A 49600-nucleotide genomic window follows, 5' to 3' on the forward strand; every position below is an offset into this window, starting at 1 on the left:
CCCCGGCAGTCCTGGGTGCTCCGGCCGTCGTGGGCGCGCCCGCCGTCCCGGGAGCCCCTGCCGTCCTGGGGGGCCCGGCCGTCCTCGGTGCCCCGACCGTCCTGGGAGCCCCGGCCGCACTGGGGGCACCGGCCGCGCTGGGAGCCCCGGCCGCGGTGGGGGCACCGGCTGCCGTGGGGCCCCCGCTCGTCCTGGAAGCTCCCCCCGCCGCAGGGGCGGCCAAGGACGAAGGACTGGCCGCCTACCTCATCGACCCGGACGGCGCCCGGGCCCCCGTCATGCTCTTCCGCGAAGCGGGCGCGGCCTCCCTGCGCGTGTGCGACATCGGCGCCGACGGCCGGTTCGCGCTGCTGCGGCGCGGACCGCGCGGCCGCCGCGAGGCCCTCCTGCTGGACACGGTCTCGGGCCGCGTCACCTTCCGCCTCCCGGTCGCCGACGGCGACCCCTGGATCGGCCGGCTCTCCGCCGACTCGCGGGTCCTGTGGCTGCGCAGCGACGCGGACCGCGAATTCGCCGCCCTCTTCAGGGCCCGCCTGGACGAGGACGGCGCGCTGCAGGAGCTGTCCGTGGCCGCGGAGCGCGAGGAGGACCCCCTCGACCTGCTGAGCCTTCCCGACCACGGCCGGTGGGCCCTGCTGGCCTGGAACGTGCACGGTGCGAGCGAGCTGGAGAGCGTCGGCCTGCCGGCCACCGACTCCGACGGCGGGGTCGGACCGCGCAGCCGGTCCACGCTGCCGCACGAGGTGGTCACCCGCATGGCCCCCGTGCGCCGCGGCGGACTCTTCGCGGCCCTGGCCGGCTCCCGCCGCAGGCCCGGCATCTGGGACCTCACCGGCGGCGGCTTCGCGCCAGAGCGCACCGGCTGGTCGGCGAGCGACGAGGAGGCGCGGCCGCCCGGCCGGCCCCCCGTACGCCCCGTTCCCCTGCGCTGTCGCGCCCGGGACGGGCTGCGGCTCGGCGGCTGGTACTACCGGGCACCGGAACGCGACCCCGGCCGGCCGGCCGCCTGCGTGATCCACCTCCACGGCGGCCCGGAGGAGCAGGAGCGGCCCGTGTTCAGCCCGCTCTACCACGAACTCCTCGGCCGCGGCCTGGACGTGTTCGCCCCGGACGTGCGCGGCTCGTCGGGCTGGGGGAGGTCCTTCGTGGACGCCGACCTCGGCACGGGCCGCTTCGCGGCCATCGACGACGTCGCGGACTGCGCCGCCCACGTCGTCACGCTCGGCTACGCCGACCCGCTGCGGCTGGCGGTCATGGGCCGCTCGTACGGCGGCTACCTCACCATGGCCTCGCTGGTCTGGCACCCGGACCTCTTCCGTACCGGCGTCGCCGTCTGCGGCATGTCGGACTTCGCCACCTTCTTCGCCGGCACCGAGCCGTGGATCGCCCAGTCGGCCGCCGCCAAGTACGGCCATCCCGAGCGCGACCGGGAACTGCTGCACGCCCTGTCCCCGATGAGCCGCATCGACCGGCTGCGCGCCCCCGTGCTGGCCGTCCACGGCGAGCACGACACCAACGTGCCCCCGACGGAGTCGGAGCAGTTCGTCCGGGCCGCACGGGAGCGCGGCGTGCCGGCGGAGCTGCTGACGCTGCGCGACGAGGGCCACGAGTTCCTGCGGGCGGACAACCGCCGCCTCTACCGGAGGGCGGCCGCCGACTGGCTGGAGCAGTACCTCGTCCCCGACACGGCCGCGCAGCCCCGCCAGTGACGGCCGGTCCGCCGAACCGACGGACGCCGCGCTGCCGCCCGGCGAGGTCAGTCCAGGCAGAACTCGTTGCCCTCGGGATCGGTCATGACGATGAAGCCCGTGCTCATTGGGGGAGCGGGCTCGTGGCGGCGCACCCGGGTCGCGCCGAGTGCGACGAGCCGGTCGCACTCGGCCTCCAGCGCCGCCATCCGCTCCGCTCCCTGGAGCCCGGGTGCCGCCCGGACGTCGAGGTGGACCCGGTTCTTGGCGACCTTGTCCTCGGGCACCTGCTGGAAGAAGAGCCGTGGGCCGTGCCCTTCCGGGTCCTCGATGGCCGCCCGCGAGTTGTGCTCCTCCTCCGGTACGCCGATCCGCGTGAGGAAGTCGTCCCACGCGGCCAGCGGGTCCGCGTTCTCGGGCACGTCGACCCCGGGCGGGCCGGGGTGGACGTAGCCCAGTACGTCGCGCCAGAAGGACGACAGCGCTCGCGGGTCGTGGGCGTCGAAGGTGATCTGGACGTGGCGGCTCATCGGTTGCTCCGTTCAGGATGACGTCCGGGTACGGGGCGTCGCAGTACGGCCGTGCCTAGCTGCCCGTGCAGCTCATGCGGGAGCCGTCGGGGGTGGCCTCGGCGGACAATATGTACCAGGTCCGGGGCCCCGTTCCGTCGGCTCCCGGCCCCGGGTCCACCCCGTAGAACTCACGCAGTTGTCGCGGTGACGGGAAGCCGAGCGTGACGCTCGGCTGCGTGGCGGACTCGAAGCAGAAGACGGCGCGCCGGCCGTCCGGCCCCAGGTCGAGATCGTCCACCGGTCGCCATCCCGCTGCCGGCGCCTGCCGGCCGTAGTACTCCAGCACCTCCGTGCGGCTCCCCTCGTACGCGTACAGCCGCCCCGCCTGCAACCAGGCGCCGGCGGTGTCGTCGACGCAGTGGGCCCCGAGCGCCTCCCCACCGTCGACGGGCGTGGCCCGCGGCGGGCGCACGTCCAGAATGGGCAGTTGCGCCAGCTCGGTCACGGCCGCTTCGGTGCCTTCGCAGCTCTCGGCCAGGGAGAGGAGGGAGCAGCCGCTCAGCGTGGTCCCGACGAGCAGGACCGCACAGAACAGCGGAAGTCGAGGCATGTTCATGGCGGAAGTATGAGCCACCGCCCCCGTACGTCCTCCAGGGCCGGCCGCCCGCGCGCGCCTTCGGGCCGGCCGCGGCCGCCGAGGTCAACGGGATCCTGCGGCCCTGAGGGCGTGTCCGGTGGTTCAGGCGGCCGGTTCGAGGCGGACGCAGCACCGCCCGGGCTCGGGTGCCAGGCGTGCCACGAGGCGGTCCTCGCCGAGCCCGGCGAGGACGCCTTCGAGCAGGTGGAGGTTCATCCCGCACACGGTCCGGGTGTGCTGCCGGGCCAGGGCATGGAAGGGGCAGTTCGCCAGCGCGATGGCCCCGTCCTCACGCCGGGGCTCGAAGCCGCCGCGCTCCAGCACCTCGAAGATTCCTGCCGTGGCCTGCCTGCCCAGCTGTTGGCCCCGTTCCTCGGCCTTGCGGTGCAGCACGGCGGCGACCGGCTCCCCGGTCTCCCCGGCTTCCTCGACGGCCTGCGCGAGCAGCCCGGCGGCCAGCTCGTAGCGCCGGTCGGGCAGGCTGACCGCGATGTCCCTGGCCGCGCGCCGGTAGAGCTTGGCCGGCCGGCCGGCCCCCGGTCCCGTGCGTCCGGTGCGCCGCTCGTAGACGACGTCGAGCAGCGATTCCTCGGCGAGGCGGTCCAAGTGGAACGCGGCGGTCTGCCGCGCCAGGCCGAGTGCCTCGGCGGCCTCGTCCCGGCTGACGGGCTCCGGCTGGCGGGCCACGTGGGCGTAGAGCCGCCAGCGCGTCGGCTCGTCGAGTGCCGCAACGGCGGAGACGTCCGCGCGCAAGGCGTCCTGTTCCCGTGACGGGTCCTTCGACTGGTCCACGGGCCCAGTGTAAAACCAACGACTCTTGACGAAAGACGCCGACCGGAGTTTCTATTGTCAATGAACCCTATTTTTAGAAGGAGGGTGTCATGGCGACCACACCCGCCCCCGCTCCCGCCCCCGCCACCCGCGGACGCGTCGGGCTCTCCGACCCGGGACGCCAGGCGTTCCTGATCCTGCGGACCGGCTTCACGGTGGCCCCGATCCTGTTCGGCCTCGACAAGTTCGCCAACCTGCTCGTCGACTGGCCGACCTACCTCGCGCCTTGGATCGACGACATCGTCCCCGGCAGCGCCCAGTCCGCCATGTACGTGGTCGGCGTGATCGAGATCGTCGCCGGCATCGTCGTGGCCCTTGCCCCGCGCTTCGGCGGCTGGCTCGTGGCCGGCTGGCTCGCGGGCATCATCGTCAACCTGCTGACCGTCCCCGGCTACTACGACATCGCACTGCGCGACTTCGGCCTCCTCCTCGGCGCCGTCGCCCTGGCCCGACTCGCCCAGCACTACCACGACGAAGACGCCTCCGAGGCGGTGCGCGGCTGATCCCGGAAACCTGGCGCAGGTGCACCCCGCAGTGCTAACTTGAACGCGTTCAGTTGAACGCGTTCAAGTTAGGGGAGGGGCAAGGTGGAGGAAGGCCGGAGAGTTTCCACTCTGCAGTGGGCGTTGATGGTGTCGGCGGTCGTGGCGGCAGGGGTCGCGACGGCCCTGGGGTTGGTACTCGCCCCGTTACTGGGCGGGTTCTTCCTGTTCACCGCGTTGGTGACCATCACACCGCTGCCGATGCGGGAGAATCCGAAGGCGTGTACGCGAACCTGTTTCGCCATCGGGCTCTGCCTGCTGGCCTGGGCGCTGATCGGCACGATCATCGGCATGTTCGTCTTCCTGCCGGCGGCCCTGCTGATGCTGGTCGCGCCTTTCGCGGACCGCGACAACCGACCCGGCGCCTGGTTCACGGCGCTCACGCCCGTCGCGGTCGCGGCACTCGTCGCGCTGATCGTCCTTCCTTAGGACGCGGAGAGCGAAACACCCCCAGCTTCCGCCGCCGACCGGGACCGGTACGAAGACAGCGGCCGGTGGTGAGGCCTCGCCCTCGCCGTCATAGCGCACGCTGGTAACGGAGTTCAGGGAGTGTGATGCCGTCGTAGACGTCGTTCTGGGTCGTGCCGTCGGCCTGGTAGCCGGCTCGTTCGTAGAAGCGTCGGGCACGTCGGTTGTCGCTGAGGACCCACAACACCGACGTCCCGAAACCCTGCCCCTTCATACGGGCATGAGCCTCGCCGAGCAGCAGCCGGCCGACGCCCTGCCCGATCAGCTCGGGCAGAACGTACAGGGCGTAGACCTCGCCGACCCGTTCCGCGCCCGGGGTCCCAGGTCCGTAGCAGATCCACCCGACGGGGCCGTGGTCGCCGGATGCCACGAGGTCCGTCGACCGTCGGCCGGACCGGAAGAACCGCTGCCGTCGCTGATCGGCGTCGTCCTCGACCGTCATCGCGTCCAGGTAGGTCCCGGGAACGATACCCGCGTACGCCGCCTGCCAACCTCGGACACGGATCGTCGAGACGGCCTCGATGTCCGCCTCACTCATCTCCCGTACGTGCGTCATCGCGCCACCCTAGGCGAGCAGGCGGCTCCGGGCGTACGGGGTTTTTCCCGCAACGCCCGGCGGGCTCAGCCGGTGTGAAGGACGCGGAAGCGATCGGGAGCCGCCGGGTCCCGGTCGACGACCTGGATCGGCGCCCCGGCCCATTGCCACACGCCGATGCCCGGCGTGCGGGAGAACCGGATCTCCCCGCGCGTGCCCTCGACCGCGACCCGCGGCCACGATGCGGCAATGCCCGCCCGGTCCGGGTCCGCGCCGTCGGAACGCAGGGAAGTCAGGGAAGGCAGAGACCGCAGCACATCGGCGAGGACGGCGATCGTGTCGTAGCCCTCGAAGGCGACGAAGGACGGCGCTTCGGCCAGCCGCTCGCGCAGTGCCGTCCCGACGCGTGCACCGAGTGGACCGAGGCGCTCGGGCAGATAGCGCAGGAACGGTATCGCGGCGCCGTCGTCGCCCAGCAGCGCCGCCCATTCGGCGAACTCCGGCTGTCCGGCCGGAGCACCGATCACGACCTCGGCGAGGCGCCGGTCGCCGCGGACGGACCGGACGATCGGCACTGCCGGTTCCGGGTGGCCGACCAGCAGGAGGAGGACCGTCGCACGACGGGCGACGAGTTCGTTGCACACGGCCGCAGCGGTGAGCGTGCCCATGTCGAGCTCGACGACGGTCGCGCCGCGTGCAGCGAGGCGGTCCCGCAGGATGCGGGTCCCGGACGCCCAGTAGACACTCGGCTCGGCTGCTACGGCGATGCGACGGTGGCCCGCGCCGAGGAGGAAGTCCGCGTAGATCTGCCAGCCGCGGGACTGCGGCGGGGCGAGGCGCGCGACCCGTTCCGTCGGCTTCTCGGTGAGCGTGTCGAGAACCGCTGACGACACGAGGAACGGCAGGCCCAGGGCGTCGGCCCGGGTGGCGGCGGCGCGGGCGACGACGCTGTGGAACTCCCCGGCCAGCGCGGCCACGCCGAGGCGGGCCAGTTCGTCCACCGCCGCAGCGGCCCGCTGCGGATCGGCCGCGGTGTCGCGGACCACCAGCTCCAGCGGTCTTCCGGCGATCCCACCGGCGTCGTTGACCTCGTGAGCCGCCAACTCGAGCCCGGCGAGCAGGTGCCGGCCCGCCTCGGCCCAGCCGGGCCGACTCAGCGGAGCGAGGGCGCCGATCCGGACGGACGGTCCGTCAGTCCGATCCGCTCCGATCGGGGAGTGCGCCGTCGTCTCGTCCCGCCGTGGCGGGCGTGCCTGGATGACCATGCCGGACATTGCATCCACCACCGTCGACGACAGGCAACCGATTATGTCAACTTCTCGGCCCTGAAGGACCGAGCTTGTCACCCGATCCGCGAGAGGCCGTGATTGCAAGTGGAGCGCGACTGGCTGCCGCGTGGTCCCCTGCGTCCGGAACTAGCTTGCGCTGGTTCTGGGGCGGTTGACTGCGCCCCGCTTCCACACAGCATCGGCCCGGTGGGCGATGTTGCGGGAGCCGTTGTGGTCCGCGTGCATCACGGTCCCGCAGGACCGGCAGACGAACCGGGCTTGATCCACCCGGTTGGTGCGGTGGGTGTGCCAGCACTCGGAGCACTGGCGGGAGGTGTTGCGGGGGTCCACGTGGACCACGGGCACACCCGCCCGCTGTGCTTTGTAGGCGATGAACGCGCCGAGCTGGGCGAAGGCCCAGGAGTGCAGTCGTGCCCGCTGGTCTTTCCTGGCCGTGACCCTCTGCCGGATGCCGGACAGGTCTTCCAGTCCGATCCCCCGGGAGGTGCGTTCAGCGGTGGCGACGATTCGCTTGGCGATGATGTGGTTGGTGTTCGCCGCGTGCCGGGCTTCCCGGCGGCGGATGCGCTTCAAGACCCGCTTGGCGGACTTGGTGCGCTTCTTCTGGAGCTTGGCCCGCAGGTCACGGTCCCGCTTGCGGTAGCGGTTTAGGCCGCGTCCGGCGAGGACTTCTCCGTCGCTGGTGGTGGCGATGTTGACGATGCCGAGGTCCACGCCGAGGAACCCGGTGGGCTCGGACAGGGGCGGCTCGGGGATGTCGATGGTGGCGACCAGGAAGAACATGCCGTCGCGCATCACCAGATCGGATTCGCCCTTGCGGGACGCCAGCAGCTTCAGTGCCTGCGGGGAGCAGACGAACGGGATGCCCTTCAGGCGTCCGGCCACGGTCCAGATCGACACAGTCCGGGCGTCCAGGTTCCACGTCAGGATGCGGTCGTCGTACGGCTGCGCCGAATCCTCGCGGAAGACGACCGGCTTGGACTCCGCCCGGACCCGGCGCTTGGCGCCTTCCCGGCCGAGGTTCCCGGCCTTGATGTTCGCCTTCAGCGTGGCGTACGCGTCGCACACCTTCTTCACCACCCGCACCGCCGGCTGGGCCCCGAGGTCGAAGTCGGCCTTGATGCGGTGGTAGACGGCCTCTTGCAGCACGTTGCGCCGCTTGAGGTCTCGGGTGAACGCCACCTCCGAGGCCGCGTTCGCGGCCCGGTTGCAGGCACGCAGAGTCGCTGCCAGTGCGTCCGCGTCATGAGCGGACGCAGGCAACAACTTCACCTGCACGACAATCTTCACGCAGAACACGCTAGTAGAGATGGTGACGGGGAATCAAGTTGAGGTACCAACAGATGCGCAGCGGACTCCGGCGCTTCGCACCTCCCACCCAAGGACCCATTCTCCCCCGCAAGCGGGAGGTACCCCCACCCGGGGCTGAAGCCCCCGGGCTTCCTGGGAGAAATCAGGTGAAGACCGGTCTGACGTGGGCGAACGCGCTGCGCGCGTTCCAGGTGGGGAAGGCCCGGACGAGCCACGAGGGGCCGTGGAGCCGGATACGGCCCTCCCGGGTGGCTTCGGCCCAGGTCAGCTGGCCGGCGTGCCATTTGACGAAGGCCTCGGCCTCCGCGGTGATGTAGAGGTCTTCGTCGACGCCGGGATACGTCCGGCAGATCTCGGTCTCGCCGCGGTCGATCAGCAGCCAGTAGCGGTCGTGGTGCCGGCCGCGGGTGAAGTCGAAGCTGATGACGACGCGCCGGTCCGGGAGCCGGTCCCGGCGCAGTGCGTTGCACATCGACCACAGAGCCACGTACGGGTCCAGGTGCGCGGGGGCGATCTCCAGCCAGGCCGCACCCCACTCGCCGAGCGACACGCACACCTTGAACAGGTCGTCACCCGCAGGCGTGAGCGTGTAGTGGTGTCCGCGTCCGTCGTCCTTGGGCGCCGACTCGACGATGCCGAGCCGTTCGAGCTGCTTCAGCCGCTGCGAGAGCAGCGTACGGGACAGCCCGGGCGCGCCGTCCAGGATCTCGCCAAAGCTTCCGCAGCCCAGGTGCAGGTTGCGGATGATCACCGGCGTCCAGCGCTCGGCGAAGATCTCGGCACCACGGGCGATCGGGCAGTACTGGCCGTAGGTCCGCACGATCCCAGTGTGACGCGGGTGACCATCGGGTGGAAAGTCCAGATTGTTGACTTCACCGCCACGACCCGCGGTGCTGCCATGGTGCTGTGGAGACGGGAGGGGCAAGGAACGGAGGGGAGCAAGGAGCGGAGGGGAGCAAGGAACGGAGGGGGCAAGGAGCGGAGGGGCAAGGAGGTGACCGTCATGGACATCGACGGCTTCCGGGGCCGGCTGATCACCGCCGGCGACGCCGACTACGACACGGCCCGAGCCGTGTGGAACGGCGCCGTCGACCGGCACCCGCGGATCGTCGCCCGCTGCGGCGGCACAGCCGACGCGGCCGCGGCGGTGCGCTTCGCCCGCGAGCACGACCTGGAGATCGCCGTGCGGGGCGGGGGCCACAACGTGGCCGGCACCGCGGTCTGCGACGACGGGATCGTCATCGACCTCTCGGACATGCGGGCCGTGTGGGTGGACCCCGCCGGCCGTACGGCCCAGGTGTCGGGCGGGGCGCTGTGGGGCGACGTCGACCACGAGACACAGGCCTACGGTCTGGCCACCACGGGCGGCATCGTGGGCCACACCGGTGTCGGCGGACTCACCCTCGGCGGCGGCATCGGCTTCCTCATGCGCAAGCACGGGCTCGCCGTGGACAACCTGCTCGCCGCCGAGGTGGTCACCGCCGACGGCAGCATCGTCCGGGCGTCCGCCGACGAGCACCCCGAACTGTTCTGGGCACTGCGCGGGGGCGGAGGCAACTTCGGCGTCGTCACCTCCTTCCGGTTCGCCCTGCACCCGGTCGGCCCGACCGTGCTGGCCGGACCGGTCTTCTGGGCGGCCGAGGACACCACCGACGTACTGCGCTTCTACCGGTCCTTCGCCGCCGAAGCCCCCGACGAGCTGGGCAGCGTCGTCCGGCTCGGCACCGTCCCCCCGCTGCCGGTCGTCCCCGGGGAACTGCACGGGCGGCCGGCCGTCGCCGTCGTCTGCTGCTACGCCGGCGCCGTCGAGGACGGCGAGCGGGCGGTCCGCGCCCTGCGCCGGTTCGGCACGCCGCTGGTGGACCTGCTCGCACCGACGCCGTACGCCGCCTTTCAGGGCGCCCTGGACGACACCGTCCCCCATGGCTGGCACTACTACTGGAAGGCCGCCGGCCTCGACGGCCTCTCCGACGCGGCCATCGCCGTCATCGCCGACCACGCCTACCGCGCCGGCTCACCCCTCTCGTACGCGTCCTTGTTCCACCTGGGAGGCGCCGTCGCCCGCGTCCCCCGCGAAGCCACCGCCTACGCCGGTCGTGACGTGGCCCACCACATCGTCATCGACGCCGTGTGGCTCCCCGGGGAATCCGGCGAGCGGGCCGCGCCGGAGACCGAGTGGGCGCGCCGCTTCCTGCACGCCCTCCGGCCGCACAGCGCCGAGGGCGTCTACGTCAACTTCCTCGACTCCGACGACGGCGCCGACCGCGTCCGCCAGGCGTACGGCGGGCAGGTCCACCGCCGCCTGGGGGAGGTGAAGGCCAAGTACGACCCCGACAACGCCTTCCACCACAACAAGAACATCCTCCCCGGCTGAGCGGCAGCGCCCGTACGCCGCCGGGCGCCCCGGGAAGGGGGCGGCTAGCGTGGGCCCGAGGGGTGACGAGAACTGCCGGCCGGTGAAGGGAGCAGGGGAACTGCCGATGGGACCCGACCCGCGGAGCCGAGGCCGACGGCGGATCGGCACCTCGGCGGCCGTGGGACTCACCGTGGCCGTCCTGGTGGCCGCCAATCTGGCCGTGCACCGCTGGACGGGCCTGCCCGGCCTGGTGACGGCAGCCGTGGCCTGCGTCGTACTGCTCGGCGTACTCCGGTGGGCCGGCGGCACCCTGGCGGACGCGGGCCTCGCGCCCGGCACGCTGGCCCGCGGTGCCCGGTGGGCGCTGGCCCTGATCGCACTGGTCGGGGTCGTCTACCTGGCCGCAGCCCTGCTCCCGGCCACCAGGCTCCTGTTCGAGGACCGGCGCTACAGCGGGATGGACGGGGGCGAGCTGATGCTCCGTGTCCTCGTGCTGGTCCCCCTCGGCACGGTCCTGCTGGAGGAGACCGCCTTCCGCGGCGTGCTCTACGGGCTGGTGCTCCGGGCCCGCGGGGCGGCGTGGGCGACCGGTGTGTCGAGCGTGTTGTTCGGCCTCTGGCACGTCCTGCCGTCACTGCACCTGGCGACCGCGAAGCCCGCCCTGTCCCCGGTCTTCGGCGACTCCCGGCTCGGCGCCGCCGCGGCGGTCGGGGCGGCCGTGCTGTTCACGGCGGGAGCGGGCGTGCTGTTCTGCGAGCTACGCCGCCGCAGCGGCAGCCTGCTGGCTCCCATGGGCCTGCACTGGGCGGTCAACGCGTTCGGCTACGTCGTCGGCTTCCTGCTGCGCTGACCACCACCCGCGTGCTGTCCCCGTCGCGCTGCCTCCGTCGCGCTGCCCCCCCCCGTCGCACGGGCTCACTGGTCCGGCCGGACGATGTCCTTCAGCCGGTCCAGGTCCTGCGGCGTGACCCCGGCGGGCCGCATGACGGCGTTCCAGCCGTCGACGTACGAGACCTTGTACGTGTGGCCGTGGCCGTCCGGTACGCCCGTGGAGAACGGCAGGTCGGCGGTGATCTGCCAGAAGGTCACGAAGGGGATCCAGAACATCGTCTCCAGCACGTCGTCGCCGGGCGCCTCGCCGATCCAGTCGGGTTCGTCGAGCACCAGGCTCGGGCTCCACCAGACGATCGGGTCGGAGGGGTTCATGAGGTAGAGCACGCGAGTGCCGTCCCACGGACGCTCCTGCGGAGGCGCTCCGGTGGCCGGGTCGCCGGTGAACCGGACGGTCCGCCCCTCCTTGTAGACGGGCTCGATCTCGGGGCTTCCCGCGTCGCGCTGGTCGCTGAACTCGCGGAACAGGGTGTTGAAGTTGGGCGGACCGGCGAACAGCGTGCCGGCGGTGCGGTTGCGCAGGTCGTACTCCCCGCTGAACGCCGTCTCACCACCGAACGACCCCAGGCTCTCACCCGCCACGAACAGCCGTGGACGGGTGTCCGGGGGCAGCTGGGACCAGGTCTCGTAGACGGCGTCGAAGAGTTCACGGCCGGCCTCGCGCGCCTTGGCCTGGTCGACGAGATAGGACAGCCACGACGGCAGGTACGAGTACTGCATCGCCACGGTGGCCGAGTCGCCGTTGCCGAGGTACTCGAAGGTGTCCACCGCGGCGGGATCGACCCAGCCGCTCCCCGTCGTGGTCATCACCAGCAGGTTCTCGCGTTCGAAGCCGCCCGCCCGCTCGAGGTCCGCGACGGCTCGGGCGGCCCGGGTCTCCGCGTCGTCCGCCGTCGTCAGGCCGGCGTAGGCCCGCACGGGCTCCTGTGCCGTGCGGTGGGTGAACGCACCGATGTCCTGGGCCGACGGCCCGCCGGCGGCGAAGGCCCGGCCCTCCCGGCCCAGCGAGTCCCACGGCACGAGGGAATCGGGCCCGCCGGAGCGCAGGTCCGAGGTGGGACGCTGCACGCCTTCCGGTGTCTGCGTGTCCCGCAGCGAGAAGGCCTCGTTGGCCGCGTTCACGAAGCCCTGCAGCAGCACCCCGGTGAACGCGGCCCACGCCAGCGCCGCGACCGCGATCCAGCCGACCGCCCGCGCCGCGCGCCGGCCGATCCACCGGTCGAGCAGGCGGGCGGCCCAGCGGTACAGGCCCCGCAGTCCCCGCCCGACCAGCAGCAGGAGCCAGAAGACGAGCACGGCGACGAACGGGCAGGCGACGGTGGCGAGGGCGCTGTAGTCGGTGACCCCCATGAGCCCGCGGATCCTGTGCTGCCAGTACTGCCCGAGCCCGAACGCGAGCCCGAACAGCACGATCGCCGAGACCACGAGGACCAGCCACGACCTGCGTGAGGCGGTCCGCGCCTCCCGGTCGGCGAACGCGCGCCACACGTAGGCCGCCACGACACCGAGTCCGTACCCGATCGCCGCACTGATGCCCGCGATCAGTCCTTGGAGGACGCCGCCGCGAGGCAGCAGCGACGGCGTGAAGGACAGACACGCCAGGACGAGCGCGCCCCAGCAGCCCGGCAGCGAGAGGTGGAGCAGTCGCCGGCGCCGGCCGGAGGCGGCGGACGGCTCCGCACGGTCCGCCGGGGCGGCGTCGCCACGCGCCGGCGGCCGTTCGGAAGCCGGCGGCCCTTCGGAAGCCGGTGGCTCTTCGGAAGCAGAATCCTGCGGATCGTACGTCATGGCTCGCCTCCGGGGCCATGGTCCCAGGGCCCGGCCGCCGCCGCCATCCGAGCTGCCGGCAGGCCAAATGCGGAGGCGCCCTCCGGCCCGGCCGCCGGTCAGCTCCCGGTGATACCGGTACTCCCGGTACTCCCGGTGCTTCCGCTGCTCCCGTCGGTGGGCGCCTTCCACTCCGCTCCGGTGTGCAGGCGGAATGCGGTGACGGCGGCCTCCAGCGTGGGGAAGAAGTGGCCGGCGTCGATGGTGCGGGTGAGCTCGTACCGCTCCACCTTGCGCCGCACGGGGTCCTTGAGCTCGGCGAACACCAGGTGCACGCCCTCCGCGTTGAGCGTCTCGTCCAGCTCCGCCAGCATGTCGGCGGCCGTGGTGTCCACATCGGTCATGGGCTCGGCCGCGACGACGATCCAAGCCGGCCGCGGGTCGGCGTCGGCCAGCCGCCTGACCTCGTCGCGGAAGGTCCTGGCGTTGGCGAAGATGAGCGGGGCGTCGAACCGGTAGATCACCAGGCCCGGCAGCTGCCCGGCGCGCGGGTAGGACCGTACGTCGTGGTAGCCCTCCAGGCCCGGCACCCGGCCCAGCACGGTGTTGTACGGCCACCAGGCGCGCCGGAAGACGTTGAGTACGGAGAGGGCCACGGCGATGGCGATCCCGGGGAGCACACCGAGCAGGGCCACGCCGGCGAAGGCCGCGAAGCACAGCAGGAACTCCGCCCGGCGCTGCCGCCACAGCCGTACCGTCCCCGGAATGTCGGCCAGCGACAGCGACGCGGTGATGACCACGGCGGCGAGGGCCGGCTGGGGGAGGTTGCGGAACAGGCCGGGGGCCAGCAGGAGCATCACGACGATGAGCGCCGCTCCGACGACACCTGTGAGCTGCGTCCTGGCCCCCGCACGCTGTGCCACCGCCGTGCGGGACCCGCTCGTGCTGACCGGGAAGCCCTGGAAGAGGGCGGCCGCCAGATTGGCCGCGCCCACCCCGGCCATCTCCCCGTTCCCGTGGACCTTCTGCCCGGTGCGGGCCGCGAACGCCGACGCGTTGGAGATCGTGTCGGCCAGCGACACCAGGGCGATGCCCAGCGCGCCGGCGAACAGCGGCGCGAGGTCGGAGAGCCCCACCTGCGGGATCGTGAACGGCGGGAAGCCCTCGGGCAGCACCCCGACCAGGCCGACACCGCGCTCGCCCAGGTCGAACACGACGGCCGCGGCGATCGCCAGGACCACCATGACGAGCACCGCGGGGACCTTCGGGACGAACCGCTGCAGGACCAGGAGCAGGACGATCCCGCCCACGCCGACCGCGGCGGCCGCCGGCACCACCGCGCCCTCGGCGATCTTGCGTACCAGGCCGGCGCACTCACCGATCAGATTGTCCGCGTCCACCGAGAAGCCGAGCAGCTTGGGCAACTGGCCGATCAGGATCGTCAGGGCCAGGCCGTTCATGTAGCCGATCATCGTCGGCTTCGAGACCAGGTCGGCGATGAAGCCGAGCTTGGCCACCGAGGCCAGGATCATGATGGCCGCCACCATGAGCGCGAGCACGGACGCCAGGGCGACCGCCCGGCCGGGATCCCCGCCGGCCGCCACCAGCGGCAGCACGGTCGCGGCGATCATCGGCCCCAGCGAGGAGTCCGGGCCCAGCACCAGGATCCGGGACGGCCCGCACACCGCGTAGCCGAGCAGGCAGAGGACCGTCGTGTACAGCCCGGTGATCGGCGGCAGGCCCGCCAGTTCGGCGTACGCCATGCCCTGCGGCACCAGCAGCGTGGTCAGCACGACTCCCGCGACCACGTCCTTGACCAGCCACTCGCGCCGGTAGGACGACACCGCGCGCACGCCGGGCACGGCCCGGAGCCGGGAGACGGGCCCGTGGCCGCTGCGCCGCGTCGTCACGGGCGGTCCCTCCCCTCAGGCGCCCCTGGACCGGCGGGCCACGAGCTTGCCCAACTCCCACAGGAGCAGCAGCGCGAGGGCGGCCAGCAGCGCCCAGCCGAACTGCCTGGCGTCGATCTCGGTCGTCCCGAGCATACGACGGAACCCGTCCACCTGCGTGACCAGCACCGCCAGGACGAACTGCGCCAGGGCGACCCAGTTCATCTGCTTGCTGTCGAACGTGGACGTCGTCAGCACCGATTCGGTCTCGTTGCGGCACTCGAACGCCGCCACGATCAGGCACAGGGCGAAGGCGGTGAACGCGATCGACTGCCCGGTCCCGACGCTGCCGAACCAGGCCCGGCCGAGCGTGATCAGGCCGAGCAGGACGACGGTGACCGCCAGCCCGCTCAAGCCGACCGTGACCAGCAGGGGCCGGGTGAGCACCGACTCCCCGCGGGGGCGCGGCCTGCGCCGCATGAGCCCGGGGCTCTCCCGGTCGAAGCCGAGCGCGAAGCCGAAGGAGGCGTTGACGACAAAGTGGATCCACAGCACCTGCGGCGGCGTGAAGGGCTCGCCGGCGGCGATGTTCAGGACGGTGGCCCCGAGGAAGGTCAGCACGAACGTGACCAGCAGGAGCAGCACGAACCGGATGTACTTGGTGAGGTTGTCGTAGATCGTCCGGCCCTGCTCCACGGCGTAGACGATGGTGGCGAAGTTGTCGTCGGAGAGGATCATGCGGCCGGCGTTCTTCGCCACGTCCGTGCCGCTGCCCATGGCGATGCCGATGTCGGCGGCCTTGATGGCCGGTGCGTCGTTGACGCCGTCCCCGGTCATCGCCACGACCTCGCCCTTCTTCTTGAGCGTGTTCGCGAGCACCACCTTGTGCTCCGGTGCGACCCGCCCCACCACGCCGATGCCGTCGATGCGGGCGAGCTTCTCCTCCTCGCTCATCGCGGCGAAATCGGCGCCGAGCACGGCCTCGCCCGGGATGCCGAGCTGCCGTGCGATCGCCGCCCCGGTGGTGACGTCGTCCCCGGTCACCAGGCGGACCCGGATGTGTGCCGCCCGGGCGCTGGCCACCGCGTCCCCGGCCTCCGCACGGGGCGGATCGACCATGCCGACGAGAGAGGTGATCCGCAGGTCGGTGACGTACGCGAGCAGGTCGGCGTCCGGATCGAAGCCGGCCGGGTCCAGGTCGCGGGTGGCCGCGGCCATCACCCGGCGCCCCTCGCCGCCCATCCGCGCGGTCTGGGCCTCGGCGCGTTCCCCCAGCTCGGCGTCCCACGGGACGGTCGCCCCCGCCGCGAGCGCGGTGGACGCCCGGGCCAGGACCGCGGGGGCCGCGCCCTTGACGAAGCAGCGGACGACCTTCCGCCCGGAGGCGTCGACCGCCGAGTTGAAGGTGGCCATCAGCTTGTAGCCGGGGTCGAACGGCAGGGTGGCGAGCCGGGGGAGCGCCGCCCTGGTGGCGTCGGTGTCCAGCCCGGCCTTGTGCGCGAGCACCAGCAGCGCGCCCTCGGTGGGATCGCCCACCACCTGGCCGTCGACCAGCTTCGCGTCGCTGGCCACCACGTACGGCAGGATCGCGTCCTCGATCCCCGCGGCGGACCCGGCGGCGTGGTGGACCTTCCCCTCCAGCCCGTAGCCCGTGCCGGAGACCGTGTACCGGTCGGTGGGGCTCAGCACTTCGACGGCGGTCATCTGGTTCATCGTCAGGGTGCCGGTCTTGTCCGAGTTGATCGCCGAGGTGAACGCCAGCGTCTCGACCGACGGCAGCTCCTTCACGATGGCGTTCCGCCTCGCCAGGTTGAGGCTGCCGACGGACAGGATCGCCTGGGTCACCGTCGGCAGAGCCTCGGGGATGGCCGCGATGGCCAGCGAGACCGCACTGACGAACAGGACGTCCCACGCCTGGCCGCGGCTGCGCCCCAGGGCGAACATCACGATCATGGTCAGACCGGCCGCCCCGGTGATCCACAGCGTCAGGGTGTCGAGCTCCTTGGTGAGCGGCGGCACCTCCTTCTCGGTGGCCGTGAGCATTCCGGAGATCTTGCCGAGCTCGGTGTCCGCGCCGGTCGCGGTGACGACGGCGATGCCGCTGCCGTGGGTGACGGGGGTGTTCATGAACGCCGTGTTGGTCCGGTCGCCCGGGGACGACGGGCCGGCCGGCAGGGTGGCGGTGTCCTTCGCGGCGGGCACGCTCTCACCGGTGAGCGCCGACTCGTCGATCTGCAGGGCGCTGGCCTCGACGAGCCGTCCGTCCGCGGGTACCTGGTCCCCGGCGGCGAGGAGCACGATGTCGCCGACGACGAGCTGCTCGGCGGGGACCTCCGCCTCCGTGCCGTCCCTGCGCACCCGCGCCGTCGCCTTCATCATCGACTTCAGCGCGTTCATCGCGCTCTCGGCCTTGCCCTCCTGACGCAGCCCGACGACCGCGTTCAGCAGCGTCAGCACGATCAGCAGGACCGCGGTGGTCCACTCCCGGATGAGCAGGGAGACGACCGCCGCCGCCACCAGGACGATCTGCATGTAGCTGCGGTACTGCGCGAGGAACCGGCGCCAGGCCGGGGTCTGCTTCTCCTCCGGCAGCGCGTTCGGGCCGTGCGCGGACAGGAGCTCGGCGGCCCGCGCCGCAGACAGACCGACCGCCGGATCGACGTCGAACGCCGCCACGACCTCCTCGGGCGTGCGCGTGTGCCAGCCGTCCTCCGCCGGCCGGGGCTGCTCTCCCACGGCATCCGACCCCACCGTCATCGCCCCTTCCTCCGCTTCCCCGCCTTGCTCCCTTTCCGCTCCTCCTTCCCCTTCCTCCCCTTCTTCCCCTGTTTCCTCTCCTCGGCGGGCGGGGGAGGGGCGGGATGCCGTTCGGCGTACGGATCGGCCGGGGCCCCGGGCGGGGCCTCCTGCTCCAGCTCCCACTTGGTGATGAGCAGTTCCTTGCGCGCGTCCTCGCCCACCTCGGGGTACTGGGGATCGATGCCGATCAGGGTGTGCGCGAGGACCGCCGCCGCGCAGATCCGCGCGAACCACTTCTGGTCGGCCGGCACGACGTACCACGGCGCCCACGGGGTACTCGTGGCCGACAGCATCTCGGAGTACGCCGACTGGTAGTCGTCCCACCGGCGCCGCTCCAGGGCATCGGCCGCGGAGAACTTCCAGTTCTTCTCCGGCAGGTCGATCCGCTTCAGGAAGCGCGCACGCTGCTCCTCCTTGGACAGGTTCAGGAAGATCTTCACCACCTTGAACCCGTTGTCCGCGAGGTAGCGCTCCCAGTCGTTGATCTCCCGGTAGCGCCGCTCCCAGACGTCGGGCCCGCGCGCGTGCTCGGGCAGGTGTTGCCGGACGAGGTTCTCGGGGTGGACCCGTACGACGAGGACCTCCTCGTAGTGCGAGCGGTTGAAGATGGCGATCTCGCCCCGTGCGGGCAGCCGCTTCACGTAACGCCACAGGTAGTCGTGGTCGAGTTCCTCGGTGGAGGGCACCTTGAAGCTGCTGACCCGTACGCCCTGGGGATTGACCCCGCTCATCACGTGGCGGATCGTCCCGTCCTTGCCTCCCGCGTCGAGTGCCTGGAGGCACAGCACCACGCCGTACGTGTCCTGGGCGGCCAGCCGCTCCTGGTACTCGGCGAGCAGTGCCACCCCGGTCCGCAACAGCTCGACCCCGTCCTGCTTCTTCATACCGGCCTCGTACCGGGGGTCGAAGTCCCGGCCCAGGCGCACCTTCGAGCCCGGCTTCACGCGCAGTGGCGCGATGAATTCCGCAATGCGTTCGGCTCTCTCGTCCGACATCACCGATCAGCCCTTCTCCGGTCCGGATGCACGACCGGGAGCGGTACGCCGGGCGGTGTCGAGCGCCCTCCGGGACCGGCGTTCGACGAGGATCGGGACGAACGCCCTGACCCGGGCGTGGTGGAACGCGTCGTACGCGGCCTTGACCGTCACTTCGACGGCGGCCGCGTCGACCGAGGGATAGGCGGCGACCAGCCGCACCACGATGTCCCGGAGGGACGTGAGTTCCTCCTGCGGTGCTTCCTCCGGCGGTACGTCGTCCTGAGGTGCGTCGTCCTGCGGTCCGGGCGGCGGCGGGTCGCGGGACGTCACGGTTTCCATGGCCCACGACCTCCAGACCCCAGAACCGCACGCCTCGCATCGCGCAGCGGTGCCATTGCAGTCATTCTCTGCTCGACGTGACAAGATCGCCCCCCGAAGCCGGGCGCCGGGGACAGCCGGCGCCCGGCGGCGGGAACCGCTAGCGCAGCGTCACCCACTTGTCGGCGCTCACGGTGACGTACGTGCCGAGGTCGGGGTCGGTGGTCGAGGCGTTGCCGAAGACCTTGAGCCGCTCGGACTTGATGAACGGCGTGTTCGTCTCGGGGGTGTGCACCTGGACGGGGGCCTGCCACGCGACGGTCTTGCCCGTGACGCAGTTCACCTCCGTACGGAAGAAGCCCTGGACGAACTTGGGCTGCTCCTGGCTGGCGGAGCCGCCGACCGAGATCTTCACCGGCTTGGTGCAGGTGACCGTGCCGCTCAGCGTGGCCTGGCCGGTCTTGGACAGCCGGCCGTGGCCGCCCACGGCCATGCCCAGGGCGACCGGCTTCGGCGGGGTGACGTCGTTGGCCATCAGGTAGCCCTTGAGCACGCTGCGGTCGTCGCAGTCCTGCTCGTAGGAGAGGTTGATCTTCTTGACGGCCGAGCCCTCGCCGAAGACCAGCTCGCTGATGCTGAACCGGCCCGTGAGGGTGGCGCAGCCGCCGTAGTAGCCGTTGACGAACATGCTGGGCCGGTCGAGGACGGTACCCGGCATCTCCGGGGTCTTCACCGCGTTCTCGTACGTGCCGACCGCCAGCGCCTGCCCGGCGGGTGCGGCCAGGTCCATGGTCCAGGAATCGCCGGGGCGGGTGATGGTGACCCGCAGGGCGCGGTGGTCGGCGGAGGCCGTCACGTCGATCGTGTCGCCCTGGCCGGGCCCGTACCAGCGCGCCTGGTCGTCGAAGCCGTCGCCCTGGCCCCCGGCCCAGTTGAACTCGCCCTGCGGCATCTCCGCGGCCTGGGCCGTACCGACGGCGACCGCCGGGAGCGCGAGAGCGGCGGCGGCGAGCACGGCGGCCGCACGGGCGACGGCGCGAGCGGGCATGCGGAATTTCACTGTGTGTCCCCCCGGGATGAACAGAAGATCGAAAGCGATCAGGGCGAGTCTGCAACAGGGGTACGCCGAGAGCAACAGATAGGCGTCCCACGGCGATTCGCGGTGCGGGACCCGCGCGCGTCGATGGTGTGCCGGATCGCCGGGTGTCCCCGGAGCGCCGCCGGCTACGGGCGCACCCCGCCCCGCCCGCGGCGCTCCGCCGGGCCCTCGCGCTGCCGGGAATACGTCGGCGGTACCTCCCGTTCCCAGGTATAGTTGAATCGTAAACAATCTTGGGAAGGGGAGCCATGCAGTTCGGGATCTTCACCGTCGGCGACGTCACGCCCGATCCGACGACCGGACGTGCGCCCAGCGAGCACGAGCGGATCAAGGCGATGCTCGCCATCGCGCAGAAGGCCGAGGAGGTCGGCCTCGACGTCTTCGCCACCGGCGAGCACCACAACCCCCCGTTCGTCCCCTCCTCACCGACGACGATGCTCGGCTACATCGCCGCGCGCACCGAGAACCTGATCCTGTCCACGTCGACGACACTGATCACCACGAACGACCCGGTGAAGATCGCCGAGGACTTCGCGATGCTCCAGCACGTCGCGGACGGCCGCGTCGACCTGATGACGGGCCGCGGCAACACCGGTCCGGTCTACCCCTGGTTCGGCAAGGACATCCGCGACGGCATCGACCTGGCCATCGAGAACTACGCGCTGCTGCGCCGGCTGTGGGACGAGGACGTCGTCACCTGGAAGGGCAAGTTCCGCACGCCGCTGCAGTCCTTCACCTCCACGCCGCGCCCGCTGGACGGCGTCGCGCCCTTCGTCTGGCACGGCTCCATCCGCTCGCCGGAGATCGCCGAGCAGGCCGCGTACTACGGCGACGGCTTCTTCCACAACAACATCTTCTGGCCGGCCTCCCACACCGAGCAGATGGTGAACCTGTACCGGCAGCGCTACGCCCACTACGGCCACGGCACCCCCGAGCAGGCCATCGTCGGGCTCGGCGGCCAGGTGTTCATGCGCAAGAACTCGCAGGACGCCGTCCGCGAGTTCCGCCCGTACTTCGACAACGCGCCGGTGTACGGCCACGGCCCGTCCCTGGAGGAGTTCACCTCCCAGACGCCGCTGACGGTCGGCTCACCGCAGCAGGTCATCGAGCGGACCCTGTCCTTCCGAGACTACGCCGGCGACTACCAGCGCCAGCTGTTCCTGATGGACCACGCGGGCCTGCCCCTGAAGACGGTCCTGGAGCAGCTCGACCTCCTCGGCGAAGAGGTCGTACCGGTCCTCCGCAAGGAGTTCGCCGGCCTCCGGCCGGCCGGCGTACCGGACGCGCCCACGCACCCGGCCCGCGTAGCGGCCGCCCAGGAGACCTCGACGGAAGGAACGCAGGCATGAAGCTCGTCGTCGTATCGGCGGGGCTGAGCACGCCCTCCTCGACCCGCCTGCTCGCCGACCGCCTCTCGGCGGCGACACTGCGCCACGTGGACGCCGAGCCCGAGGTGATCGAACTGCGCGGCCTGGCAACGGACATCGCCCAGCACTTCGTCACCGGCTTCCCGTCCGCCCGACTGGCCGCCGCGCTCGACGCGGTGGCGGCGGCGGACGGCCTGATCGCCGTGACGCCGGTGTTCGCGGGCTCCTACAGCGGACTGTTCAAGTCGTTCTTCGACGTCATCGACAAGGACGCCCTGACGGGCAAGCCGGTGCTCGTCGGCGCGACCGGCGGCACGGCCCGGCACTCCCTGGCCACCGAACACGCTCTGCGCCCGTTGTTCACCTACCTGCGCGCGCTCGTCCTGCCGACCGCCGTGTACGCGGCCGCGGAGGACTGGGGCGAGGACGGGCTGGCGCAGCGGATCACCCGTGCGGGCGCGGAACTGGCACGCTTCATGGCGCCCGCCACGGTGCCCGCAGGCCGGGGCTTCGGCTCGGACGCGGGCCCGGCCGCCGGCCCGGGGCCCGGCCCGGACGTCGACACCGCCGCCGCGATCGCACCCCGTTCGCTGACCGGAGCGATCACTTCGGTGGACCCGGCGGACGGCTTCGAGGTGGTGCCGTTCGAACAACGGCTGGCCGCGCTACGCGCCGAGTAGCCGGGCCGGGGCCGGGCCGACGTCCTCGGGGAGGCGGGCGGGAGCCCCGGTCAGCCGGCGCCGCAGCAAGCCGGGTGCCGGCACCGAGCCCCGAGGGCGCGAACGGCGGGCCCGGCGCACGGTGGCCGGGGCAGAGCAGGGTCGGTCCGCACGAACCAGCGGGCGAGTACGTCGTCGCCGACGAGCCGGCGCGCCTGCTCCAGGGCTTCCACCGGCCGCGGTCCGCCCTCGGCGTGCCGGGCCGCCGCCTGGCCTGGCGGGGAAGGTCGCAAGGTACTTCCCCGTGCCCCGACTCGAGATGTCCGACCTGGTTCTTCCAGGCCCAGGCCGTTTCACCGGCGCAGGCCTTCTGCCACTTCGGCTGCTGCGCCCGCTCGCCGTCACCGCCGCGTGCCTCGGCGCCCTCCTCAACGGCGGCGGATGGCCGCCGGCCCTCCTGGTCGGCACGACCGCAGGAGCCGCCGTGCTGTGCGTGGAACCTGCCGTACACCGCCGCTGGTAACGCCACGTGCTGTAGCCCCCTTCCTCCGCGAGGGAGGGGACCACCGGGCGCGGTGGGGTCCTTGCCCGACATCCCCGCCTGTCTCCGGCCGCCCGGGAAGGCGTCAGCGGGTGAAGCCGGCGACAGCGGCGTGTGCGGTGACGTCGGCGTCGCCGAGGAGGGAGGCCTTGGCGCGGAGGCGGTCCATGGCCGCGGGGGACGGCTCTCCGTACACGTCGATGGACCGCATGCGGATCAGTGGGACGAAGGCGCGGAACTTGGGCCCGCCGAGTTCGAGATGGAGCTCCAGCGAGGCCGCGTCGGGATGGACAGCCACCACCGACATGGTGGACCCGGCCTCGTCGACGTAGAAGTGGTAGGCAAGCAGTTGCGGCTCCGCCGCCTCGACGAAGGCCGCCAGCTCGAGCATGGCGGCCTTCACGTCGTCGAGCCGGCCCGGCAGGATGTCCGAGCGGTCGACGTAGTAGATCTTGTGCAGCAGCGCCATGCCCCGACGCTAGCGGGCCGCCGGGCCCGGCCCCGCACGACGCGCCCGGGCACCGTCCACCGGCCTCGACAGCGAGACCCACAACCGCCGCCACAAGGCCGAGCGCACGACCGGCCGGCCCAAGACCTCCCTGGCCCCGCCACCCACGCACAACGACCGACTGGAAGTCATTGACATGCTGGCTGTTCGAGCAGCCAGTTCTGCGCTGCTCGCAGCCCCTGATCGGCGTCGGTGCCCCGGAGTCCTACGGCGGGGACGCTCTCGTCAGGAGGTATCGCCGCGTCATAACTGCGGCCGGTACGGTCGGCATCCTTGGCTTCTGTGAGCACCAGCAAGGCACCGTCGGGCAGGCGATGGGTCGTGTTCCCTGTGGGGACGCCCGAGGTCGCTTCGCCGAAGGACCGCGTCTGCGGCCGGCCCCGGAAGGCAACCACCACTGCCTCGCCGGCGCTGGCCGTCCCGCCGTCGGTCAGAACTGCGACCGGAACGTGGGGGAGAGCTGCAGGAGCACTGAGTCCGCTGTCGCCGTATGTCCTCCTTGAGCCGTTCTCGTGCGGGACGCCGTCCCGGATCGTCCACGGATACGTCATGGCGTCGGCATCGACGAACATGCCGACCGTTCCCTCCCCGAGGACGGGGCCTACGACGGCGAGCATCGGCCACATGTTCCCGCCGTGGTTGCCGCGAACGTCGACGACCCAGCCGCAGGCCCTCGACAGCCCGCCCTCCTTCACCGCCTCGCGTCCTTGCCGTATGTACCGCTCGTACGTCGAGTCAGTACCCTGAACTGCGGGGAGCGAGAGATACCCGACGTGATGTCCCAGCGAGCGGCCCTCCGGGCCTTGAGGGGAAGAGACCGAAGCCGCAGCGTCCCTCACCTGCTCGGGCTCGAGCAAGCGGCTGTGTCCGTAGCCGACTGTTTGAAGGGCGAAGCGGATCGCGTCGTAGACGTCTGCAGGCTTCCGCGCACCTTGAGCCTGCCAAAACGCCAGTCGGCGTACCAGATCCCAATCGACCTGGTGGCGCAGAAGCGCGTTCCTCTCCATGATGTCCAGGGCCTGCGACAGATAACTCCGGGCATCGGCCGACATGGCCCCCGCCGGCACGTCCGAACGGTCCGTGCGCCCTGCCCCTGCGACGAGACCCAGGAGCAGCACGGCGCAGGCAGCCGACCGGAGCAGTCGTCCGCCCCTCACCCGTCCCCCCAGCACGCGATCACGAGCGACCCTAACACCGCCCGCAGAGCGAGTGGTCAGGGACGCGAGGCGTGCCGGCGTAGGCGTGGGTCAGGAGACGAGAGGGGCGGCCTCCACTTCGGTCAGCCTGACCGTGCACAGGCCGCCGCGCTCGGCCTTCACGTCCGTCACCTCGAGCTGGGTGCCCGGCGCCAGGATGTACTCCTCCTCGCCGGTGAAGGCGGAGAACCTGCGGATCCCCACCGCCCGGGCGGGCGTCACCTCGAAGAGCGTCCGCTTGCCCCGGCTCCCCAGGAAGGACCGGGCCACGCTCAGCTCGGAGGTGCACGAGGACACGCCCCACCAGGTCACCGTGCGCCCGACCGGGTACTGCGCCCGCAGGTCCAGCGACATGCCGCGCCACAGCGGTCCGGTGTGGGCGGGCAGGCCCGAGACCGCCGAGAACAGCAGGCGCAGGTACGGGAGGTACGGCGCGACCTTGGTCCGGTCCGGAGAGCGAAGGACGGCGTTGATCTCGCGGTAGAAGGCGGATTCGCAGGTGTAGAGGTAGAGCGCGGCGATCGCGTCGGCGGACAGGCCGTCGGCCGTCTCGTCCGCCCGCAGCTTGCCGAAGTCGCGGGACCGGTCGATGTGCCGGCCGAGCCCGGACAGCACCTTGGCGACGGGGGACACGGCGTCCTGGAAGCCCATCAGCGGGGTGTCGAACACACCCGTGATCGCCGGGAGGACGAGCCCCTCGTCCTTGACGCTGGTGAGGCGTTCCAGGTACAGCTGGTGCAGTTCCCGGGTGGACGCGATGAAGGCCCCCATGCGTGCCGCGACGTCGCCGTCCGTGCCCGCGGTCCCCGCTGCCGCCGCGTTCCACCCCTTGCTCGGCAGCCAGTCGATCTCCTCGGCACCCAGCGACGCAAGGGCCGCGTTCACCATGGCGAAGTGGTCGCCCTCGCAGAAGATGTCACCCTGGGCCGCCGGGTTGGCGTGGTCGATGTGCCGGACCTCGACGTCCGGGTACTTCGCCTGGAGCCGCTGGACGACCTTCTTCAGACTGCGGGCGTGGGCGCCCCACCAGGCGAAGACGACTCCGCGGTCCTCCTCGTCGGCGTCCTGCTTGGCCTTGAGGATCTCCTCGACGATCCGTTCGGCGACGGGCCGCCAGAACTGGGTGTGCCGGTCGGTCCCCATCGCCCCGTCGCCGCTGGCGGTGAGCGAGGCGTTCAGCAGCAGCACGCCCTGCGTGAGCATCGCCTGGAACCACTCCGGCGGCTGAACCGTGTCCCGCTCCTTCAACAGGGCGCGGACGTCGGCGATCGGGGTCTTCTTGGCGATGCCGTACTTCCACATCGCCGCCGCCTTGATGAGGCAGCGGATGCTGACCACCCTCCCGAACTGGCTGTCCTTCCAGTCGCTGAAGGTGTTGTCGAACATGGCGATGCCGGTGGCGCTCTCCGGCCGCGGGTACGGGTTCTGGCCGAAGACGACGACCTTCCACTTGTGCGGCGGGTTCGGCTTGAGCGCCTGGAAGGTCAACTCGCGCACCGGGACGACCTCCGGGCCGCGGCCCTGGCCGATGAACCGGTCGGCATCGGGCTGTGCCTCGATGACGGGCTTCAGCAGCGGAAGCCAGGGTTCGCCGCCGCCCTTGAAGAGCTCGGTGAGGCCCAGCGGGTCGTTCTCGTCGGGCTGGTCCGGGGTGGTGGTGGCGTCGCTCATGGGGGAAGGGCTCCCGGTTGTCGTACCTGAAGGGTGGAGGTGGCCGGCGGCCTGACCGGCCGGGTGGACGGGATCAGCGGCGAAAGGAACGCCCTTTCGGCGGCACGATGCGCACCCGCTTCGTGACCGGTGCGTTCTCGATGCCGTCGAGCTGCGCGGTGATCGTGGCGCGCAGCTCCTCGTCGTCCTCGAACCAGTGGTCGTGGAAGAGCGTGTAGCCGGTCCACATCAAGTTCGCACAGACCCGGGCCGGCACCCGGCCGGTCTGCGCGCCCAACCCGACCAGCGCCACCGAGCGGATACTGCCCGGCGCCTGCCGGTTCTGCCGGTGGACGGCCTGGAACGCCGCGGCACACGCCAGGGCGACGTTCAGCGTGTCGCTCACGTTCTGCGAGGACTGCACCATGGTCGGCGTCGATATGAGGTACCGCGGGACGGTTGCCCCCGACGGGACGCAGACCGCGCTGCCCACCGGCATGGTCCCGGCGAACCGGTCGCGGATCGCCCGCTGGACGCGCAGCTGGATACCGGCTCCGAGGTGCCGCTTGATGACGGCGTCGACCCCGCCGTCCATCCGGCCGCGGGAGTTGGTCGGGGTGACCCAGGCGTCGACGTCCTCGTCGAGGATCGAACCCCTGCGGATCTCGATGCCGGGGGTGTCGGCGAACGCCGCCCTCCATGCCTCGACCACACGCTCGTTGACATCCGTCAGCACCACCCTGAGCGTGGGCAGCACAAGGTTCTCGGTCATCTTCCACTCCTGTCGCCGAACGGCCCTTCCAACACTCCCGACGCTATCGGCCACCACTGACAACGCCCTGGTGGGAGAGGAAGGATGACCCGCCGTCACGGCTCCGCAGCCGACGTTCGCATGGTCACAGGGGCGGCACGGTCAGGGCGCTTGGCGTAGTCCTGCGACGAGGAGTGCCACCAGTCGACGTGCGTCGTAGCGGGGGTCGCCTTCGGCGCCGATGCAGAGGTTCCCGATGCCGCGCATGAGTTGGTAGGCGTCGAGGTCGGAGCGGATCTCCCCGGAGGCGGCGGCAGCTTCGAGGAGTTGGGTGCAGACCGGCAGGAGGCGTTCGAGGAAGTAGGCGTGCAGTGTCTCGAAGCCGGCGGTGTCTGCCTGCATCGCGGCCGCGAGCCCGTGTTTGGTGACCAGGAAGTCGACGAAGAGGTCGACCCACTGCCCCAGGGCGGCAAGGGGTGTCGGGCCGGCCGCGAGCAGGGCCGGGCCTGCCTCGGCGCAGGCGTCGACCTGGTGGCGGTAGACGGCGATGACGAGGTCCGCGCGGGTGGGGAAGTGGCGGTAGATCGTGCCCATCCCGACGCCGGCCTCGGCCGCGATGTCGCGTACCGGGGCGTCCACGCCCGAGGTGACGAAGACCGCGGCGGCCGCCTCCAGCAGCGTCTGCTGGTTGCGCCGTGCGTCCTTGCGCTGGGACCGGGCCGAGCTTCCCAGGCCCTGGCCACTGTCGTTCACGGGCACTCCTTTCATCGACCTTCTTGTAAAGCGGAACAGTGTTCCGTATCGTAAGTGGAGCAACGTTCCGTTTCATTCATGATGACAGATCAGGCGCCGACCGCCCAGCCTGACGAACCCAAGGGCAACCGCGCAGAAACGCACAGAACGGAAGGCACTTCCATGTCTGACACGAACACCGCCACCGCGCAGACGAACACGGGCACACCCACCGCGGTGGTGTCCGTGAAACCGGTCGTCCTGCCCGCCCCGGGCCGCGGCGAGGACCTCCAGGTCCGCGTCTCCGCCCCCGCAGCCGGCGGCGATCTGCCCGTCGTCGTCTTCTCGCACGGCTTCGGCTGGTCCATGAACGGCTACGCCCCGCTGGCGGACCACTGGGCTGCCCACGGCTTCGTCGTCATCCAGCCCACCCACCTCGACTCCCGGACGCTCGGCATCCCCGTCGAGGACCCCCGTACGCCGCGGATCTGGCGCTTCCGCATCGAGGACCTCGCGCGCGTGCTCGACGGACTCGACGTTCTGGAGGCAGCCGTGCCCGGCCTGACCGGGCGGGTCGACCATGACCGCATCGCTGTGGCCGGCCACTCCTGGGGGGCCCAGACGGCGAGCGCACTGCTGGGTGCGCGGATCCTCGACTCCGACGGCGTGCCCGGCGAGGACATGTCCGACCCGCGGGTCAAGGCGGGTGTGCTGCTCGCCCTGACCGGCCTGGGCGACGACCTGACCCCGTTCGCCGCCGAGCACTTCCCCTTCATGAAGCCGTCGTTCGCCACCATGACCACGCCGGCTCTCGTCGTCGCGGGGGACAAGGACCAGTCCCCGCTGTCCACACGCGGACCGGACTGGTTCACCGACCCTTACACCCACAGCCCGGGCAGCAAGAGCCTGCTCACCCTGTTCGGTGCCCAGCACTCGCTCGGCGGCATCCCCGGCTACGAGGTCGCCGAGACCACGGACGAGAATCCCGCACGCGTCGCCCTGATCCAGCACCTCACCACGGCCTTCCTCCACAGCGCCCTCACCCCCGAGGACACCGGCTGGCAGACGGCGGCCACCACCCTGGGGGAAGCCCCCCACCCGCTGGGCGAGCTGCGAAGCAAGTAGACGAACCCCACCGGCCGGCTGCTTCCCGATCCGGTCGTCACGAACCTGCAGGCGGCCAGGGCCGACAGATGGTCAAGGCCGCCTCCCTCACCTTGCGATCACTCCGGCGGTGATCAGCTGCAGACCGGCGCCGAAAGCGGCCTCCCGGTCGGGGATGCCCGCTGCCAGCAGCTCTGCCAGGTGCGGGAGCCCGGACAGATCGAGGTCCTGGCCGCGGCCTGATGCGGCCCCGCCGCGGGGCTGTTGCTGCTCCTGCAGCACGAATCCGGTCGTGTAGCTGAGCAGTGCATCGCATGCGTGCGCGGCGAGCGGAAGAGGGACCCCTGCGGTGCGTGCGATACCGATGAGCCGGTCCGCGAGGGCGAGACTGTTCGGCCCCGGTACGGCGTATCCGGCGACGAGGCGGGCACCGTCCCGGTGATCGAGCATGGCCCGGCGCAGAGCCTTGGCCGTGACGGCCAGTTGGTCCGACGCGCCCATGTCGGGGAGCGGCTCGGTCAGCGCCTCGCCGACGATGCGGTCGGCCAGCTCGGCAAGGAGCTCGTCCTTGTTCTTGACGTGCCAATAGATGGCGCCGACCCGCAGGCCGAGCCGCTCGGCGAGCCTGCGAGTGGTCAGCTCGTCCAGGCCGGCTTCGTCGACCAGGGTCATGGCTGCATCGATCACGTCCGGGCGTCGTACGGCCAACGGGGCTCCTGTGGGACGAAGAAGAGGTTGACTCCTGAACACCGCTCAAGCTAGAACTTGAACACTGCTCGGGTTGAGCGGTGTTCAGGATAGCTGACGAGGGGGACTGCGATGACCGGCACCGACGTCCAGGCGCGCGTGCAGAAGACCATCGACCGACTGGTGGAGACGGGTCAGGAAACCGGGATCCAGGCGGTCGCCTATCTTGACGGCCGCCGGATCGTCGATGCGTGGGCGGGCACCGCCGATCCCGGCTCGGGCCGCCCCGTCGACGGGGACTCCCTGTTCCACAGCTTCTCCACCGGCAAAGGCGTCACCGCGACCGTCGTGCACGTGCTCGCCGAGCAGGGGCTCATCGACTACGACGCCCCGATCGCGTACTACTGGCCGGAGTTCGCCGCCCGCGGCAAGCAGAACGCCACGGTGCGGCATGCACTCACGCACTCCGCCGGCGTGCCCCGGATGCCTGCGGACATCACGGCCGAGGACCTCTGCGACTGGGACGCCATGTGCGCCGCGGTCGCCGACCAGGAACCACTGTGGGAGCCGGGCACGGCCACCGGCTACCACGCCTACACGTTCGGCTGGATCCTCGGGGAAACCATTCGCCGTGCCACCGGCAGGACCATCTCCCAGGTACTGCGCGAGGACGTCGCCGGGCCACTGGGCGTCTCCGACTCCCTCCACTTCGGCACTCCCGAAGACGCCGTGCCCCGCCTGGCGACACTGGTGGAGGGCAACTGGGAGACCATGCTGTCCGCCCTGCCGGCCTCCTGGCCCTTGTTCCGCGCCGTCCCGAACCGGGACGTATGGCCCACCGCCACCCTCGGAAACCGCCCCGACTACCTGCGCGCCGACATCCCGGCGTGCGGCACCATGACAGCGCGCGCGGCCGCTCGCATGTACGCAGCCCTGATCGGCGAGGTGGACGGGGTCCGGCTGATCTCCCCCGAGCGGCTGGTCCAGATCTCCGCCGTGGCCACCGAGCAGAGCGACCAGATGTTCGGCCACCCCGTCGCCAAGGGGCTGGGCTACTTCCTCGGGACCCCCGAGATGGGCGGGCACCGCACCGCGTTCGGTATGAACGGCTCCGGCGGCAGCATCGCCTTCGCCGACCCCGAGCACGGCCTGGCCTTCGCCCTCACGCACAACCGGCTCACGGGCGGCCCCAGCGACGTGGCCGCCCAGACGGTGGCCGACGAGATCCGAGCGGCCGTGGGGATCCCCCGCCCCTGAACCCACGGCGCGCCCGCGCGTGGCCGCCCGCAGCAACCCCCCGCCCTGCTGGCCGGGCCGACCTCCACCGGCACATCCTGCACCCGGCCCGCTGCTCCTCCACGCGTGGTCGCCGACCGGTGCGCGCGCCCGCGGACATACCCGAACCCCGGGCGGATGGCTGATCCGCTCCCGGGCACCGTTCGACATCCGCGGGCGCGCACGGTGCTCGCACCGTGTCCGCACCGCCGACCGGATCATCGCGAACGCGCAGCTCGGCTTCCGCGCGGACACCACGACGCCGATGCCCATGCCGGCGCCCCCTCGGCACCGGCGCCGAACGCCGCGTCATCCACCGCCGATACCCGCCGCTTTCACCGCCGAGCGGACATCCGCGCACGCTCTTCGGACAACGGAAGGTCAAATTCTTGTTGCGCACCTGTCAGCGAGGGGCAACTTCCTGGCACTCTCTCCTCCGCCACCCCACGGCCATCAAGGAGAACGAGTGACTCACCCCACGTCCTCAACCCGCACCACGACCCGCAGCCACACCAAGGCGCTGCGTGCCGCCGCCCTCGTCGCCTCCGCGGCGATGGTCGCGCTGGCGGTGCAGAGCGGCCCGGCCAACGCCGCGGCCGAGCGTGAGGCCGGAGCAACTGCCGTCGCACTGACGGGCTCCGCCCGTGCCACCGCCATCGCGCAGGCGCAGGCCGGTGCCCCCGCCACCGCTCGGGCGATCGGCCTCGGCAGCGAGGAACGCCTCGTCGTCCGGGACGTCGTCAAGGACGCCGACGGCACCGTGCACACACGCTACGAGCGTACGTACGCGGGACTGCCGGTGCTCGGCGGTGACCTGATCGTGCACCAGAAGAAGAACGGCAACCGCAACACCACCAAGGCGACGGAGGTGCGGATATCCGTCGACACCAAGAAGGCCGCGGCCGCCGTGGCCGCGCCGGAGGGCGCGCGCAAGGTCGTCTGGGCCGCCGGCGGAACGCCCGTGCTGGCCTGGGAGAAGGTCACCGAGGGCGTCGATCACGACGGCACGCCCAGCGAGCTGCACACCATCACCGACGCCCGCACCGGCGAGGTGCTCCACACGTACGACGCGATCAACACGGGCACCGGACACAGCCAGTACAGCGGCACCGTCGGCCTCGGCACCCAGGCGGGCGGGTCGCAGTTCGAGCTGAACGACAGCCTCCGCGGCGGCCACAAGACGTACGACCTGAACGGCGCCACCAACGGCACCGGCTCGCTGTTCACCGACGCCGACGACACCTGGGGCGACGGCACCGCGGCGAACCGCCAGACCGCCGCCGTCGACGCCCACTACGGCGCGGCCGTCACCTGGGACTTCTACAAGAACGAGCTCGGCCGACTGGGCATCCGCGGCGACGGCGCCGCGGCGTACTCGCGCGTCCACTACGGGAACGCCTACGTCAACGCCTTCTGGTCCGACCAGTGCTTCTGCATGACGTACGGAGACGGCGCGGGCAACCAGAAGCCGCTGACCTCACTCGACGTGGCCGGCCACGAGATGACCCACGGCCTGACGGCCTCCACCGCAGGCCTGCGCTACAGCCGCGAGTCCGGCGGCCTGAACGAGGCCACCTCGGACATCCTCGGCACCTCGGTGGAGTTCTACGCCGCGAACGCCGACGACGCCGGCGACTACCTCATCGGCGAGAAGATCGACATCCGCGGAAACGGTACGCCGCTGCGGTACATGGACAAGCCGAGCCGTGACGGCAACTCCGCCGACTACTGGTCCCGCACCGTCGGCCGCCTCGACGTCCACTACTCCTCCGGACCCGCCAACCACTTCTTCTACCTGCTCTCCGAGGGCAGCGGCGCGAAGACGGTCAACGGCGTCAGCTACGACTCGCCCACCTACGACGGCTCCACCGTCACCGGGATCGGCCGCGTCAAGGCGTACAAGATCTGGTACAAGGCGCTCTCCGTGTACATGACCTCGTCGACCGACTACGCGGGCGCCCGTACCGCGACCCTCCAGGCCGCCGCCGACCTCTACGGCTCCGGCAGCGCCGAACACCAGGCGGTGGCCGCCGCCTGGACCGCCGTCAACGTGAAGTGACCTGAACCCGGCCCGGCCCGATCCGTCCCGCGCCTGCGCGGAACGGCCCGGGCCGGCGTCCGGCACGGCGGCAACCCGTGCGCAGCGCCGCCCCTGGTGCCGCCCGGCAGCTCATGCCGGGTGCGCGCAGGCACGAAGGCGACCCGGGACGGGCACGCCCGCGGCGACCGACGCCCCGCCAGAAGTCCTTCACGACCTCCGGCACAGCCCGGTCACCCCGCAGGCACAATTCCACGACCCCGGCCTTGACCTCGGCCGCGAACTGCCACCTGGGCCGCAGCTCCTCCTCCGGCATGTTCACCACCACGGACGTCCCTCCCCGGGCACCGACAGGTGCCACCCGCGCGCCGAGGGCCGGGCCGTGCGCACACGCACATACGCGAACCCCTACCCTGGTGCCCACCACATGGCGGAATTCGAACAGTGCGACGAACGGGATGTGACAGGTGACGGGGGCGAACGGCGCGGATCTGGTCGGCGAGGTTCTGGGCGGGCGATACCGCGTGACCGCCACGATCGGCCGCGGTGGCATGGGCGTGGTCGCCCGGGCGGTGGACCAGTTGCTGAACCGCGAGGTCGCCGTCAAGGTCTTGCGGGCCTACACCGATGCCTCCCCGGCCGAACTGGCCGACCTGCGCGTCCGGATGCAGAGGGAGGCGCAGGCCGCTGCCCGTATCCGGCACAGCGGTGTGGTCACCGTGCACGACGTGGTCGAGGAGCAGGGACTGCCGGTCATCGTCATGGAGCTGGTCGACGGGCCTTCCCTCGACGCCGTGCTGGCGGAGCGCGGCTCACTGGATCCGCGTGAAGCGGCCGCGATCGGCGCCAAGCTGATGGACGCGCTCGACGCGGCACACCGGGCCGGTGTCCTCCACCGGGACGTCAAGCCCGGCAACGTACTGCTCGAGCGCGGGGGTACCTCCCCTGCCGAAGGCTATGGGGGAGGCCGGGTCGTGCTCACCGACTTCGGCATCGCCAGCATGGAGACCTCCGGCGACGAGGCCCTGGCCAAGCTGACCCAGAGCGGTCAGATCGTCGGCTCTCTCGACTATCTGCCACCGGAGCGCGCGCAGGGCCAGGTACCGGGTGCCGCGTCGGACATCTGGGCGCTCGGCATGACGCTGTACGCGGCCGTGGAGGGCGCTGCGCCCTTCCGCCGTACGTCGGTGTGGTCCACGCTGGCGGCGATCGTCGGCGAGCCGCTGCCGGAGCCCCGGCGCGCCGGACCGCTCACCCCGGTGCTGCAGGCGCTGATGGCCAAGGACCCGCTCCAGCGGCCCGATGCCGGGCAGGCCCGCGAGATGCTGGAGGCGGTCGCCAGGGGCAAGGGGCCGGACTTCGCGGCGGCACCGGCGCCCCAGCCCGTCACTCCGCCGGGCTTCGGTCCCGCCGTCCCCGCGCCGCTCTCCCAGCCCGCCCCCCACCCAGTCGCTCCCTACCCGGCCGGCGCGTACGCCGCCCCTCCGCCGCCGGCCGCCGCACAGCCGGGCACGGCGCCCAGCACACCCGCCGGCCACAACGGCGCTTCCGAGACCCTTGCCACGACGGTCCACGCGCGCCGCCGCACCCGTACCATCGTCGCCGTGGCGACCGCCACCGTCCTCACCTGCAGCGGAGTCGCCTACGCTCTGATGGACATGCGAGGCGCCGAGGGCGGCGGCGGGTCGACCACGGCGCTCCCCACGGCGAGCACGACCGACGGCCCGACCTCCCCGGGGGACCTGACGTCCATCAGGCCCGGCGAGACGTCGTCCAAGGCCCCCTCGAAGAAGGACGGAGGCGACAAGCCGGCCGGGAGCCCGTCCGCCTCTCCGAAGCCAACGCCCAGCTCCACGGCGAAGCAGCCCACCCCGGTGTCGACGGCGTGCACCGGCTGGGCCCACTCGAACCGCAGCAACGGCTACGGCCACGCGTCCCAGAACACCCACCTCTACACCGGGCCGTACGCGGAGTGCTCCTACGTGACCGAGCTCAAGTCCGGCGCGAAGGTCTACTACCACTGCTATGTCACCAATGCCCATGCCAACAAGTGGATCTACGCCCGTATCGCAGGCACGGAGACCGAAGGCTGGGTGTTCGGCGACAAATCCACCCTGGACAGCGGCACACTCGCCCGCTGTTGAGACCGATCCGCAATTCACCGGAGGACGCGTTGCGGGCCGCAGCCGGGGTGGCGTCCGGGCGCTCCTCACAGCCTGCGTGCTGGGCGACGTGAGACGGTCATGCCGTGCCGATGTGCGATGGGGGCGTGTTTCGTGGTGCGTTCGAGACGGGGATCGTACGACGAGGGTCAGACGGCGAGTCCGTTGCGGGTGTCGCTGGCGGAGTGGCAGTGGGCGACGGGCTCAGGTCCGGTGCCGGGTGCCGACGCGCGCGAGGGGCCGTCGTCGTGGGCGGCGGAGCGGTTGACGGAGGCGTTGGGTGTCCCGTTGCCGCTGTGCCGGCCGCGGGTGACGGCTTCGGCAATCGGCTACCTGGTGAAGGCCGGCCTGCTGGTCCGCCTGGGCGGGGACGTGGAGTATCCCGAGGTGCACCCGGAGCAGGTGGCCGCGTTGGGCCGGCGCCGGGACCTGGCCGTGCTGCTCGACCGGCACGTGCCGTTGGGGCCGGACCAGGCCGCGGCGCGCCTGGGGGTGAGGCGTGCGGATTGGCGCCAGGTGGTGAAGCTGGGCTGGGTTTCCCCGGTGGCCACGGTGAAGGTTGATGACGGCAGGGCGGCCGGCGGCGTGATCACGGTGCCCTTGTACGCGGCCGAGGACGTGGCCCTCTTGCCAGTGGTCCGGCCTGGGGTGGACTGGCGGGCGGTCCGCTCGGCCGGCCGGTGCCGGCGCTCCCCGCTGGCCGCGCTGGAGCCGGCGGGGCCGGATGAGGACACAATCCCCTTGGCGGAGGCGGCCAGGATGGCGAGGGCCGAGCGGGCTGCGGTAGCCGATTGGCGCCGCCGGCACTCGGACTTCCCGACCCCGGTGTGCGGCACGACGACGCCGCTGAGATTCGACCGGCAGGCGGTGGCCGACTGGCTGCTGGCCCACGGCAAGATCGCCGTACCCGCGCCGGTGGGGGCCGTGGTGGTCCTGGTCCGGGAGGCAGCTGGCGCGCAGCGCACGGTACGGCTGGCCGACCCCGTACTGGCGCTGACGGACGATGCGGACCAGATGGACCGGTTGACCGGCTGGATGACGGAGTCCGACGTCGAAGCCCTGGCTCTGCTCCAGGGCCAGGACGGGATGACACTCCAGCTGGCGGCATCCGGCCGGAGCACGATGGCCGTGCCCGCGAAGGCCAGGCTCGCGGTCCGGGAGCCGCCTCGGCAGGGCTGGGCGTACGTGGAGTTGGCGTGGCCGGGCAGCCCGCGTGGCTGACCCGGCACCGGTCCGTGGGACGTCGTGCGGCACGCGGTTGCGTACGCGGGCCCGGGGGAGAGGTGGTCGACAGGCGACGGACGGCGGCATCGCGGCGCGGTCACCGTGGTGGCACACGGGCCGCGCCGCCCTGCCCGGCGGGTGTCAGCCCCCGATGGGCCGGAACGTCCCGCCCGGAATGATCAACGGACGGTCGATCGCCTTGAAGCGGTACTCCATGCTCACGTCGTCGATCAGGAACGGCATCCGGTTCGCCGCGTCCTCGATCACCGTGAAGCTGATGTTCACCTTCTGCGGAGACGAGCTGTAGAAGGCGTTGGGCAGCGTGACCGTCACCTTCTCGTAAGAACCGCTGGTTCCCGCCTTGTTCATGCGGTCGTGCAGCTCGTAGGGCGTGCCGTCCTCCGCGGTGGCCTCCACGATCAGCTGCCGGAAGCCGAAGCTGCTCGCCGAAGCCGCATGGACCACGTCGCTGCGCACCCAGAACGACAGCACCGGAACCCGGTACGCCGGCACCGTGACCTGCTGCGAGATGCGGCTCATCCCGGTCAGGCCCTGGCCGCCCAACTCCGCCTTGCCGGTGCCCGAGTGGGTCGGCCACGCGGAGGAGTTGTTGATGGGGTGCCCTGGGAATGGGGTCACCTTCTCGTTCCAGGACGCGCTGCCGCTCTCGAAGCCGGGGTTCGCGATCTCGGACGTGCCTGCGCTGGCGTTCGGTGCAGCCACGAACACACCGGTGGCCGCGACGGCGGTGGCGGCGGCGAGAATGCTCGCTCTCCGCGCTCTCTTTCTCATGGATCTCCTGGCTGTTTCCTGATTTCCGAACGGGGACGCGCCGCAACAGCCGGGCAGCCGACCCCCGTACCCCCTTGACGGCATGTCAAAGGGGTGCTGCGGCGGGTCCTGCCCGAGGAGTCCGGTGGTCAGCCGTCTCAACCGCGGCGCACACTGTAACGCCTCGGTGTGACAGCCCGGCCAGGGGTCCCGCGCCGGGGAGATCGACACAGCGATCCCGCTGCCCGCGACGTCTGCAACGGCCCTCAAGACCGCCGCTAGGGCCCCGAACGCGGACCGGACCGCGCTCGTGCTGGCGCACGGACCTGCAGTGCGCCGGCGTCGGCCGCGGAGGCCGCGCACGCCGCAGGAGTGCGGATGGGCATCTCGGACATCACCGGCCCGACCCGGAGAAGCAGACGCCCAGAACGTCTCGGTGAACACTCCCGGGTGGATGCCGTCCCCGGCGACCTCTTCGAGGCTTTCCAGCAGCGCGGCGAAGGCGTCCTTCAGCGGCTCGGGGGTGTCCTCCTGCGCGTACGCAAGGCCGCCGTCGAGCTGGAACAAGGCGTCGTGGACCGCCGGGTTGCGCGCGGCGAAGTCGAGGTAGGCGCGGGCGAGCGCAGCGACCCGCTCGCGCGGGCCGTCCACGGCGGCGGTCGCGGCACGCACCGCCGTGGCCAGCTCGGCAGCGCCCTCCAGGGCTCCTTCCTGGGTGGGGCGGTGGCCCCGATGACCGGGGTCGGTTACCCCTGGCCTGGCCTGGCCGGGCACGGCCGCCCCGGCCCTGGTGCGGCCAGGGCTGCCCGTTGCGGGGCGGGGGTCAGCGTCCCCCGCCCGCGCATGCCCTCGATGCGCTTGCCACGTCCCGGATCGATCGGCTTCCTGCGGCTTAGACCAGCGCGTTCTTGTAGAAGATGCTGGAGCGCCGGTCTCCCTCCACGCCGGTGGCGAAGCCGATGAAGAGGCGCGCCTCGCCGGCGTCGGTGCGGTAGATCGCCAGGCCCTCGGGCTCGCGGTGGTGGAGGGTGGAGCCGGCCTTGGTGAGGACCGGGCCCTGCTTCACGGTGCCCGTGTTGATGTCGATGCTGGTGACGTACGTGTTGCCGTCGCCGGTGGGGGTGCCGTCGCCGGGGTACGCGTCACCCGTCAGGTAGTACATGTACGAGCCGTAGAGGGTGTAGCCCTGCGGGGTTCCGGGGATCGTCGGCTGCTTGAAGTCGGCCAACGGCGAGCCGAAGCTGCGTGTCGTGAAGTCGGAGAGGGGGTACACGGCGATGCGCTTGCCGGCGCTGGTGTGGTAGCGCACGATCATGCGCTCGTAGACCGGGTCGACGGAGCAGGTGTACTCGGTCGCCCCGGAGATCGGCCGGTAGGCGGCCGATGCAGCCGGCGAGCCCAGGGTGGTGTTGGCCATGTAGGGGATGGGGGCGAGCGCGGTGCCGTACCCGCTGGTGTTCGCGGCGCACTCGATCCACAGCTCGGTGCCGGAACCGCTCGGCAGCGCGGCGAAGGCCACGCCGTGGCCGAAGCCATTGAGGTGCATGTACGAGATGTAGTTCCCGTCGAAGTCCATCTTGTTGATGCACAGGTCACCGGCGGACTCGGGGCTTCCACTCCGCTTGGTCGCCACGAACAGGAACTTGTTCACCCAGTCGAAGGCGAAGCTCTGCTGAACCCGCGCACCGTGCGTGTCCTTGGACCGGAACAGGTCGTACGACGGCTGCGTGAGATCGAACCGCTTGGTGGTGGTCACAGCGGCGGAGGCGGTCTGCGCGCCGACGCCGAGCCCGAGCGCGGCGAGGGTGGCGCCGGCGCCGGTGCGTATGAGGCCGCGGCGGGAGAGGGGAAGGCCGGGGGTGTGGTTCATGGGGGGACTCCCAGGGGGCATGGGTGGGGGGCAAGGGACACGTGATGCTATCCGCCGCAAGGGTGGTGTGACGGGCCGGGTCCCGGTGGGCAGTCGGGTGAGATGGCCGCCCACCGGGCATTCGCGGTGGCCACCGACATCCCGGTCCGGATCGTTCTCATGCATTCGCATCTCAGTCATGGTGCTTAGGGAGCCTTGCGACGCTTCGCTGGACGGGGCTCGCCCAGGGGCCGGTGACCACCCGATGCTGGAAGGGATATCGACTACTGGGAGGAGCTGCGTACGTCGCCCTCCCAGATGGAGATCTGCGTCGCCCTGTTCGCCAACGTCCTCGAACCGGATGAGCAGAGCGAGTCGGCCAACGAGAAGCACGCGGAGCGCCGGGCTCCCTCAAGCCTGGCGTTCCGGGCCCCCACCGGTCCCCACCCCCCACTCCCCCGACGGTTAGGATCTTCAGGCACATCACAGGCCTGACCAGGGGGAGTTGGGGACATGGGTTCAGCGTTGCTGCCGGAGGATCCGGAGCAGATCGCCGGGTACTGGCTGGCGTCGCGGCTCGGGGTCGGGGGGCAGGGGGTCGTCTACGAGGCGTACGACGGCCAGGGGACGCGGGTCGCGCTCAAGGTGCTGCACCGGACGGCCGATGCGTTCGTCCACGAGCGGTTCGGCCGTGAGGCGGAGGCGGCGCGACGGGTCGCCCCCTTCTGCACCGCCAGGATCCTCGACGTGTCCACCGACGCCGAGGTGCCGTACCTGGTCAGCGAGTTCGTGCCCGGCCCGACCCTCGCCGCCCGGGTCCGGACCGAAGGACCGTTCGCGGAGGACCGGCTGCTGCGCCTGGCCGCCGGGGTCGCGACCGCCCTTGCCGCGATCCACCGCGCCGGGGTGGTCCACCGGGACCTGAAGCCCGGCAACGTGCTGCTGGGACCGGACGGGCCCCGCATCATCGACTTCGGCATAGCCCGGGCACCCGACATGTCCCTCACCGCGACCGGGGCGATCATGGGGACGTACGGCTACATGGCCCCCGAGATCCTCTCCGGGAAGCGCGCCACCGCCGCGTCCGACATCTTCGCGTGGGGCGCCGTCGTCCTGTTCGCGGCCACCGGCGACGAGCCCTTCCGCGGGGAGAACATCGCCGAGGCCGCCCATCGTGTCACCACGGTCGATCCGGACCTCAGCGCACTGCCCGTCTCCGTACGCCCGCTCGTCGCCACCGCTCTGGCCAAGGAACCGGCCCTGCGGCCCTCGGCCCGGGAGCTGCTGCTGGCTCTGGTGGGCGAGAGCGGGGAGGCCACCGAGAGCGGGGAGGGCGGTGCGAGCGGGGAGGGCAGCGCGAGCGACGAGAGCTTCGAAGCGACGCTCCTCCAGGACGGCGCCCGCCGGGCCGAGCCGGCCACGCCCCCGTCGGCCACCGAGGTGGTCGCGCCCCTCGGCGAGCGCGCCGAGGCGGCCTTCGCCGCCCTGCCCGCCGAGGCGCAGGTCGTCGCCCACGAGGCCGTGCTCCGCCTGGTCGTTCCGGGCCCCGCCCCGGACGGTACGCACGACAGCGTGCGCAGCTGCGCGGCCGCCGAGCTGTTCACCGGCCGCCCGGAGCGTGAACAGAGGGCGATGGCGGCCGCCACCGAGGCGCTGGTCGCGGCGGGCGCACTCGTGATCGACGAGGACAGCACCGTACGCCCGGTCAGCGCAGCCCTCCTGCCGGCCTGGCGGCGGCTGGCCGCCTGGGTGGCCGCCGACCGCGCCGGGATCGCGATACGCCTGCGTCTGACCCAGGCGGCCCTGGTGTGGGAGGCGCACGGCCGCCGCGCCGAGGACCTTCCACGGGGCACGGAGCTGCGCCGCTGCCTGGACTGGCTGGCGACCGTCCCGCACCAGCTGCGCCCCAATCCGCTGGAACTGGCCTGCCTGGACGCGGCCCGGGCCGCCGCCGGGCGGACCGTCCGACGGCGCCGCCAGCTCGTGTCGGGCCTCGCCGGTGTCACCGTGCTGGCGGTCCTCGCCGGCCTTGCGGCCTGGTACCAGAACAACGAGGTGGAGCGCCGCGAGGCGGAGGCGACGGCCCGGCGGGTGGCGCAGGCGGCCGAGAGCCTGCGCGGCACCGAGCCCGAGACCGCCCGGCTGCTGGGCCTGGCAGCCTGGCGCATCGCCGGGGTGCCGGAGGCGCGGGCGGCGCTGAACGCCTCCTCGGTGCAGCGGGCGACGGAGACCCTCCAGCTGCCCCGCATCGACTACGGGATCTCCGCCGGCGTGCAGCTGACGCAGGGCGGACAGGGCATGCTGCTGTACACCCCGAACGAGGCGACGTTCACGGACCTGGGCCTCGGCGGGAAGAGCGCGCCACCGCGCACCCCTCGTAAGCTCCCCGGCAACGTGCACTGGGGCGAGGGCCAGAAGCCCGCGGTCAGCCCGGACGGCCGGTACGTGCTGGTCATGACGGATGCACAGCACGTCCAGGTGGTGGAGACCGCCACCGGCACTCCCCTCGGCCCGGCCTTCGCACTGGCCGTGCAGAGTGCTCGCGGCCTGAGCCTGACCAACCGCGGTCAGGTGGTCCGGGAGCTCGACTCCGGCGCGTTCCGCATGACGGACGGGCAGCGCGGGGGCGCCGAGGTGGAGCTGCCGGGAGAGCTGTCGCCGGACGGCAGCTACGTGGTGAGCTGCGACCGGAGCAGGGGCACGGTCGTCGCGTCGGCCTACCCGTCTTCGGGCGCCGCTCCGCTCGTCACGAACTCCGAGCGCTCGTGCGACCGTACGACCGTGTTCAGCCCCGACGGCAGCAGCTTCGCCCGGGTCGAGCACGGCGGTTCCGGTGACGGCGCCGACAGTTTCGGGGAGGCGAATGTCTGGCGGGTGCGCGGCGAGGCGTCCGGCCCCCCGCTGCCCGACCTCGGCCTGCACGAGTTCCGGCTCAGCTCGCGGGGCGGGTACGTGTTCGGCTGGTCCGGCAACGGTGAGGTGGAGATCTGGGAGACGGAGGGCAGGAACCATCTGGTGACGCTGCCCGGAGCGGTCAAGTCGAACGCGCGGTCCAGCTCCCCCTACGCCGACATGGCCCTCGACGAGGACACCAAGAGCCTGGTCTTCCTCACGTCCGACCGCGCCACCCTCAAGCGGATCGACCTGTCCGGGGTTGTCGGCCTGCCCAAGCCCGACCGCAACCTCGTCGCCGCCGCATCTTCCGCCGACGGCACGACCGTCGTGGTGCGCGAGGGCTGGACCGACATGAAGCAGCGGGTCGTGGACGTCAGGACCGGCAAGACCCTGCACACGGTGCCCCAGCGCTGGGTCGAGCTGCCCACCCGCCATGTCTTCAACGCCCTGAGCGACAACGGGAAGGTCCTGGCCTTCACCGACCACGACCCGGACCAGAGAAAGCAGTTCGTCGTCGTGCACGACCTCGAACACGGCCGGGAGATCCACCGGTTCTCGCCCGTCGACGAGACCGTGCGCCGGCTGGTCGTCTCCGCCGACGGCCGGTACCTCTCCGCGTTCGGCATCGAGAGCGGCGTACGCGAGGGCGAGGGAGGCACCATCCAGGTCTGGGACGTCCGCGAGCGCAATGAGATCCACCGCATCGACAACGTCTTCGGCTACGGACGGTTCAGCCCGGACGGCACCCTGTTCGCCACCACCACCGGCACGGTGATCGACCTGCGCAGCGGCACCAGGCGCGACGGCGCCTGGGGCGGCGCCGCGACCGGGCTGGCCTTCTCGCCGGACAGCCGGCTGCTGGCGGTGGTCCGCGACAGCGGCTCGGTCGAGCTGTGGGACGGCGCGGCCCGTACCCGCCTCTCCCACCTGCCCGGCAGCCCACCGCGCGACACGGCGCGGTTCGACTTCGCCGACGACCCGGTCTTCTCCCAGGACGGCCGGCTGCTGGCGGCCGTCACCGGCGGCGAGCGCATCCAGCTGTGGGACACCGACGCCCGGCTCGCCCTCGGCGGGCCGCTGGAGACCAGCGGCCGCAAGGTGGACCTGCTCTCCTTCGGCGGGGACGGCATCCTACGGGTCCTCAGCGGCGCCGACACCGCCCCCCTCGACCTGGTGCCGGACCGCGTCGCCGCCGCCGTCTGCAAACGGGCCGGCCGCGACATCACCCGGGCCGAGTGGCGTACGTACATCCCGAACGTGCCGTACCGCAAGCTCTGCTGACCCCGGCCCCCTGCGGGGACAGCGCACCCCTCAGCCGCGCGTCCAGGTTCCCCGGCCAGTTCCTCCTCGCCGGGCGACGGGTCGCCGCGAAACCGACATCGAGCAGGCAGCGTCCGCTCTACCGGCCGGTGAGGAACTCGACGAGGTCCAGGGCGGCGTTCCGCCGCATCGAACCATGTTGTTCCTCCACGACGAGGATGCGGTGCTGGTGGTCGACGAGACCGGGGACGTAAAGAAGGCCACGCACACCGTCGGTGTCCAGCGCCAGTACACCGGCACCGCCGGGAGGGTCGAGAACGCGCAGGTCGCCGTGGACACGCCGCGGTGGACCGTGAGCCCGCGCTCGTGGACGTGCGACGAGGACCGCTGCCGGGCCGTGGGCCGCGTGGGCCGGGCCGCGGGGGACGAGGTCTACGGCGGGTACGTTCCGAGCGGATGCCCTGGCCACGAAGGTGCCGAAGCGGGCCTGGCAGAAGCTGTCGGCAGGGGCCGGCACCAAAGGGCCCGCCCCGGTGCCCCTGGCCATGCTCGCTCACGCCTTCCTGGCGGTCATCCGGCTGTGCATCGCAGTTACTGAGATTCCACGCGTGACGCCGCCGCCCCGGCATCCGCTTGAACTGCGACGATCGCCGGCCATGGCGCGACATCACACAAAGGTCATCAGTAGCCGCGATCTGCGAGCGATGAGTTTGCACCGTCCGGAGGGTCTAGGTCATCGACAAACCCATCACTGCCTCATCCGGAGAACGCATGACCACCAACCCGGCTGACACCGCCACCGTCCGTTCCCTGAAGGTGCCCGGCGCACGTCTGCACTACGAAGTGCGCGGCAAGGGCCCTCTCATCGTGCTGGTCGGTGCCCCGATGGACGCTGCAGCCTTCGCCCCGCTGGCCAGGCTGCTCGCCACCGACCACACCGTGCTCACCACCGACCCGCGCGGCATCAACCGCAGCAAGCTCGACGACCCCGACCAGGACTCGACGCCCCGACTGCGCGCAGACGACCTGTCCCGGCTGATCGCCCACGTCGACGCGGGACCGGCCTTCGTCCTGGGCTCCAGCGGCGGCGCCGTCAGCGCGCTGGCCCTCGCCCAGACCCGTCCCGACCAGGTGCACACCCTCGTCGCCCACGAGCCACCGCTGATCGAACTACTGAAGGACCGAGAGCAACTGCGCACCGGCACCGAGGACCTCATCGTCACCTACCTCGCCGGCGACGTGACGGGAGCCTGGAAGAAGTTCTTCGCACAGGCCGACATCACGATGCCCGAGCCCGTGATCGAGCAGATGTTCGGCGGGGAGCGCGATCCGCAACAGGTGGCGGACGAGCGCCGTTGGTTCGCGCACGAGATGCGCTCCTCCACTTACTGGCAGCCTGACCCGGCAGCCCTACGCGCGGCGACCACCCGCATCGTGGTGGGCATCGGCGACGACTCCGCCGGACAGCTCTGCGACCGAACCTCCCGCGCGCTCGCTCAGTCGCTTGGCACCGAGCCGACGACGTTCCCCGGCGGCCACACCGGGTTCGTCGAGACCCCCGACACCTTCGCCACCCGCCTGCGCACCGTCATACGCGAGGGCTGAGCCACAGGAACACGCACCGAGCGCAGTCCGAACCACGCCGTTCAGACCGCGCTCGGTGCGTCCCCGGTGCTCGAGGTACATGCATGCCTGGAGTCCAGAGTGACTGCCGTCCTCGTAGAGCAGCGCGGCGACTCCTCCGGGGCCCCGGCGAAGAAGGTGCCGTCGTCGGATCTGACAGTGGCAGGTCTTCGCGACCTTGGCGCCTTCGTGCCTGCCTCGCTCCTGCTGGTGGATGAGCTAACGAACTCACGCTCGACTCCGCACGAGTGCTGCCACAGTCCGATGAGCCGCGATTCCGCGAAGGCGCCGAACCCCTTCCCCGCGAACAGCTGCGAAGCGGCTGCGAAGTCGTCGAAGCACCCCACGTCCAGGTGTGAATGGGTGGTGCAGTGGTAGCGGTTGGTTGTCAGCAGGTGACCGTGAGGTGTGGGCTGGGCGGGGCGGTTCACGCCTCATGCGCTGCGCCGGGCGTGCGCGACGCACCAGTACGAGCGGGGCACGGACCTGATTGCCGCCCAGCAGCTTCTCGGGCATAGGCCTATCGCCTCGACGATGGCGTACGTGAAGCCGTCGCAGCGGTTCGTCTGAGGACGCCTGGCAGCGGGCCACCGATGCCGCCGTCCGCGCACTGGCCGGCTGACCGGCGAGGGACGAGGGACATGACCTCGAGGGGACCTGAGCCAGCAGACCCGGCCTTGCCGGGTGTTCAGTGGCGGTTGCGGATGGCGGCGGCGGAGCGCGGGGTATAGACGGGGACCCAGCTGCGGCGACTGCTGGCTGAGAAGGCGGGACTGGAGTTGTCCGCAGCTTCGGTGCCGGCTCTGTTCACCAAGCAGCCGTCCCAGGTGAAGCTGTCCACCCAGACTGCGCTGTGTACGGCTCTGGCCTGTGCTCCTGGAGATCTCCTTGTGCTCGGTCCCGCAGCACCGGCACTGGCCTCTGGGCCCGCGCTGGGAGGGTTGTTAGACAGGAGGCCGTCGCCCGGTTCGTCGCGGGTAGCCGGGAGACGGTCACTGCCTCCCCTCTGACCTCCGCAGCTCTTCGTCGGCCGTCCTTCCACCTACCTGGCGGGTTCAAGATCCATGTCAGCGTCCGTTCCTGACGCCGTGCAGGGCCGCTGCCCCGGCTGCACGAAGTTGCGCTGGCTGCGCCCAGGATCGGGCCTGTGTGCCTGGTGCTTACGGACGTGTCCTGGTTGCGGAGGCGGCAGACGCTCGGCCGAGGAGACGTGCGCGGCTTGCCGGCGGCGGGCCGCGGGAAGGCCGGCGCTCGGCCCGTGTCGGCGATGCGGGCGCCGGCGGATTCTGGACGTGGCGCGCCAGTGGTGCCGTCCGTGCTCCGACCCTGCGAGGGCCCAGCCGCTATGACGGGCCATTGATGTAGTGCCTGGGTTGGTCCGTTGATCTGGGTGTGTTCAGGTTGGCTGGCTGGTGTGTGGGCTGCTGGATGTCTGTCGTGGTGGTCGGGCTGCCCGGTGGGCGGTGCTGGCGATGTGGGGCGGGGCGATGTCCTGGGGTTTTCTCAGGTTGGCTGAGTTTTCCAGGTGTGTACAGGTGCAGTGATTCTTTGTGCAGGTGTAATGGCTCTTCTATAGGCAGCGGCGTCTGGGGCGTTGCTGCGTGGTGTGGATCCAGGCCCTGAGCAGGTCGTGGGGCGGGAGGACGAGCCGGTCAAGGCCGAGGATGTTCGCGGTCTGGTCGAGGAAACCGTGGTCGGCCTCGGGGTGGGGTGTGCGGGCGAGGTGTCGGGCGAGGGCGACGGTTTCGGGGTAGGTGACCGGATCGCGTCCGGTCAGCGCCCAGGACTTGCCGTGGGCTGGTGGCGGGTTGGTGTCCGCGAGGCGGGTGCGCCGGTAGTGCCAGCGTCGGGTGAGGTGGTGTTCCTGGTCGTGCCAGCGGGTGGTGATCGCGGCGGCCCACTGGTACGCGGCGGTGGCGTCGGGCCGGCGCCCCAGACGTTTGTGGGCGTGATGGGCCGGGACGAGCTCGGGCAGGGCACGGGTGTCCAGGGACGCCCGGTCGGTGGGCGGGGTGGCCCACCGGAGGTGCTGTGGGCATAGCCGCTGGTGTGCTCGGTGGTAGGCCCATGCCTGGCTGGTGGTCCCGCGGCTGTGGTGGAGGGTGCACCAGGGGCAGGTGCGGGTGGGCTGTCGTGCGGGTTCAAGAGGCTGCCAGCGGGCGTTGGGATGACCGGGGTCCGGATCTCTTGACCCATGGACGACGTTGCCCAGGGCGCGCGGCAGATCGGGGATGCGGGTGAAGGTGGCGAGGTGGTGGAGTGCTGCAGGGGAGAGGACGATCTCGCTTCCTCCCGGCATGCTGCCTGGGCGGCCGTCGACGGTGATGCCGATGCCTTCGAGGATCTGGCGCAGCTGAAGGCGGTACGCCTGGGCGAGGCGGTGGAGGTAGGAGGCGGGCGCCTCGTGTGGCACCGGCCTTACGCGTAGCGCCCCGGCGCGATGCGGCGGCCGCGGGATGCGGGCGAAGGGCGCAGTCGGACTGCTCACGGCAGGTCTCCTGTGGCCGTTCGGCCGTTGCTGTTTCCGTTTGCGGGCTGCCGGGGGTTGCGGCCAGCCGGGTACCGGGGCGGTTGTTCTCTTCGGCGAGGTGGTCGAGAACGACGGTCTCCAGGGCGGCCTTGGTGATGCGTTCGGTGCCGTCGAGGATCGCGGTGATCGCGGCTTGGCGCAGGAGGCGGGCGAGGCTGCCGATGCGTCCGCCGGTACGGGTGTGAAGGTAGGGGGCCAGGCGCACCAGGATTCCGGCTCGGTGCTGGGTGAGATCGAGGCAGGCTTCCATGGCGGCGACGAGGTCGCGGAACGGCTGGCTGGTGCCTCGTCGGGCGGGGATGGTGTCGCAGTCGATGAGGGTGGCGCGGCCGGCGAGCTGGGCGCCTCGGGTGCCGGTGAACAGGGGTGTGGTGGTGACGTCGATGCCGGCGTAGACGAAGGTTGCGCCGATGCGTTCGGTGAGGTCTTTGAGGAGGTCGGTGGCTTCGGCTCCGGTGCTGGTGCGGGGGTTGAGCCGGTGGATCTCGTCGATCATGATCAGGCGGACGCCTGCCCGGGTGTATGTGTCGCAGACCGATGTCATGATCTGGGCCTGGGCCATGCGATGGGTGATCGGGATGCCGAGGAAGCGGGCGAATTCCGCGGCCAGGGTTTTCGTGCTGGCCCCTGGCGGGACGAGGACGTACGCGACCGGCATCTGGTCGTGGTTGCCGGTGCGGGTGGTTTCGGCGAGGTGGCAGGTGCGGCCGACTTGCAGGAGCACTTCCGCATCGGCGCGGGGTGTCCCGCCAGGGTGCCGCGGCTGATGGCTCTTCCACTGCCAATGTCCCAGTATCCAGCCGGGCTCCTGCCCGTAGCGTGCGGCGATACGGCACATCAGTGACCAGGTCGTTTCTCCGGCCAGGGGAGGCACGCGGAAGACCGGGGACGACACTCGACCGGCGTTGTGGATGACAGCCTGCGTGATCAAGCCTGTTGGCTGCCCATCGCCTCCTGAATCACACCCCGGACATCCGCTCATCGATGACGACGCTGGATCCGACGTGCATGCGTCACTGATGCCTCAGAACTGAGCGTCAGCTCACGCACGCAGAGTCCCGCCGGTCACGCTCCAAGCGCGCACCGTGGGCGAGCCGGATTGTCAGAGGTCCCTGAGACACTCCTGCGTATGGCGCTGCGATCACCGATCTACCTCGACACCGAAACTCTCCTGTCTCAGGCGGAGTACTACGACATCGACGTCCCTCGGCAAGCGGAGATCACTGAGAAGACAGTCCGGAAGCAGACTGGCGGCGGTAAGGTCGGCATGGGCGGGTTCGCGCTGGAAGGCTCCAGGGGAACCGATGTTGAGTTCCAGTCCACTTACAGCCTGGCCCCGAAGCAGAAGGCAACCTTCAGCAAGGTGATCGACGCGCTGATCAACGATGCCAACGCGGTCAAGGTGGATCCCGACGGCGAGACACCCCTCGTCAGGGACGACCTGGTCCAGATCGAGGGAACGACACGGATCACTGCGGCCAGTTTGGCCGGAAAAATGTTCTTTATCCTTCGCCGGCTGATGGACACCGTGGACGCCGACCTGGACAGCCTCCGCAATCTCGATGTCAACAATCTGCCGTTCGCCGAGCAGCTTCAGCGGGTGTACCTCCGCAACGAACTCCTCCCCATTCCGATCCTGCTGGAGCTGACCGGCTCGAACCTGCCGCAGAAGGTCTACATCAACGTGCCACCGGACCACTTCCTGGGCGAAGCGTCAGCGAACCGTATTGAGGGTGAACTGCGCGTCCTGGGTAGCGTCAGCAGGCTGATCCCGGGGGGCAGTGACGGGTACCTCAGCGCTGAGCAGTGGCTCCTCCACGACTGGGAGCACATGATGCGGCGCCTGCTGATGACCGAGGTGGATGACCACGTGCGAGAGCTGGTCAGTCACTTCAACCTGGACCTTCCCGCTGAGGACGTTCACGCCCACATTGCCGGTCCGGCCATCGTCGTAGACGCGATAGGACTCTACTGATTCGCGGAGTGCCTCTGGGCCTCAGCGGGGGACCCTCTAGGCCATTTTCAATCCAGGTCAAAAAATGAATCACGCCCGGCCTGAGTGCTGAAGCTCGTCCTCAGTCCTGCTGAGGGTTGAGAGTCGGCGGGATTCGAACCCGCGGACCGGGGGAGGCAGGGCGGCCCAGTACCCGGTCAGTCGACGTGAGAAGGGCCTTCCCTACGCCGATCGCAATGGGCCACTCTGCCACGACTCCGCAACCCGTGGGAGCTGCTGCTCCCACTCCCAAGACGGTTAGGACGACGACCGCGACAGAGCGAACCCTTTCCGGCAGACCCCATGACCAGCCCGGGGGCTTGTTCTCCTTGCTGCCAGCGCCCGCGAGGGCTGGTCCTGGAGGCGGAGCTACAAGGACCCGGGCTGGGGAGCGAAGCTGACCGGCCTCTGGAGTGGTCTTTGAGCGGGGGCATGGTGGCGGGGTCGGTGTTGGCAAGCGTCTGCGTGGCCTTTTGTCCCCATTCAGGCTGTTGCCGCCCCGTGCAGGCCGGGAGGTTTACGCCGTTGGGTTTCCAGTGCTGGAGGCTTCGCTGCCGGCCCCGTCAAGAGGGACCCCAACCGACACCACTGACGCTACTGCCAGCGCCCGCGGAGCGGGCTGGTCCTGAAGGCGAAGGCGGAAGAACCCAGGCGGGGAAGCGAAGCGGACCCGCCCAACGGGCCACAGGCCCCGACTCCGTGAAACGGAGTCACTCCGGCCTGCGAAGCAGGCCGTTTGGCCGGAGAGCAGCGAAAGCCGAACGGGTCCGGGGCGAAGCTCAGGACCCCGGCCCGAAGGGCCGGCCCTGGCCCGGCGAAGCCGAGTTCCGCCGAGCGCAGCGAGGCGGTTCGTTGGCACAGCGCGCAGCGCTGTGG

Annotated in this window: 40 protein-coding genes, 1 tRNA gene and 3 pseudogenes; 20 read left to right on the forward strand and 24 right to left on the reverse strand. The window is 71.2% G+C overall.

Going from position 1 to position 49600, the window contains the following annotated elements; translation table 11 throughout:
• A partial coding sequence (locus tag GPJ59_RS04670; RefSeq protein WP_258023876.1) for an alpha/beta hydrolase family protein occupies positions 1-1709 on the forward strand: 1709 nt, incomplete at its 5' end.
• A gap of 47 nt (positions 1710-1756) precedes the next feature.
• Here the strand turns inward: GPJ59_RS04670 and GPJ59_RS04675 are convergent.
• The 3 genes from GPJ59_RS04675 to GPJ59_RS04685 all read right to left on the reverse strand — a co-directional run bounded on the left by GPJ59_RS04675 (position 1757) and on the right by GPJ59_RS04685 (position 3629).
• Positions 1757-2218, reverse strand: coding sequence for a VOC family protein (locus GPJ59_RS04675; protein WP_219665082.1), 462 nt, complete (start codon positions 2216-2218; stop codon positions 1757-1759).
• Positions 2219-2273: 55 nt separating this feature from the next.
• Entirely contained in the window at positions 2274-2816 is a 543-nt protein-coding gene (locus GPJ59_RS04680) for a hypothetical protein (RefSeq protein ID WP_219665083.1), read from the reverse strand.
• 123 nt (positions 2817-2939) lie between these two features.
• Entirely contained in the window at positions 2940-3629 is a 690-nt protein-coding gene (locus tag GPJ59_RS04685) for a helix-turn-helix transcriptional regulator (protein ID WP_219665084.1), read from the reverse strand.
• Positions 3630-3718: 89 nt separating this feature from the next.
• Here GPJ59_RS04685 and GPJ59_RS04690 point away from each other — a divergent pair, with 89 nt between their 5' ends.
• Both GPJ59_RS04690 and GPJ59_RS04695 read left to right on the forward strand, forming a co-directional pair.
• A complete protein-coding gene (locus tag GPJ59_RS04690; protein WP_219665085.1) occupies positions 3719-4171 on the forward strand; it encodes a hypothetical protein in 453 nt (150 codons plus the stop codon).
• 84 nt (positions 4172-4255) lie between these two features.
• Positions 4256-4639 (forward strand): hypothetical protein, encoded by a 384-nt coding sequence (locus tag GPJ59_RS04695; protein ID WP_219665086.1) that lies wholly within the window; start codon positions 4256-4258, stop codon positions 4637-4639.
• A gap of 88 nt (positions 4640-4727) precedes the next feature.
• Here the strand turns inward: GPJ59_RS04695 and GPJ59_RS04700 are convergent, their stop codons facing one another.
• From GPJ59_RS04700 to GPJ59_RS04715, 4 genes are all read right to left on the reverse strand, one after another.
• Positions 4728-5234 carry a GNAT family N-acetyltransferase gene (locus GPJ59_RS04700; RefSeq protein ID WP_219665087.1) on the reverse strand — a complete coding sequence of 169 codons (507 nt, stop codon included), beginning with the start codon at positions 5232-5234 and terminating at the stop codon, positions 4728-4730.
• Positions 5235-5299: 65 nt separating this feature from the next.
• On the reverse strand, positions 5300-6487 hold the full coding sequence (locus GPJ59_RS04705) for an ABC transporter substrate-binding protein (protein ID WP_219665088.1): 1188 nt from the start codon (positions 6485-6487) through the stop codon (positions 5300-5302).
• A gap of 141 nt (positions 6488-6628) precedes the next feature.
• Positions 6629-7792, reverse strand: a complete 1164-nt coding sequence (locus GPJ59_RS04710) for an RNA-guided endonuclease InsQ/TnpB family protein (protein ID WP_219665089.1) — start codon at positions 7790-7792, stop codon at positions 6629-6631.
• A 163-nt stretch (positions 7793-7955) separates the two neighbouring features.
• The gene (locus tag GPJ59_RS04715) at positions 7956-8633 is read right to left on the reverse strand and encodes a winged helix-turn-helix transcriptional regulator (RefSeq protein WP_219665090.1); all 678 of its coding nucleotides are present in this window, start codon (positions 8631-8633) and stop codon (positions 7956-7958) included.
• Positions 8634-8816: 183 nt separating this feature from the next.
• Here GPJ59_RS04715 and GPJ59_RS04720 point away from each other — a divergent pair, with 183 nt between their 5' ends.
• Together GPJ59_RS04720 and GPJ59_RS04725 are read left to right on the forward strand one after the other, a co-directional pair.
• Complete coding sequence (locus tag GPJ59_RS04720; RefSeq protein WP_219665091.1) at positions 8817-10187, forward strand: FAD-binding oxidoreductase; 1371 nt, start codon at positions 8817-8819, stop codon at positions 10185-10187.
• 160 nt (positions 10188-10347) lie between these two features.
• Positions 10348-11019: a CPBP family intramembrane glutamic endopeptidase gene (locus GPJ59_RS04725; RefSeq protein ID WP_308120134.1), complete on the forward strand. Its 672-nt coding sequence runs from the start codon at positions 10348-10350 to the stop codon at positions 11017-11019.
• 65 nt (positions 11020-11084) lie between these two features.
• Here the strand turns inward: GPJ59_RS04725 and GPJ59_RS04730 are convergent, their stop codons facing one another.
• From GPJ59_RS04730 to GPJ59_RS04755, 6 genes are all read right to left on the reverse strand, one after another.
• Positions 11085-12848: an alpha/beta hydrolase gene (locus GPJ59_RS04730; protein WP_219665093.1), complete on the reverse strand. Its 1764-nt coding sequence runs from the start codon at positions 12846-12848 to the stop codon at positions 11085-11087.
• A 98-nt stretch (positions 12849-12946) separates the two neighbouring features.
• Positions 12947-14737 carry a SulP family inorganic anion transporter gene (locus GPJ59_RS04735; RefSeq protein WP_219665094.1) on the reverse strand — a complete coding sequence of 597 codons (1791 nt, stop codon included), beginning with the start codon at positions 14735-14737 and terminating at the stop codon, positions 12947-12949.
• A gap of 15 nt (positions 14738-14752) precedes the next feature.
• Complete coding sequence (locus tag GPJ59_RS04740; protein WP_219665095.1) at positions 14753-17473, reverse strand: cation-translocating P-type ATPase; 2721 nt, start codon at positions 17471-17473, stop codon at positions 14753-14755.
• The gene (locus GPJ59_RS04745; protein ID WP_219665096.1) at positions 17470-18510 is read right to left on the reverse strand and encodes a polyphosphate kinase 2 family protein; all 1041 of its coding nucleotides are present in this window, start codon (positions 18508-18510) and stop codon (positions 17470-17472) included. The genes GPJ59_RS04740 and GPJ59_RS04745 overlap by 4 nt, the downstream gene beginning before the upstream one ends.
• Positions 18511-18516: 6 nt before the next feature.
• Positions 18517-18831: a three-helix bundle dimerization domain-containing protein gene (locus GPJ59_RS04750; RefSeq protein WP_219665097.1), complete on the reverse strand. Its 315-nt coding sequence runs from the start codon at positions 18829-18831 to the stop codon at positions 18517-18519.
• Between the two features lie 139 nt (positions 18832-18970).
• The gene (locus tag GPJ59_RS04755; RefSeq protein WP_219665098.1) at positions 18971-19858 is read right to left on the reverse strand and encodes a hypothetical protein; all 888 of its coding nucleotides are present in this window, start codon (positions 19856-19858) and stop codon (positions 18971-18973) included.
• Between the two features lie 299 nt (positions 19859-20157).
• Between GPJ59_RS04755 and GPJ59_RS04760 the strand changes: the two genes are divergently transcribed.
• From GPJ59_RS04760 to GPJ59_RS04770, 3 genes are all read left to right on the forward strand, one after another.
• Positions 20158-21258, forward strand: a complete 1101-nt coding sequence (locus GPJ59_RS04760) for an LLM class flavin-dependent oxidoreductase (protein ID WP_219665099.1) — start codon at positions 20158-20160, stop codon at positions 21256-21258.
• Positions 21255-21956, forward strand: a complete 702-nt coding sequence (locus GPJ59_RS04765) for a CE1759 family FMN reductase (RefSeq protein WP_219665100.1) — start codon at positions 21255-21257, stop codon at positions 21954-21956. Before GPJ59_RS04760 ends, GPJ59_RS04765 begins: the two co-directional genes overlap by 4 nt.
• Positions 21957-22239: 283 nt before the next feature.
• On the forward strand, positions 22240-22458 hold the full coding sequence (locus GPJ59_RS04770; protein ID WP_219665118.1) for a hypothetical protein: 219 nt from the start codon (positions 22240-22242) through the stop codon (positions 22456-22458).
• Positions 22459-22561: 103 nt separating this feature from the next.
• Here the strand turns inward: GPJ59_RS04770 and GPJ59_RS04775 are convergent, their stop codons facing one another.
• The 5 genes from GPJ59_RS04775 to GPJ59_RS04795 form a co-directional block, all read right to left on the reverse strand.
• Positions 22562-22945 (reverse strand): hypothetical protein, encoded by a 384-nt coding sequence (locus GPJ59_RS04775; protein ID WP_258023878.1) that lies wholly within the window; start codon positions 22943-22945, stop codon positions 22562-22564.
• Between the two features lie 167 nt (positions 22946-23112).
• Positions 23113-24036, reverse strand: a complete 924-nt coding sequence (locus tag GPJ59_RS04780) for a S41 family peptidase (protein ID WP_258023879.1) — start codon at positions 24034-24036, stop codon at positions 23113-23115.
• Between the two features lie 195 nt (positions 24037-24231).
• The gene (locus tag GPJ59_RS04785) at positions 24232-25851 is read right to left on the reverse strand and encodes an ADP-ribosyltransferase domain-containing protein (RefSeq protein WP_219665102.1); all 1620 of its coding nucleotides are present in this window, start codon (positions 25849-25851) and stop codon (positions 24232-24234) included.
• Positions 25852-25924: 73 nt separating this feature from the next.
• A complete protein-coding gene (locus GPJ59_RS04790; RefSeq protein WP_219665103.1) occupies positions 25925-26602 on the reverse strand; it encodes a macro domain-containing protein in 678 nt (225 codons plus the stop codon).
• 141 nt (positions 26603-26743) lie between these two features.
• Entirely contained in the window at positions 26744-27349 is a 606-nt protein-coding gene (locus GPJ59_RS04795; protein WP_258023880.1) for a TetR/AcrR family transcriptional regulator, read from the reverse strand.
• Positions 27350-27496: 147 nt separating this feature from the next.
• Between GPJ59_RS04795 and GPJ59_RS04800 the strand changes: the two genes are divergently transcribed.
• Positions 27497-28438 (forward strand): alpha/beta hydrolase family protein, encoded by a 942-nt coding sequence (locus GPJ59_RS04800; protein WP_219665105.1) that lies wholly within the window; start codon positions 27497-27499, stop codon positions 28436-28438.
• A gap of 87 nt (positions 28439-28525) precedes the next feature.
• Here the strand turns inward: GPJ59_RS04800 and GPJ59_RS04805 are convergent, their stop codons facing one another.
• The gene (locus GPJ59_RS04805; protein ID WP_219665106.1) at positions 28526-29104 is read right to left on the reverse strand and encodes a TetR/AcrR family transcriptional regulator C-terminal domain-containing protein; all 579 of its coding nucleotides are present in this window, start codon (positions 29102-29104) and stop codon (positions 28526-28528) included.
• A 132-nt stretch (positions 29105-29236) separates the two neighbouring features.
• Here GPJ59_RS04805 and GPJ59_RS04810 point away from each other — a divergent pair, with 132 nt between their 5' ends.
• From GPJ59_RS04810 to GPJ59_RS04825, 4 genes are all read left to right on the forward strand, one after another.
• On the forward strand, positions 29237-30361 hold the full coding sequence (locus GPJ59_RS04810) for a serine hydrolase domain-containing protein (RefSeq protein WP_219665107.1): 1125 nt from the start codon (positions 29237-29239) through the stop codon (positions 30359-30361).
• 484 nt (positions 30362-30845) lie between these two features.
• Positions 30846-32438, forward strand: a complete 1593-nt coding sequence (locus GPJ59_RS04815; protein ID WP_374200783.1) for a M4 family metallopeptidase — start codon at positions 30846-30848, stop codon at positions 32436-32438.
• A 503-nt stretch (positions 32439-32941) separates the two neighbouring features.
• Positions 32942-34561 (forward strand): serine/threonine-protein kinase, encoded by a 1620-nt coding sequence (locus tag GPJ59_RS04820; protein WP_308120135.1) that lies wholly within the window; start codon positions 32942-32944, stop codon positions 34559-34561.
• 327 nt (positions 34562-34888) lie between these two features.
• Positions 34889-35800 (forward strand): hypothetical protein, encoded by a 912-nt coding sequence (locus GPJ59_RS04825; protein WP_219665109.1) that lies wholly within the window; start codon positions 34889-34891, stop codon positions 35798-35800.
• Between the two features lie 1191 nt (positions 35801-36991).
• Here the strand turns inward: GPJ59_RS04825 and GPJ59_RS04830 are convergent.
• Positions 36992-37279, reverse strand: a pseudogene (locus GPJ59_RS04830) (TetR-like C-terminal domain-containing protein); the annotation flags it as partial.
• A gap of 187 nt (positions 37280-37466) precedes the next feature.
• A complete protein-coding gene (locus tag GPJ59_RS04835; protein WP_219665110.1) occupies positions 37467-38444 on the reverse strand; it encodes a phage baseplate protein in 978 nt (325 codons plus the stop codon).
• A gap of 297 nt (positions 38445-38741) precedes the next feature.
• Between GPJ59_RS04835 and GPJ59_RS39035 the strand changes: the two genes are divergently transcribed.
• The 6 genes and pseudogenes from GPJ59_RS39035 to GPJ59_RS04860 all read left to right on the forward strand — a co-directional run bounded on the left by GPJ59_RS39035 (position 38742) and on the right by GPJ59_RS04860 (position 45211).
• Positions 38742-38918 (forward strand): DUF7677 family protein, encoded by a 177-nt coding sequence (locus GPJ59_RS39035; RefSeq protein WP_445271630.1) that lies wholly within the window; start codon positions 38742-38744, stop codon positions 38916-38918.
• Between the two features lie 18 nt (positions 38919-38936).
• Positions 38937-42599 (forward strand): WD40 repeat domain-containing serine/threonine-protein kinase, encoded by a 3663-nt coding sequence (locus GPJ59_RS04840; protein ID WP_219665111.1) that lies wholly within the window; start codon positions 38937-38939, stop codon positions 42597-42599.
• Positions 42600-42738: 139 nt separating this feature from the next.
• Positions 42739-43105 (forward strand): annotated as a pseudogene (locus GPJ59_RS38845) (transposase); the annotation flags it as partial.
• Positions 43106-43349: 244 nt separating this feature from the next.
• On the forward strand, positions 43350-44183 hold the full coding sequence (locus GPJ59_RS04850) for an alpha/beta fold hydrolase (RefSeq protein WP_219665112.1): 834 nt from the start codon (positions 43350-43352) through the stop codon (positions 44181-44183).
• 426 nt (positions 44184-44609) lie between these two features.
• Positions 44610-44771, forward strand: a complete 162-nt coding sequence (locus tag GPJ59_RS37115; RefSeq protein ID WP_308120137.1) for a tyrosine-type recombinase/integrase — start codon at positions 44610-44612, stop codon at positions 44769-44771.
• Between the two features lie 209 nt (positions 44772-44980).
• Positions 44981-45211 carry a helix-turn-helix domain-containing protein gene (locus tag GPJ59_RS04860; RefSeq protein ID WP_374200784.1) on the forward strand — a complete coding sequence of 77 codons (231 nt, stop codon included), beginning with the start codon at positions 44981-44983 and terminating at the stop codon, positions 45209-45211.
• A 560-nt stretch (positions 45212-45771) separates the two neighbouring features.
• Here the strand turns inward: GPJ59_RS04860 and GPJ59_RS04865 are convergent.
• Together GPJ59_RS04865 and GPJ59_RS39040 are read right to left on the reverse strand one after the other, a co-directional pair.
• Positions 45772-46614, reverse strand: coding sequence for a hypothetical protein (locus tag GPJ59_RS04865; RefSeq protein WP_219665113.1), 843 nt, complete (start codon positions 46612-46614; stop codon positions 45772-45774).
• Between the two features lie 547 nt (positions 46615-47161).
• A pseudogene (locus GPJ59_RS39040) lies at positions 47162-47713 on the reverse strand (TniB family NTP-binding protein); the annotation flags it as partial.
• Between the two features lie 147 nt (positions 47714-47860).
• On the opposite strand from GPJ59_RS39040, the gene GPJ59_RS04875 reads away from it, so the two are divergent.
• The gene (locus GPJ59_RS04875; RefSeq protein ID WP_219665114.1) at positions 47861-48706 is read left to right on the forward strand and encodes a DUF6414 family protein; all 846 of its coding nucleotides are present in this window, start codon (positions 47861-47863) and stop codon (positions 48704-48706) included.
• A 117-nt stretch (positions 48707-48823) separates the two neighbouring features.
• Here GPJ59_RS04875 and GPJ59_RS04880 read toward each other — a convergent pair.
• Positions 48824-48944, reverse strand: a tRNA-OTHER gene (locus GPJ59_RS04880).
• Positions 48945-49600 lie beyond the last annotated feature (656 nt).

It is taken from the genome of Streptomyces bambusae (assembly GCF_019400985.1).
Classification (GTDB): Bacteria; Actinomycetota; Actinomycetes; order Streptomycetales; family Streptomycetaceae; genus Streptomyces; species Streptomyces bambusae_A.

What these genes read in the sequence shown, in the direction of transcription:
- GPJ59_RS04785 (WP_219665102.1), bottom strand. Translation starts at nt 25,851, where the DNA reads ATGAGCGACGCCACCACCACCCCGGACCAGCCCGACGAGAACGACCCG.
- GPJ59_RS04745 (WP_219665096.1), bottom strand. Translation starts at nt 18,510, where the DNA reads ATGTCGGACGAGAGAGCCGAACGCATTGCGGAATTCATCGCGCCACTG.
- GPJ59_RS04720 (WP_219665091.1), top strand. Translation starts at nt 8,817, where the DNA reads ATGGACATCGACGGCTTCCGGGGCCGGCTGATCACCGCCGGCGACGCC.
- GPJ59_RS04780 (WP_258023879.1), bottom strand. Translation starts at nt 24,036, where the DNA reads ATGTCGGCCGATGCCCGGAGTTATCTGTCGCAGGCCCTGGACATCATG.
- GPJ59_RS04740 (WP_219665095.1), bottom strand. Translation starts at nt 17,473, where the DNA reads ATGACGGTGGGGTCGGATGCCGTGGGAGAGCAGCCCCGGCCGGCGGAG.
- GPJ59_RS04730 (WP_219665093.1), bottom strand. Translation starts at nt 12,848, where the DNA reads ATGACGTACGATCCGCAGGATTCTGCTTCCGAAGAGCCACCGGCTTCC.
- GPJ59_RS04795 (WP_258023880.1), bottom strand. Translation starts at nt 27,349, where the DNA reads ATGAAAGGAGTGCCCGTGAACGACAGTGGCCAGGGCCTGGGAAGCTCG.
- GPJ59_RS04755 (WP_219665098.1), bottom strand. Translation starts at nt 19,858, where the DNA reads ATGCCCGCTCGCGCCGTCGCCCGTGCGGCCGCCGTGCTCGCCGCCGCC.
- GPJ59_RS04850 (WP_219665112.1), top strand. Translation starts at nt 43,350, where the DNA reads ATGACCACCAACCCGGCTGACACCGCCACCGTCCGTTCCCTGAAGGTG.
- GPJ59_RS04775 (WP_258023878.1), bottom strand. Translation starts at nt 22,945, where the DNA reads ATGGCGCTGCTGCACAAGATCTACTACGTCGACCGCTCGGACATCCTG.
- GPJ59_RS04835 (WP_219665110.1), bottom strand. Translation starts at nt 38,444, where the DNA reads ATGAACCACACCCCCGGCCTTCCCCTCTCCCGCCGCGGCCTCATACGC.
- GPJ59_RS04800 (WP_219665105.1), top strand. Translation starts at nt 27,497, where the DNA reads ATGTCTGACACGAACACCGCCACCGCGCAGACGAACACGGGCACACCC.
- GPJ59_RS04840 (WP_219665111.1), top strand. Translation starts at nt 38,937, where the DNA reads ATGGGTTCAGCGTTGCTGCCGGAGGATCCGGAGCAGATCGCCGGGTAC.
- GPJ59_RS04875 (WP_219665114.1), top strand. Translation starts at nt 47,861, where the DNA reads ATGGCGCTGCGATCACCGATCTACCTCGACACCGAAACTCTCCTGTCT.
- GPJ59_RS04705 (WP_219665088.1), bottom strand. Translation starts at nt 6,487, where the DNA reads ATGTCCGGCATGGTCATCCAGGCACGCCCGCCACGGCGGGACGAGACG.
- GPJ59_RS04675 (WP_219665082.1), bottom strand. Translation starts at nt 2,218, where the DNA reads ATGAGCCGCCACGTCCAGATCACCTTCGACGCCCACGACCCGCGAGCG.
- GPJ59_RS04810 (WP_219665107.1), top strand. Translation starts at nt 29,237, where the DNA reads ATGACCGGCACCGACGTCCAGGCGCGCGTGCAGAAGACCATCGACCGA.
- GPJ59_RS04760 (WP_219665099.1), top strand. Translation starts at nt 20,158, where the DNA reads ATGCAGTTCGGGATCTTCACCGTCGGCGACGTCACGCCCGATCCGACG.
- GPJ59_RS39035 (WP_445271630.1), top strand. Translation starts at nt 38,742, where the DNA reads ATGGAGATCTGCGTCGCCCTGTTCGCCAACGTCCTCGAACCGGATGAG.
- GPJ59_RS04750 (WP_219665097.1), bottom strand. Translation starts at nt 18,831, where the DNA reads ATGGAAACCGTGACGTCCCGCGACCCGCCGCCGCCCGGACCGCAGGAC.
- GPJ59_RS04790 (WP_219665103.1), bottom strand. Translation starts at nt 26,602, where the DNA reads ATGACCGAGAACCTTGTGCTGCCCACGCTCAGGGTGGTGCTGACGGAT.
- GPJ59_RS04700 (WP_219665087.1), bottom strand. Translation starts at nt 5,234, where the DNA reads ATGACGCACGTACGGGAGATGAGTGAGGCGGACATCGAGGCCGTCTCG.
- GPJ59_RS04690 (WP_219665085.1), top strand. Translation starts at nt 3,719, where the DNA reads ATGGCGACCACACCCGCCCCCGCTCCCGCCCCCGCCACCCGCGGACGC.
- GPJ59_RS04765 (WP_219665100.1), top strand. Translation starts at nt 21,255, where the DNA reads ATGAAGCTCGTCGTCGTATCGGCGGGGCTGAGCACGCCCTCCTCGACC.
- GPJ59_RS04680 (WP_219665083.1), bottom strand. Translation starts at nt 2,816, where the DNA reads ATGAACATGCCTCGACTTCCGCTGTTCTGTGCGGTCCTGCTCGTCGGG.